Source organism: Shewanella sp. 8A (assembly GCF_023475945.1).
Taxonomy (GTDB): domain Bacteria; phylum Pseudomonadota; class Gammaproteobacteria; order Enterobacterales; family Shewanellaceae; genus Shewanella; species Shewanella xiamenensis.
On sequence record NZ_JAMDJP010000003.1, the window covers coordinates 173,015 to 230,685 of the forward strand.

The following is a 57,671-nucleotide window of genomic DNA, read 5'->3' on the forward strand; positions in this document are numbered from 1 at the left end:
CCGCCTATCAACCCGGCCCTAAGGCGCCGCACCGTATGCGCCATGAGGCGTTGCTCGGTGCCAGCATTGCCACGCTCTCTTTCTTAGTGTTTCAGATTTTCGATCTGCGTGATTCGATGTCGGCGCAGGCAACCACCTTGCTACTTTTATTTCCCATGCATTGGAACGGGGCGTTGGATTATGCCCGTAAACGTGCCATTGGCACCTTGCTTGGGGTGTCTTTTGGGGTGATGGTGCAACTCTTTCTCTACGATTGGTCAGGATTGTTGATCCTGATTGTACCGCTGCTGTGGCTTGGCTTAATGTTGTTTGCGCAGGCCCATGTGAAGGAGGCGAGCGGATCGGGTGTCGGTTTTGGCGCCATGACGACGTTAGGGATTTTGTTTGGCCAATATTTAACTCCAGGTAACGACTTAATTTTTAGTGCCCTGTATAGGGTGAGCAGCATTTTTGTGGCGATAGTGGCGACGTTATTCCTCTGTTATCTGCTGCATAAGTTATTGAATAGCTTTGAAGCGACCCGATTTGGTTACTAAAAGGTTAATATTAGATTTTTTTAATGCTTGTTCCGCTTCCGTGCAAGGAGTATGGTGTTTTGATGCGTTTAGTGTGGGCTAAACGTAGAACGCACCACTCAATTATCTCTTTTTTAGCGACCTTGGTTTAGCCGTTAACGCGGTTTTTCAAGCGTTTTCGTGTGATTCAAGGTTTGTTCAAGGATAGAAAATGAATAATAAAATTAAAACATTAGCCAAAGGCATCGCGCTCATTAGCGGCTGTGCCTTGACCTCTGTCGCCATCGCTAACACGGCAACTATCCCGCCAGCGGGACAAATCTGCGTGACTTGCCACGGCGTCGAAGGTGAGGGCATTGAGCCACTTGGCCCTCGCTTGGCCGGACTCTCAAAAGAATATATCACCACCCAATTACAACATTTTCAGGCGGGTGTACGCCAAAACGCGACCATGATGCCGATGGCGATGACACTGCAAGGTGATGGTATTGAGCAAGTGGCGAGTTATTTCTCCGCCAAATCTCCTAAGACTGAGATTAAGCCTGTGCTTAGGGGCGAACAAATCACCTTTAGCGATGATACCGCGCGCTTAGCCTATCAAGGTGATTGGTCTCGCGGCTTACCAGCCTGTGTCACATGCCATGGCCCCTCTGGATTAGGTGGCGGTTTGTTCCCGCGTTTAGCGGGTCAGCAGGCCAGCTATATCAAGACGCAACTGTTGGCGTGGCAAGCTGGCACACGTAAGGGAGATGTGGACGGCATGATGGCCAATGTGGCTAACAAGCTGACCGCCGCCGAGGTGGATGCCTTAGCGAACTACTTTGCGAATTTGAAATAAGGAGCCGACCATGAAATCTTCTGCCATCTTACTATTGGTCGCAATGGGCGTGCTGACAACTCAAGTGCAAGCGGCGCAAGAATTACCTGATAAACAGGCGCCATTGCCCTCAGTCCCTAAAAACCCAGATCAAACCTATCTTACGCCTAGACCCTTAAGCGCGATTCCCGAAGGTGCCTTCGGCGATAAAGTACGCTTGGGTTATCAGTTATTTGTGAATACCCAGCAGTTAAGAGATAAGTATGTGGGTAACGAGCTTAACTGTGCCAACTGCCATATGGATGCGGGTCGTAAGGCGAATGCGTCACCGGTGTGGGGCGCCTATTTTGCCTATCCCGCGTATCGTAAAAAAGACGATAAAGTAAATACCTTTCAAGAGCGGATACAAGGCTGCTTTAACTATTCGATGAATGGTAAAGCCCCCGCTGCGGGCAGCCCCGAACTGGTTGCGCTATCGGCCTATGCCTACTGGTTAGGGATGAGTGGTTTAATGGATGCGGCGAACCTCGATGGTCCAGTGCCAGAACTTAGCGATGCCGAATTGGTTAAAGGCGCCAAACGTGAGGATTTCCCACTGCCAGACGCCCTAGCCAAAGCCATGACAGTGGAGCAACGCGCAAATCTGCCGGGCCGTGGTTATCCTGAGATCCCAAAACCTGAACTTGCGTTCTCACCCGAGCGTGGCAAAGCCGTGTATACCGCCCACTGCCAAGCGTGCCATGGCGCCGATGGTCAAGGCCAAGCGATTGCCGGAGTTTACTCTCTGCCACCATTATGGGGCCCAATGAGTTACAACTGGGGCGCGGGGATGCACAGGGTCAATACAGCCGCATTCTTCATTTATGAAAACATGCCTTTCGGTAAGAGCATGCAGTTGACTAACCAACAAGCTTGGGACGTTGCCGCTTACATCAACTCCCATGAACGGCCACAGGACCCCCGCAATAAGGGCGATGTGAAACAAGCGCAGGAAAAATACCATAACGACAACGACTATTACGGTGTTGACGTCGATGGCAAAGTGCTTGGCACCGCCTCTTATCCGGTGTTTCCGAAAAAGTCGTAGTTGAGTCGCTCTCATTCAGTGCTCGTGTAATGAAATAAAGCGAGTCACTGGATGGGAGGTTTATAAAATCGCCTTTTGGTGTTCAGTGAATATGTGAGTCATAGCGGCCTAACGGCCGAGGTGAATCAAAGTCGTGGGTCTTCAACCCACACCCGACCAAGAGGGGATCAACAGCAATTCCCTCTTGCCTCTTTGTTAATAAGAGTCCTCGCCGAACAACGTCCATGTCTAACTGCCAGTTCGCCATCCGTGGCTCTCGTTCGTAACGCTGCTATGCAGCACTCACCCTAGCGAAGTTACATGCATTGGTTACTAGCCTTGGTCTTATGGATAAATTGCTATCGCTTCCGAAGGCACCGTCCCTGTACCTACGAAAGCTAGCCGGACATCCATGTCCGGACTCACGCAATTTATTCCAACGCCCCGCGGCAACTTCGCAGGGGATGGTGAACTTCTGTTGCCTTAGTGCTAGCTGTTAGTCCTAAAGATTTGTGCCTGTCCCATCTTTCTTAACGCTGAACTTGTAGCGAATAAAGACCTGTTGAAGCGTAGAAACGCAGAGCTAGGTAAGTCAGCCGTCACACTTAAGAAAGGTGTCGATAACGCTCTTAAACCGCTATGGGCTATTGGTCGCGAGTCACTGATGGAAGCAGGAACAATGATGGTTACCACTTGTGGGGCCATTAGTGAGCAAGCTGTTTGGTGGCGTCATGACTCTGGCTTCCAACTGCTATGCGTTCTTGACTCAGCCGCTGATGAAATCCGTATTGCCGACCCTGCTTTCGAGACTGGCGTTATTCCTTTGCCGTCCGACTTAGCAGTCCAAAACATGAAAACCATTCTGTACGACCGACTAAACAAACAAGCAGCCTAAAAACTGTTTCTCCGATGCGCTCCTTGTGAGCGCATTTTTTTTATCGAAATTGTCAAATTTAATATGACATGAGCTTATACACTTGTGGCACAAAAGTGTTGTTTGGCTTAGTTTTTGTAACTAAACTAACCTCAATTGATAGGTAATAATTCGGCATGATATGGAAAATTATTCTGGTAAAAAATATTCGTGTGAGTTCGTAATTAATGGATCTAAATTATTTGGTGAAATATCCTTTGATGGAATTAACACAAGAGCGCAGATATGGTCTAGTGAACGAATTGAAATTGATTGCGTGAGCAATAATATATACGGTCTAATATATGATGAAATGAAGTATATAACACTTATTGATTCTATATTTTTATCCGAAAATAGCATATCTACTGCTAGGAAGGGAGATAAATATGTTAGAAGATATAACTGTACCATACACCCAAGATTTATTGCTATAGGTGCTAGTTGGCTTGAAAATACAAAGAATGTAGATAAAGTATGGTTTTCTACTGATAAACTTAATAAGATATTTTATGACCATAATGCGTGTATAAATGTCATTCACGTTGATGAGGGTTTGGTGAATGATTTAATTAAACGTGACCTAGATATTTCTCACGCTAAATACGGATTTAATTATAATATTGACGAACATTCTGTTAGTGAATATCACGAAATAGGAACTCCCCCTTCTATTTATGTATATGCAGGAAGCAGAGAAATCCTATCATTTAAAAATAGCTTTGGTGAATTTTCTTTATATCATATTGAAGATCAAAGGTCATATGGCGCAAATGGAATAACAACTAATGTATCAACGCAGTTTTGTATATCTTTATATGAGACTTATAGTGTTGATAAAATTGTTAGAGAATGTTGGAGTGTGAAAAACTTTTTTAAGATTCTCAGCGGTCAAGATGACTGTATATCAAAATTGTTAATTAAAAAAGAGGGCGATGTAGAAGCCGGATATTTCGAAATATATTTATCCACAGATACTGTTGAACATTCAGATTTGTATTTTGACTCATTACTCAATGCTAAAATGGAAAAGAGCGTTTTAAATAATATCTTCCAGAATTGGTTTGATAAGCATGATGAGTGGAAAGATGCAAGAAATCAATTATGCCATACTTACTCTTCCAATAATTATGATGTAGATAGAGTGGTAAGGTGCGCTAATATTTTTGATTTGATTCCAGACAAGGCAATGATTGAGTTGTCTGAGGATCTTATAGAGGCGAAGAATAAAGCTAAAAAAATTTTTAGGGAGTTACCTGATAGTTTAGAAAAAACCTCTTTGCTGCAAGCTCTTGGTCGACTGGGTATAAAAACACTCAAGCACAAAATTAATGATCGAATCGAAATCATTTTGTCAAACTGCAAAATTAAATTTGATGGGTTGCAATTTGTAGCGCATCAGGCGGTTGATTGTAGAAATTATTTTGTTCATGGTGGTAATAAGAAATTTGATTATGAATCAAATTTAAATATGGTCAATTTCTTAACTGATACTTTAGAGTTTATTTTTGTAGTTTCAGATTTGATCGAGTGTGGTTGGGACATTGACGATTGGCTTAAATCATTTGCTCTATCTCATAAAGTAGGTCAATACTGTATTGCTTATCCTCATTACCTCACTGAGTTAAACTCTATAATATCTAATTCATCAAGTTAGTGGGCAATAAAAGTTGGGACAGGCACAGATTTTTGGGGATTAATAGTTCGTACAGTAGCTACAGAAGTTCACCTTTCCCTGCGAAGTTGCTGAAGGGTGTTGAAGGAAATCGCGTGAGCGAGGCATGGATGCCGAGTTAGCTTTCGGGGTACAGGATGTACCATCGGAAGCGTTAGCGATTTTCGAATAAGCACGAAGCCACTAACTAATGCATGTAACTTCGCTAGGGCGTCTTGGAGCATCCAAGGAGGATAGGACGAGCAGTCCTCCTTGGTCGGGTGTGGGGTGAAACCCCACGAGTTTGATTCACCTCGGCCGTAAGGCCGCAATCAATATTGCATTGTGCTAAACAGAGCCAATATGGAAGCCCCACGACTTGTAAACTAAAGCATTCAAACGTAGTTTGGAAAGCTATAAAGTCTAACTTTGGTGTAAATCAACTCAGCCTGAGTTGCAAAAAACCATTATTATTTCTGCGTTATCACTCCGATACCATAAGGATTACCGTGCCTAAGCACTTACCAAAATCTCAGCTCGATACCGCGCAGCTGTGCCCTTTATGCCAAGGGGCGAATCAGTGTGCAATGACTCTTGGCGTCGAGATCAGTGACTGTTGGTGTGCTAAGCAGAGGTTTCCTTATCTGACTCAATTGCTATCTGGCGATTTGGCGGCAGGCTTATCAACAGACGCTACAGTAGGGCTGAGTGCTGATAAGTTAGCGCAACTATTATCGCAGCCTGCAACGGCTTGTATTTGTGAGACTTGTTTAAGCCGAATAAAGCGAGAGCTAGCTGTTTCAGTTACTTCAGAAAATAAAAACAGCCCATCGGGATTAGACGATGGGCTGGGATATGAGGTGAAGTAACCGATTAAGACTTATCGGTGAAATAGTCTATACGCACAGTCGTTTGTGCTGGCACGGGCTTGCCATGTTCAAACTTAGGCGCATAGCGCCATTCTTCGATCATTTTCAGTGTGGATTTTTCAAATAGTACACCGCCTTTGGATTCGAGCACTTCAGGATTTTTCACAAATCCCATCTCATCAACTGTGAAGTTAAGGGTCACATAGCCACTTTTACGTTGCATGAGGTAGGACTTAGGGTATTTGGGCACCGTGCGAAACAGCGGTTGTTGTTCCTGTGCGTCGGCCCAAGGGCGCATTTTACCGATAGCGATACAGTGGGCGGTGGACTCGTCACGCTTTCCTTGGCGCTCATACAGTTCGACTAAATAAGCGTGGGCGCTTAAGGCATAGGGATGGCTAAAGTTAAGGGCGTCAAACTGCTTAACCACTTCTAAAAGCAACGGAATCGCCTTGTCATCATGCTTTTCGGCATATTCAACAGCACCGACGACATAGGTGGCTTTGACTCTGTCGAGGGCATTTTCGGGCAGGATTTCTTTGTAAATATCATATGCGTCAAAGGCATAGCTTCTTATGCTTCTTGTATATAGCTCAGTATTGGATAAGCGGTTAAAAGCGGCCATTTTTACATCGGCGATCAGTTTCTTTTTATCGGATTTTTCAGCAATTGTGATTGCATCAAGCAAATCATTTTTTGCATCTTTGGCTTCGACAGCAGTTTCTGCTGCGCCGAGTAGCGGGTTGATAAGCTCAGCTGCATGCTCGCCGTAATGTTTTTTATAATTGCTTAATGCGAGTAGATATAACTCATTCGCCTTAGCTGTTTGTGGCAAATTCTTTTCTTCAAATGGGTAAGGGGCGACTTGCTTCTCTATCGCTCCTGCCCAGTTCATGGCGAGGTTAGCTAAGTCGACACTGTCCTTGGCATATTGAGCTTCGCCCAATTCGAAGGCCTTTTTGGCACTGGCTTCTATTTGGTCGTTATCACCTTGTTTGAGTGCGGCTTGGTAGTCACTGTAGGCTTGGGGAAAGCTGTTTTCCGAGGCGGTTAAAGGTAACGAAGTACTTAAGGCTAAAGCAAATAGACTGACTAAGGGTAATATTTTTCCGTCTAACATCTTGTATATCCTTATGTTTAGTTTCTTCGGATAGTACAAATGTTTCACTCTTGATACAAGTTTGTTTTCGGCAGTTGGTCGCTAGGGGAACGCTAAGAAGGTAAGCCTTTGCCTACCTTCTTACTTTGCCTATGGGTTTGGCACCCTTTAGGCAGTGACTTATTTAGTCACAAACTGCAAATCAAATTGGCCTAGCTCGCCGTAGTGGAATTGGCAGGTTTGATTGAGTGGCAAATCTAATACCCCCGCATAGGAGCCAGTAATCACATATTGTCCTCGGGTTAAGCCAATCCCTTGGGCGGATAAAAAGTTAACTAACCAATAAAGCCCAGCCTTAGGGAAACCATTTGGATGAACAGCGGCTTTTTGCAGTGTTTCAGTCTGTTGCTGCTCGTTATGAGCAATTTCAACACTCAGGGCGAAATGGCCTGTTTCTATCTTGGCTGGTGCAAGTAGTTCTGGCCCTAACCATAGACCTTGATTGACTAAGCCATCGGCGAGGGCGTCGAAGTGATTGGCTTCGCTTGGGTTTTGGTAGCGACTTTTGATAAGTTCTAAGGCGAGGCGGGTTTTACCTAGGGCGGCGTCGATTTCTGCCTCAGAATAGGGCGTGGCACGTGGCGGTAAATCGCTGCCGATTTCAAAGGCGAGCTCAGGCTCGACACGGGCTAGCCCTTTGCTTGAAGGATAAAGCGGGCACTCGGCGGTTTCGATATACACATCATGTTGATAGATGGGCGCCACTACGGTTTTTTCTGCCGTTGGGAGTAGACACTTCCAACCCGCAATCGGGTTGCCTTGGGCGCTAAATTGCTGGGCAATCGCTTGTTGGATGGCAAAGGCGTGGGGGAAATCCTTGGGTCTTAACGCTTCTTGCAACAGGTCGCCCGCTTCACCTTTAGCGCGGCGCTGCGCGAGTTCTTGTGCTGCTGCGTTAATGGACTCAAGCTGTGCTTTCGTGTCTATTGGTGACATTTTTTATCCTAACTGACTTATTTTTAAAGACTTATATAGAGTGGCTTATGCCGCAATAAATGTGCACATAAGGTATCAATTGACTCTATAAATCCAATCTGGGCCAAAAGAGAAATTGCGCTCAATATACCTTTTTGTGTCGGTAAAGGCTTGATAAAACTTATCTTCAAATGCTGAGTATTTATCGCCGAGCAAGATTGATTGAGTGTCAGCTTAACTATCCAAACAGGCGGATAAGTTAATCGTTGCTTACGCTAGACCTTAGCGCGGTGCGGTGCCAGAATGGCTCTCCTTTCTGCTGTACTACTGGGACTTTTCCGTGAATCAAAGCCACTCTGGATCCTTGGCAAATAACCATGCTCAATTGGGCTTATTGTTTATTTCTGTTGCCGTGCTGTTTTGGGGGATTTTACCTATAGCACTTAAGCTATCGGGGAGTTTTATCGACCCGGTGACCTTGACTTGGTTTCGGTTTTTGGTGGCGCTCTTGGTCAGTATTTTGGTGCAGTGGAGTGCCGGGAGTTTGAAACAGTTTGCGGCGCTAGATGCCAAGGTTTGGCTCAGGCTTATCCTCGCCGGACTGTTTTTAATGCTTAACTATGTGTCATTCGTCTATTCCCTCGACTATTTAGCCCCGGGCGCGGCGCAACTTAATTTTCAAACCTCGCCATTTTTCCTCGCCTTTGGCGGTGTGTTATTTTTTAAAGAGCGCCTCAATGCGGTGCAACTCAGTTGTTTTGCCGCTTTAGCCTTAGGGATGTTAATGTTTTTCCATCCCTTTTTAGATTTTTCCGCGACCGATAACCATGAGATTTGGCTTGGGGTGATGATAATACAGTTTTCTGCATTGTCATGGACCACCTACGCACTGCTGCAAAAGTCACTTTTGAACCGTTTGTCCCCCGCCAACGTACTCTTGGTTATCTATGCCTTAGGTATTTTTGCGATGGCGCCCTTTAGCGACTTTAGCCAATTTGCACAAATGGATAGCTTTGACTGGCAAGTGGCGCTGTTTTGCGCCGCCAATACCTTGATTGCCTACGGTTGTTTTGGACAATCGATGAAGTATTGGCCGACGGCACAGGTGAGCGCCATGTTGGCGTTAACGCCAGTATTTAGCTTTAGTGCCACGGCGTTAGTGGTGAGTATCGGTTGGTGGCCTGATGTATTTAAGGCCGATAAATTAGACGCGCTATCGCTCTTTGGCATAGGTGTGATTATTGTGTCAGTGATGGTGGTGCAGTTGCTGCCCCTGTATCGCCAGCGCCGCGCGAGACGTTTACAACCCATTTAACTGGCAGCTGAATAGGTATCCTAGTGATCACACGCCTGACCGATATTGAATTAGAACAGATCCGCGGGGTTATCTTCGATCTCGACGGTACGCTTGCCCATTCAAACCCTGACTTTAAAGGCTTAAGAGCGGCATTAGGTATTGGATCGGGTACCGATATTCTCGAGCATATACATAGTCTTGAGACCGCAATGGCCAAGATGCAGGCGCTGGAAATTGTCCATGACTACGAGCTTGCCAGCTCGCGCCAAGCGAGCTGGATTGAAGGCGCGCAGGCGTTGATTACGTTTTTAAAGGCAAGACAACTGCCGCTGGCGATTTTGACCCGCAATATGCCCGAGGCGGCCAAAATCACCATTGAAAAACTCGGTATTGATATCCCCTTAGTGCTGACCCGTTACGATGCCGAGCCAAAGCCTCACCCGCAGGGGATCCACTTGATTTGCGAGCAATGGCAGTTGAGTCCGGCGGATATCTTGTATGTGGGGGATTATCTATTCGATCTGCAAACCGCGCAAAACGCCGGTAGTCGCTGCGCCCTCTACTGCCCTGAAGATGTGCCCGACTATGCACTCGCGGCGGATTTACTCATTGGCAATTATCAGAGTTTTATTGAAGCTTGGGCAGTGGCAATCCCAAAAGACTAAGTGCACACGATGCCAGATTGATAAGGTTTTATATCACTTTATGTCAATTCTCACTCGATGTGTTTGCGGTTAGGGAATCTTGCTTATCTTGTTTAAGCCCAAGCCGAATACTGTCGAGTAATGCCACTAACCAGCAGAGTAAAAAGCCATAGAGCAGTTCATTGGCATTGGCAATTGTGGTCTGGGTTTGTTGGGTGATTTCGGCAGAAATCACCCCGATATCAAGCGGTAAGGTGCCGTTTTGAATATCTAAGGCGATGATTTGTGCCACTTGATAGATTTGCATGAGTAGCAGCACAAGGCTCACGACCGCTAAGCTAAAAAACACCAGTGCAGTGCGTTTATGTTTTAGGTAAAAATGGCCGCTGCCGGGGGCGACAAAGGCGGATAAAAGACCTGCGCTAAGAGCTTTTTTCATCGAAATACACTAATTGCATTGCTAAAGACTACGCCGACACTAATAGACATGCTGGCTTAAGTGCAAGTTAATTTGCCATGGCGACTAACAATCCAATAAACCCCGCAAACAGGGTACAACCGACGAGCACCATGATTAATAAAGTCTTATCTTCGCGGCATGACTTAGCGAGCTCGGGCAGTGCCGAGATAAATGGGTAAGTTATCAGTGCTAAAAAATCCATTTTTGTCCTTAAGTTAGGCATCCACGTATTGACTATAGCTGCTCGATATATCAACTGGCCAGTGAAGTTTGAGCAGAAGCGATTTTTAGATAACAAAAAAGGAGCCGAGGCTCCTTTTTTATGCGCTTGACCTAAGGGTTTAGGTTTGCGGATTACTCTTCGCGTGGTTTACGTGGTCTACGTTCGCCTGCTGGCTTGTCTGAACGTGGTTTGCGGTCTGCAAACGGCTTGTCACCCGACGCTGCACGTGGCTTACGATCACCGGCTGGGCGGTCGCTACGTGGACGACGGTCACTACGGGCACCACGGCCAGAGTCAACAAAGACTTGGTCGCCAGCTTCACGGATATTCAATGGCTTACCACACACGCGCACTTTCTTCAGGTGTTGTAGTACATCTTTTGGCATGCCGTCTGGCAGGTCAACAGTTGTCACTGAATCATAAAGTTGGATTGCACCGATATAACGGCTGTCGATATTGGCTTCGTTTGCGATAGCACCAACGATATTGCCTACACCTACGCCATTTTCACGACCTACGTCGATCACATAACGGCACATTTTCAGGTCTGGATTGTCTTTTAACGCTTCAGCGCTGCCTAAGCTTGCTGGCATTGGACGAGATTCTCGACTACGACGTTCGCCACGGTCAGCACCACGGTCTGAACTACGTTCGCTACGCTCACTGCGTTCATCACGAACACGTTCTTGAATCGCAGGTAATTGCAGTGGACGTTCCTGCTGAACTTGGTGCAGTAGGGCCGCTGCGAGCAGATCGGTATCTACTTCAAGTTGCTGGCATAACTGAGCAACAGCTTCACGCATAAATTCGAGATCGTTGTTCATGGTTTGAGCGAGCTGCTCACCCAAGCGTGACAGGCGACGTTCTGCAACGGTTTCTGGGCTTGGTACTTTCATTGGCGAAATACGGCTGTTAGTCGCACGCTCGATAGTGCGCAACATACGCATTTCACGGCTGGTAACGAACAGAATTGCCATACCATTACGACCAGCGCGGCCAGTACGACCGATACGGTGAACGTAAGCTTCTGTATCGTATGGAATATCGTAGTTTACTACGTGGCCAATACGCTCAACGTCTAGACCACGGGCCGCAACGTCAGTCGCGATCAGAATGTCTAGCTTGCCGTTTTTGAGTTGTTCAACTGCACGCTCACGGGCTTGTTGGTTCATATCACCATGTAAAGGTGATGAGGCATAGCCACGGGCTTCAAGTTTTTCAGCTAATTCAACACATGAGTTACGAGTACGAACGAAGATGATGATACCTTCAGTATTTTCAACTTCTAATACGCGTACTAATGCTTCTAATTTATTGTGTTGTGATACCTGTACGAAGCGTTGCTCGATTGACTCAACTGTCGTTTGGCTAGACTCGATACGCACATGCACAGGGCTACGTAAATGCTGGTTAGCAACACGTTTAATTTGCTCTGGCATTGTGGCCGAGAATAGTGCTAATTGGCGCTCGCTTGGCGTATGCTCAAGGATCCATTCGATATCATCGATGAAGCCCATTTTTAGCATTTCGTCGGCTTCATCGAGCACGAGTGCTTTTAATGAATCGAGTTTTAACGTGCCACGACGCATATGGTCCATTACACGACCAGGCGTACCCACGATAACTTGTGGACCACGTTTGAGGGCATTCAACTGTTGTTGCATGCTTTGACCACCGTAGATCGGCAGTACATGGAAATTCTTAATAAATTTGGCATAGCTACTGAACGCTTCAGCAACTTGAACTGCAAGTTCACGCGTCGGTGCTAATACTAAAATTTGTGGTGTGGTTTGGCTGGTGACTTTATTCAGCAGCGGCAGCGCGAAGGCGCCAGTTTTACCTGTACCAGTTTGCGCTTGACCTAAAATATCTTTGCCAGCCATAAGTGGATCAATACTGGCTGATTGGATTGGCGTTGGTTTTTCATAACCTAGCTCGTCAAGAGCACGCAACAAATTCTCGGATAGGCCGAGTTCACGGAAAGTTCTTTCATCGGATGACATTGAGTTGTAGCCTTGTGGATGCGCGCGGATTGGCGCTTAAGTTTCACAGACAGAAAATCAACCCCGTGTCGATTTCCCGCGAACGACGGATTATAGCAGCATATAAGCCGCTTTACCAATCCGGATAAGGATAAATCCACCGTTTGGGAAGGTTTTTTCGCAAAAACTGAGCAAGAAACGCGCCACTTCGGCTAATTTTTCAAAATGTTGCCATCGAGTTTAATTAATTCAAAAGCCGATTCCGCTACCGCGGCGAGAAAAACATAGTCCAAGGTCTCGTAGGTATCCTCCGGCGTATGATATTGCGGATGGGTGGGCACACCAAAATATAGCCAAGGGATTTTAGCCTGATGAAAGGGATAATGATCCGATGCTCTTAGCCAATTAGTGCTCTGGATACTTCTCCCCACAGGCTTAGGGTGACTGAGTTTGATGCACAGGCCGTTAGATTGATTCAACATTGGCCTAAATTGAGGAAATTGATAAAAGTTGCGGCTGCCCTCAAGGTAAATCGCGTAAGGGCGACTTGGGTGGCCAATCATATCCAGATTGAGCATCAGTTCAAATTGCGCTTCAGGCATTCGCTGCTTGAGTTGCTCCACTAAGGCAGTGCTGCCAAACAGTCCAGGTTCTTCGGCATCGGTCGCGACAAGCATTAAGTTAATGTTGGGGAGTGAGTCGGGTGCAGCGCGTTGCCAGTGGTTGGCGATGGCGAGTAATGCGGCAACGCCGGAGGCATTGTCATCGGCACCGTGGTAAACCTTGCCGCCTTTTATGCCGAGATGATCATAGTGAGCGACTACAATACGCCATTTATCCGTAGGTTGTCGCGCTGGCGCTAAGGCGACCAGATTGCTTCCCACCTCTTGGCTAAATAGGGTGGAATATTCGAAGGGAACCTCGAAGGTTGTTCCCCAAGGTTTAAGGCCTAGTTGTTGAAACTGGCGGTTTAAATAGTCGCGCGCCTTGGCTGCGCCTTCTGTTTGGGTTTTACGCCCCATTAATTCTGCTGAGCTGAGTGTTGCTACTGTTTGCTTAAGATCTGCGGGGGCAGCCCAATTCAATCGAATCGCCTCTGGCGAGCAAGTATATTCGGCAGGTTGGCTAGTGCAGCCCATGAGTCCCATACATAGGCTAAGGGTAAAAAAGCGCAATAAGCCCATGCATGGAGACCATGAGCGGATGATTGCAGTGAGTGCGTGTGCCAAATTGCCCATGATTATCCTTAAGGTTGGCAATAGGAACGATCAATCCTAAGCCTAACAGGGATTTAGCTAGAGTGCATGGGCCCTAATGTGGATTTAATCTAATACCTGGATCTCGGGGGAGAGCGCCGCCTCTTGGTGCGGGCTTAAATTAAAGTGCTCTAAGCCAGAGACCAAATGTGTGCGCGAGCACAGGGTGACCTGAGTATTTTTGGTGAGTCCACCTTGGGCAAGCGTGGTGACTCGGCCATCGGGTAATGCCAGCAGGCTATTTTCTGCGGTGCTATCTAAGACAGTAACTTGTAAACGAGTGGGTTGACCGATAATCGGATCGATAGCCGCGATAGCAAGTGCGAATAGCATTAGTCCTAAACAGGTAATGAGCATGACATTAACGCGACTTAAGCTGGTTAAGTTGGGGCGATGTTCTAACAAAATATCCTCCTCGATGGAGTGCGCCTTGGGAGTGTTCTCCCAAGGCGTCGTTGAGGTTGAAGCCTTACCTGATTATGACTGCGTTGCTAGTTGTGCATCCCGCTCCAGCAGCGGCTTTAAGAAGCGTGCCGTGTGTGAGATAGGATGCAAGGCTACTTCTTCTGGTGTGCCTGTGGCGAGGATTGTACCGCCGCCACCGCCGCCTTCAGGGCCTAAGTCGATAATCCAGTCTGCGGTTTTAATCACATCCAGATTATGCTCAATCACCACAATCGTGTTGCCGTGGGATTTGAGTCGATGCAGTACATCTAGCAGCAATTGGATATCGGCAAAGTGCAGGCCTGTGGTTGGTTCATCCAATATATACAAGGTCTTACCGGTATCGCGTTTGGAGAGTTCCTTGGCCAGTTTTACCCTTTGGGCCTCACCGCCAGATAGCGTCGTCGCGCTTTGACCTAACCGCACGTAGGACAAACCCACATCCATTAGGGTTTGCAGTTTGCGGGCAATAGCAGGCACGGCATCGAAAAATTCGCGGGCATCTTCCACCGTCATTTGCAGCACTTCGTGGATATTCTTGCCCTTGTAGCGCACTTCTAAGGTTTCGCGGTTATAACGTTTGCCCTTACAGGCATCGCAGGGCACATACACATCGGGCAGGAAGTGCATTTCGACTTTAATTAAGCCATCGCCTTGGCAGGCCTCACAGCGACCACCTTTGACGTTAAAGGAGAAGCGCCCGACCTGATAACCACGGGTACGGGATTCCTGCGTTCCGGCAAAAATCTCCCGAATTGGGGTAAAAATGCCAGTATAAGTGGCGGGGTTTGATCGCGGAGTGCGGCCAATCGGGCTTTGGTCGATATCGACCACTTTATCGCATTGCTCCATGCCGACAATCCGATCGTAAGGCGCGGGCTCATCGACGGTGGCGCCGTTGAGTTGTTTGTGGGCAATTCTAAAGAAGGTATCGTTAATCAGCGTCGATTTACCTGAGCCCGATACTCCAGTCACACAGGTGAATAATCCCACAGGGATGGTTAAATCTACATTACGCAGGTTATTGCCGCGGGCGCCGTAGAGCTCAATCACTTGTTTCGGGTCGAACGGCGTACGTGGGGTACTGATATGAATATTGCGTTTACCCGAAATGTACTGCCCAGTGACGGACTCGTCGCAGGCGATAATTTTCTCAATCGGACCGTCGCAAATCACTTCACCACCATGGACGCCAGCGCCTGGGCCGATATCGATAATATGATCCGCCATGCGAATAGCATCTTCATCGTGCTCTACCACAATCACTGTGTTGCCTAAATCCCGCAGGTGGATCAGGGTTTGCAGTAGACGCTCGTTATCCCGCTGGTGCAAGCCGATAGAAGGCTCATCGAGCACATACATTACGCCGACAAGCCCTGCACCGATTTGACTGGCTAAGCGAATACGCTGCGCTTCACCGCCCGAGAGGGTCTCGGCCGAGCGTGATAGGCTTAAATAGTTAAGGCCGACATTGACGAGGAAACCTAAACGGTCGCGCACTTCCTTGAGGATTTTTTCAGCAATTTGTGCTTTTTGGCCGTTGAACTCGAGTTTGTCAAAATAATCTAGGGCTTCACCAATTGACCAAACGGTCAGTTTCGGCAAGTTAAGATCGCCAATAAACACGTGACGGGCTTCTTCACGCAAACGCGAACCGCCACAGCTTTGACAAGCTTGGGTGTTGATAAACTTGGCCAACTCATCGCGCACCGCGTTACTTTCGGTCTCACGGTAACGCCGGTCCATATTATTTAAGATGCCTTCGAAGGGATGATTGCGCACCACCACATCACCACGGTCGTTGATGTATTTGAAGGCGATGCTGTCTTTACCTGAACCGTAGAGAACGATTTTTCTCACCTTATCCGACAACTGTTCGAAGGGAACTTCGACATCGAACTTATAGTGGTCGGCCAGCGAACTTAGCATCTGGAAGTAATAGAAGTTACGTCTATCCCAGCCGCGAATTGCGCCGCCAGCCAGGGATAACTCAGGGTTGGTGATCACTCTGTCAGGATCGAAAAACTGTTGTACCCCTAAACCATCGCAGGTTGGGCAAGCACCGGCTGGGTTGTTAAAGGAGAAAATCCGTGGCTCAAGCTCGGCCATCGAGTAACCACAGTGCGGGCAAGCAAAGTTGGCCGAGAAGATTAATTCTTCAGTGGCGCCTTCATCCATGCTGGCGACCACGGCAATCCCACCCGAGAGTTCGAGCGCGGTTTCAAAGGATTCGGCGAGGCGCTGCTGGATATCGCTGCGGACTTTAAAACGATCGACCACCACTTCGATGGTGTGCTTAACGTGTAAGTCGAGGGTTGGCGGATCGGTTAAATCGCAGACTTCACCGTCGATACGGGCGCGGATATAACCTTGAGCGGATAAACCCTCGAGTAATTTAACGTGCTCACCCTTACGGCCGTTGACCACGGGCGCCAGCAGCATTAAGCGGCTATCCTCGGGCATTTCGAGCACTTTATCCACCATCTGGCTCACGGTTTGCGCGGCAAGCGGTTGGCCATGAGTCGGGCAGCGCGGTTCGCCCACGCGGGCAAACAGCAGACGTAGATAGTCGTAAATTTCGGTGATTGTACCCACAGTCGAACGTGGGTTATGGGAGGTTGATTTTTGTTCGATGGAAATCGCCGGGCTTAAGCCTTCGATATGGTCGACATCGGGCTTTTCCATCAAGCTTAAGAATTGGCGGGCATAGGCAGAAAGAGACTCAACGTAACGTCGTTGGCCTTCGGCATATAAGGTATCAAATGCTAAGGAAGATTTGCCTGATCCCGATAACCCTGTGATAACGATTAACTTATCCCTTGGGATAGTCAGGTTGATATTTTTGAGATTGTGGGTCCGTGCGCCGCGTATTTCAATCTTATCCATCTATCGCTCAAGTCTTATGCTTAAAAAAATGAGCCTAAGTATCGCACAGTTCGGCGGCTGAGTTTAGTCGATTCTGTGATCTCTATTCTGGGTTGGCGGTAAGCCAATGCTTGGCCGTGGGCGATATAATCGTGATGAACCTAGCGAATTAACTAAGATTAATCCAAGTATGAGGGCAAGCCTAAGCTTATCTCTGTAAGTATCAAGTTAACTATTTGTAGCGAATCGACTTTTAGATAAGCCTTTAAAATAAAGACCTAAGGCCGTAACCGTGCCTTTTAAACGGCGTTGCCATGGGGCTGGACAACCCGTTAACTACGAGTGCTTAGGACGGTTTTTCCTTTTGAGCAAATGCTTTGTGGTGTGCTAACATGCGCCCCCTAAAAGACTTCAATCCAAGGCAAAATCATGGGTAACAACGGACTTTCAGGAACCGAGACAAGAGTCGCGTTTTCTTTAGCCAGTGTATTTGGTTTACGCATGATGGGCTTGTTTATGATCATGCCCGTCTTTGCACTTTATGGTCGGCATTTAGAAGGTTTTTCACCCCTTTGGGTGGGCATTGCCATCGGTGCTTATGGCTTAACTCAGGCCATTTTACAGATCCCTATGGGGATTTTATCAGACAAATATGGCCGTAAACCTGTCATTCTTGCAGGCTTAGTGGTGTTTGCCATCGGCAGTTTAATTGCCGCCAATGCTGAGACTATCTATGGCGTGGTGTTTGGCCGTGCTGTACAAGGAATGGGCGCGATTGCGGCCGCTGTGCTGGCGCTTGCGGCTGACTTAACACGGGATGAGCAACGTACCAAGGTCATGGCGATTATTGGTATGTGTATCGGTGGCTCGTTTGCACTGTCGTTACTGGTTGGCCCAATTGTGGCGCAGCATTTAGGCTTATCAGGGTTATTCTTTTTAACTGCTGGGCTTGCGGTGTTAGGCATGTTGATTGTGCAGTTATTGGTGCCCAATCCCATTTCCCACGCACCTAAGGGCGATACCTTAGCGGCGCCCGCGAAGCTTAAGCGCATGTTGACCGATCCGCAGCTGTTTAGGCTCGATGCGGGGATCTTTATTCTGCACTTAGTGTTAACCGCCGTGTTTGTCGCCTTGCCACTCGACTTAGTCGATGCGGGTCTGGTGAAAGAAAAACATTGGATGCTGTATTTCCCTGCGTTTGTGGGCGCATTCTTCTTGATGGTGCCGTTAATCATCATCGGGGTGAAGCGCAAGAATACTAAGGCGATGTTCCAAATTGCTTTAGTGATCATGATGTTTGCCCTTGCGGCCATGGCGATTTTTGCCAGCAACCTCTGGGTATTGAGCGTGGCCGTGCTGCTGTTTTTTACTGGCTTTAACTACCTTGAGGCGTCGCTGCCGAGTTTGATTGCGAAATTCTGCCCAGTGGGTGAAAAAGGCTCGGCGATGGGTGTTTATTCGACCAGCCAATTCTTCGGGGCCTTTTGTGGCGGTATGCTCGGTGGCGGTGCGTACCAATTAGTCGGTGCCGTGGGCGTGTTTATTGTCGCGTTGGTGTTAATGGGCATTTGGTTATTGCTCACCTTAGGGATGGAAAATCCTGTACTGCTTAAGAGTTACACCTTAGAGGCTGCCGTTAAAGACAAAACCCAAGCCCGTGATATGGCGGCGCAACTGTCACAATTGATGGGTGTGGTTGAAGCGATTGTGGTGCTAGACGAGAAAGTCGCTTATCTCAAAGTTGACGAGCATTTCGATTTAAGAGAAGCCCGAGCTGTGTTAGGCTCTGCTCAATAATATGTGTTATTGCCGCGAATACTTAGGGATGCGGATTTTCCCTTGCGGCAACAATTATAAACAACATACTGAATTAACAGATTATTTAAAGAATCGCAGGAGATTTCAATGGCCAGTCGTGGTGTTAACAAGGTAATTTTGGTTGGCAATTTGGGACAAGATCCAGAAGTGCGTTATATGCCAAACGGTAACGCAGTCGCAAACATCACCGTTGCGACCAGCGAATCGTGGAAAGACCAACAAGGTCAACAGCAAGAACGTACTGAATGGCACCGTGTGGTTCTGTTTGGCAAGTTGGCTGAAATTACGGGTGAGTACCTGCGTAAAGGTTCACAGGTTTACCTCGAAGGTAAATTGCAAACGCGTAAGTGGAAAGACCAAAGCGGTCAAGATCGTTACAGCACTGAAGTGGTTATCGACCAAAGCGGTAGCATGCAAATGTTAGGCGGCCGTAACCAAGGTCAAGGCCAAGGTGCCCCAATGGGCGGTATGCCACAAAACGGCGGTTACCAATCAGCCTCACAACAAGCAGCTCCTGCGCAAAATCAATACGCGCCAGCACCGCAAGCGGCTCCGGCTTACCAAGCACCAGCGCCACAACCTCAATCTGGCTACAATCAGCAGCCAGCTCAGCAAAGCTATGGTCAGCAACAGGCGCAGCCCCATGTTCAGCCTCACGCTCAGCCACAGCAGGGCGGTTATGCGCCTAAGCCTGCAGCTCCTGCGTATCAAGCGCCAGCGGCTCCTGCACAGCGCCCTGCACCACAGCCACAGCAAAACTTTACTCCAGATTTGGATGACGGTTGGGACGACGATATCCCGTTTTAGGTTACGCATAAAATAAAAGTGTAAATTTAAATCTTAAATCCACACTTAAAATAACTGAACCCAGTATTTTTACTGGGTTTTTTGTTTTTAACACTTTAAAAAGTCGAAATCTCATTCTATACTAGGTTTAACGTATAACTAAAGTGTTAAAATAAAGGTCGTATAGATGATCGCCTATAGTGTGGAGACGTTGGTTTTTGATAATGGTGAACGTTACCCCATCCTAATGGGTGAAGACGATATGCCACATTTTCATATAACGCTTTGGGTAACAAATAAGTTAAGGTCAGGCGGAAAAGCGGAATCAACTATCTCTAACAAATTGGAACATGTGAAATGGTTTTTGGGTTGGCAAAATCAAGAGCAGCGAGACTTGTACCGTGAATTCCAACAAGGAAAGTTTCTTGATGAAGATGACATTGAAAATATCAAATCTTACCTAGCATTAGATATTCAGCAGTTGAAAGGAAAGGCTACCAAAAAGAGTAAGGGACGAAATAAAGTTGTAAGCTTAATGGATTCGCCAAAGCTGATTGATGTCGCTCCATCGGTTGGCCGCAGTCATCACTATAATCGTATGACATCTGTTATAGAGTATCTAACTTTCCTTGCAAAATTAGCAGTTAAGCAATCCCCCTCGCCTCAAATTAATCAAAAAATTGAAAAGATGGAAAAGGCATTCAAAGCTGCTCGCCCTAAAGGAAAGGGGCATAATGTACTAGATGATAAAGACAGTAAAACTCTGCCAGATGGGTTAGTTAAAGAGTTTATTGAAATTGCACATTATGAACATTCTCTTAATCCATTTAAGAATGAAAGCATACGATTCCGCAATTATTTGATGTTCCTTTTGATTGAACGACATGGAATCCGAAGCGGCGAATTGCTTTCGCTCAAATTAACAGATATGACCTTGCACGGGGACAAAAAGTCATTTTGGGTTCGACGAACACATGATGATAGAAATGACCCACGTAAAAAGCAGCGAGTTGCTAAGACAAGAGAGCGGAAACTAAGGCTCTCTGATGAAACGGCAGAGTTACTTGATACTTATATCCAAAAATATCGTCGCCCCTTGCAAAATGCGAAAAAACACCCATACCTTTTTGTAACTCATCGCAAAGGGAATACGCAAGGGTTACCAATTTCAGGATCATCTTTTGACAATACTATCGTCCCTGCAATGAAAGGGGTTGATGAAAAATTTGCAGATATTCATCCTCACTATTTTAGGCACAATTGGAACGAGGTTTTTTCAGATAAAATTGATAAAAACAATGTGTTAGCTGAATCCGGCGTGGAGAGGTTCAAAAATATTGATAGCGGCACAGAAGCTAAAATGCGCATGCATCAAATGGGGCACTCAAGTGAAAAATCGGGGAACGTATATAACCAACGTCACGTTTCCAAAAAGGCTAATGAGGTGTCCTTAATGGAGCAAGAAGAACTCCAAAGGAAAGCTGCGGAAGTAAGGAAGGCAAACGTGGATAACGGAGGTGCCAATGAATAATGTCGTATTAAAAGAACGTGGTGGCCAAGGGCCATCTACTCTGAAATCCCCCTTTAAAACCTCACGGGATGGTTATAGCTTTGATATTAAAACTAATACATGGGCTCTAAATAAAGACACAACAATCAGTTTTCAAAAAGAAGTGTTGGAATTGGAAACGGTTACTCTTGATGGATTTAGAAATACATTAGCTCGCTATGCTGAAGAGTCCTCAGCTTGGCATACGGCGAATATGTATCATAATTTTCAGCGCATGGTGAGGGGTACTGGATGCAAAACAGTTGATGAGCATGTGGTTAGAAATTGGCGAGCTATGCTAGATGATGAGCATCAATGGTATTTAGGGGCACTGCGTGGCTTCTTAATCAGTTGGCATGACTACGGCTACAAAGGAGTTAGTAGTGAAGTCGTGAAAGTGCTTGAGAAGATGACACTATCAGGAAACCAGAAAGGAGTCGCGATTGCTAATCGTTGTCCATATACAGGTGCATTGACACAGAATGAGCAAATAGCAGTCGCAAATGAACTTATTCGCTTGTTTGCCGAGAACAAAATTACATTAGCATGTTATGGCTACCTATCTACTCTACAAGCGACAGCCAGAAGATCTGTACAAATACGGCAGTTAAAAGCAGAAGATCTGATAAAAGAAAAATGCGCTAAGAGCGGAGCTACTAACTTCTACCTCAATATCCCGCGAGCAAAGCAAAGAGGCGTCGGGTTTCGTGAGGTTTTTAAAAGACTGGCAATAACAGAAGAGCTTTATCTTACCCTCAAGAATTTAGTTGTTCAGGAGCAAAAGAGGTTAAGTGATATATGTGGATTTGAACTTAGCCAGAGACAGAAAGATTTAACTCCAATTTTTGTAGATTGGGCTAGTGTGTCTCAATTTATTGATAAACATTCTGATGACTTTCGCTCAGAGCAAATATTCAGCTCGGACATTCTACATTTATCGACAAATCAGTTTCGGGACGGCTTTATGAGGCAAGTGAACTTGCTAAACCAAGCCGTAAGCGAACGCACGGGTGACTTTATTCAAATATCTGCCAGACGTTTCAGGCGAACTCGGGGTACTAATCTCGGGCGTAGAGGAGTAAGTGCCTTTATCATCGCAGAGGCGTTAGATCAATCAGATACTCAAAATGTGATGGTCTACACAGAAAACACTGCTGATACAGTAACGTACATTGATAAGGCCATTGGTCAACAATTGGCTCCATTTGCGAAGGCTTTTAAAGGGGAAATAATTAAAAATCTTCAAGATGGCGAACGTGGCAATGATCTAACTGCTCGAATTCCAAACAAAGATAATGAGGTTGTTGGCGCATGCGGAACCAATAATTTCTGCGTGAAAGGTTATGAAGCCTGCTATCTATGCGAAAAATTCAGGCCTCTCTTAGATGCTCCGCACGAAAAATTCTTGGATAGTCTCTATCGAGAAAAAGATGCACGTCTTAAAGCAACAAAAAGTGAACAGTATGCTTCTACGAAAGACACGTTAATTTTGGCAGTTGAATGGGTAGTACAGGCTTGTGCTGACATGAAACAAGAGCAAGAGGCCTCTAGTAATGGCTAATAATGTAATTCGATTTAAAGCAAAAGCTGAGCTTGATGCTGCACAAAACCTAGCAAGGTTTATCGAAGATTGCCGCACTCATTTAACGGTTTTTGGTAACGACAAATGGCATGAGAATAAATGGGATACTATAAACGGAAACCGCAAAGTTGTTGTTCGCTTTTCTACCAATCTCAAGCCATCAAATTCATACAGTTATGAGCCGTTATCTGAACCATTTTTAGACTTTGCTAAGGCCTACATCAAGAATTCATACACGGATAGACCTGTAACCAATTTACAACGTCATATGGAAGCACTTCGCGTGCTAGAAGAAGCGATAATTGCAGCGACTGGAAAAGCTGACATTTTGATGCTGAATGGAACGGTACTAGAGCATCTTGATGAAGTATTTCATAGCCAGCTTTCAGATCCCGCAGCAAGAAATAAGGCGGGTTATCAAATGCAATTGATACTCGATTTTTGCCGTGAAAACTTTATTGCACCAAGCTTACCAGAATGGTCTAACCCATATGGGAAAGTTAAAGATCTGACAATTGCTCTTGATGAAAAGGGGCAAGAATACCGTTCTGAAAAATTGCCAACTACTGAGGAAATGATGCTGGTTGCTGAATTATTTAGCAAGGCTCCGCAACTAGGTATTGAAGCTGAATATTATACAGCAATATATGCCTTGCTGATGACAGCTCCTTCACGAGGCTCAGAGGAAACGGCATTGCCAGTAGATTGTCTCGTATGGGAAAAAGACAGGGCTGGTGATAATCAGCTTGGCATACGATGGGTGCCTGCTAAAAAAGGCAAAATAGGAATTAAATGGGTTCCAACGGTGATGCAAGATATAGTCGTAATGGCCGTTGAGCGCCTGAAACGTATAGGTGAATCCGCTCGTAAAGCTGCAAAGTTTGCAGAGGAAAACCCTGAGCGGTTCATGGTTCATGATGGTTGTATTACACCACCAAATTTCCCTGAAAATGCACCATTGTCGATAGAGCAGCTCAATGCCGCATTAGATTTAAACCTAAAAAGTTTCTCTCCAAAAAATACCAAATGGTTAAAGCAGCTGTTAGTTGAAAATGGTGGTGTTATTACATATCAAGCACTTGGAAAATTTGAGTACGAAAGATTCACAAAAAAATTTCCGAAATGGCCATATGTGGATAAAGGACAAAAAGTAAGGGTTTCAGAGGCCTTGTTGCTACATCGAGATAAAGAGTTTCATGCTGATTTCAATCCAAGAGGTTTTTCTTTTAGCATTCCAACAGTGAATTACATTAATGATCGTTTTGCTGAATCAGAGGCTAAAGGTGAACGCACGCTGTGGGCAAAGCATAGTTTTAGTTTAAAAAGTGGTGAACCCATTGAATTGACCACACATCGTGCTCGTCACTGGCTCAGTAACATGGCCGAAAAAGGAGGAATGGATGAGCTTACATTGGCACACTGGGCTGGTCGTGCAAAAGTAGGTGACAACAGGAAGTATGATCACCGTACAGAGGACGAAAAATCCGAGCAAGTTGCAGATTTAATGATCCCAAAAAACGCTGGTATTCTTGATAAAATTAAGCACAGGATACCGGTGACGTTTAAGGAAATTGGTAAAGATTTGGATGGTGCTGCAATAGTAACTGAGTTAGGGATTTGCGAGCATGACTATGCAATGACCCCCTGCCAGCGCAATGGTGACTGCGAAACTTGCAAGGAACTAGTTTGCATCAAAGGGTTCAGTGACTCTTTAGATTTACTCAAAAAGCGAGAACAAGAGGTTCAGTCTCAATTAAACAAAGCATTAATTGATCATGATATGGGAGCTTTTGGGGCAGATCGATGGGTAACGAACCACGGATGGCGGTTGTCTCATATCCGCACAAAAATTCGTATTCTCGAAGATGAAAATACCCCAGATGGAGCAGTTGTTAGAATTCCTGAGGAATATGATCCGTCACCCGTTAAAGAAATGCTCAGAGAAAAGGGATTGGATACCGAAGTTACATCACCAGAAAAACTTCAATTTGAAGATGAATTGTTCGAGCTAATGGAGCTGTAATCATGCCTAAAATTGTAGTTACCAATGAAAATATCTCTGACATTTTGCATTTGATTGATACATGGAAAGGTAAATTAACTTGGCCGTTGCTATGCAATGAGGTCAAAGCAATGCTTGGGCTTGAAGATGTTACCCGCCAGGCTTTATCTGGATATAAAGAGATTCAGGAAGCGTACACCGCTCGCAAGCAGTCTTTACGGGAGACTCCCATTGAAAAAAAACGCAGCGAAGATAGTAACGTTGAGTATTGGAAAAATCAGGTAGAAGGCTTGGAAGCTGAACTGGTACGGGCAAATAATACAATTGCCAAATACAAACAACGCTTTGTTTTATGGCAGCACAATGCATATAAGCATGGTATACGTATTGACTCATTAGATGACGCAATTGAGATGCTGGAGCAGCCTATGACTGCGATTAAGCGCAGAACAGGAGGCGCATAATGGCTACTGAGAAAGGTGTTAATGGCACTGAGAAAGCTCTGCAAAACCTCAGTGCATTTCAAACTTGGGTAGCAACTCAATCGGATGAGGATTTTACGCAGATTACCTTTAGGGGGCAGCTCAATCGAGGTGAAGTAGCCAAAGCGATTGGCTGTGGTAAATCAGCATTAACGCAAAACCCTGCGCTTAAAGACGCCTTAAAGTTACTGGAAGACAATCTGCGGGGAAAAGGGATTCTGCCGCCCGAAGCCGAAACGGTCAAAGGTCTCAATGATAAACCTAAGCTATATGACAATACTGCTAATCGCAGAGCTATGGATTCAAATCGTCTTTCCGTGTTAGAAGCGGAAAATATTGAGCTGAAAGCCAAGGTTAAAGAACTAGAAGGGAAACTTGAGCGCTTTGGCGAGCTGTCTGAAACACTTTCTGAAATGGGGTTCATGCCACGATGAAAATTGCTTTGCATGAAGATCAAATTCGGATTACCAGTATCCCATTTTCTTCGGCCAACTTGGTTATATTCAGCGGCGTACCACTTAACCGAAACTCCTATAAAACTAATAGTGGTAAATACTACGTCACCATCAAAGTGCATCCTGATTCTATCCCTGTTCAACCCGCAATAGGTCAGCATTGGTCAGTAAAAGGTGCTCGCTTAATTACAGAAGCAGAAATAGGTGATTATGTGATGCAGCAGCATACCTATGAGTTACCTGAGCACATCGTGTGTAGTTTGCCTGAAACAGGTGAACAACTCATTCAATTTATCGCAAAAGAAAGTGACTTCAAAGGTATTGGAGAAAGCAAAGCCAGAGCTCTCTGGGCGAAGCTGGGTAAGGATTTTCACTCAATTGCTAGAAAAGATACACCTGAATCAAGAAAGCAGCTTAGAAGCGTTCTGAGCGAAGATTCTATCAGTGCCCTGTTTGAGGGTTACGCAAAATATAAGAATCTCGCCTACTGTAACTGGATGACGGAACGTAAAATTCCTGCCAGCGTCCAGCAACGCTTGTTAAAACATCATGGTGAAGGCGCTATTGATGCCATAAAGCAGGACCCGTACCTTCTGATTGGCTTTGGGATGTTGTTTGCGGATGTGGATAAATTAGCACTAGTTAACCCTTTTAATTGCAAAGATGACGATAATCGTCGGCTGAGTGCAGCACTAGAAGCTGCCATCCGAAAAGAAATCAACAAGGGCCATACTTACACCACGCAAGCAGCGTTAAAGCCATATATGGTTTCGCTTCTCAAAGATAAAACTCTAGTGACACAAGCATTTATTGCAGGACATCACAAAGCGCAGTACCTGCTAAACCCAGAGAAGGGAACTTATCACCCTACAGCCCAATTGTTGATGGAGAATGTCGTTGCTAAACGACTCAAAGCTCTTGCCTGCCAAAATAACCTGTACGATGAAATGGCCAATGAGGCATTCCATACTGCATTTGCTGCTCTCCCATACGCCCTCACACAGAAGCAAAGCGACGCAGTTGTTACCTGCCTAGATAATGCTGTCAGCTGTATTACTGGTGGTGCGGGTACAGGTAAAACTACGGTGCTTAGAACAGCACTTCGAGCCTACCATCAGATGGGGTTTGAAATACACGCGGTGGCCCTTAGTGGAAGAGCGGCCATGCGTTTACATGAGTCGATTGGTTTTATCACATCAACCATTGCCAAACTGCTGCGTAAAGACCCCATAGAGCCGACAGATGAGAAGCAAAAACACCTTCTGGTGATTGATGAAGCAAGCATGATTGACCTACCCACGATGTACCGTTTGGTGAATCATATCCACCCCTCAGTACGTATTATTTTTACTGGTGATCCAGACCAGCTTCCGCCTATTGGCTGTGGGAAAGTGCTAGCGGATATCGTGTTGTCAAACGCTATAGCTAACACCAGACTTGATATTGTTAAACGCCAAGAGGGTTCAACAGGTATCCCTGAATACTCCAAACTCATCAATCAGGGCATTTTACCAGCACAGTTAAGCACTGGAAAAATCACCTTCCATGAAACCGCAAAAGGCGATATACCTCAAGTGTGCTGTGCGTTGTTTAAGCAATCACCTGAAAACAGTCGTGTAATGGCACCGACTAAAGCACTTGTTGCTGACATCAATAAACTGATCCAGGCGCAGGTTAACGTAGATGGTCAACTGCTTGAGTTTGAAATGCACGGAGAGCGATATTTCCAAAATCTGAAACTGAATGATGTTATTTTATTCACGCAAAACCATTACGACAAAGGCATTCAAAACGGTTCCCTTGGCACGCTAACTAGTGTTGAATCATCAGGTGAAAGCTACGGTGAAGTCACACTTGATACCGGTGACAAGATTGAGATAACGCAAGCGGTGCTCGATTGTATGGAGTTGGGTTATGCGATAACCCTTCACAAAGCTCAGGGCTCGCAATTCCCTAGAATTATTATTGCATTACAGAACGGTAAAATCGTTGATAGAGCGTGGCTATATACTGCAATAACACGAGCTGAGCATGAGATCCATATTGTCGGTAGTTTTCAGGATATGAGGCTCATTACTGAAACCATCAGTAATTCACACAAAAGAAATAGCTATTTGGCTGATTTGTTGGCCAATTAATGGTTATATCAGCAACGAGCGAAAAGCAGAAATTTCTCTCCGCATCATAGTACTCATGCGAAAGTATGCTTTGCTTGATAGAGCGGACATTAACGCCTGAAGTTGGACGGACTTTTAACCGCAAAATGGCATGTGTCTCAACCACAGTGTCCAGCATCCATTCGTCGAGTTGATTGTCACTCGGATCGTGCTTCTCAGTAAGGCAAGCTAACTTTTTACTACAACAATCATCTTCAAAGCGATCTGCTTCTATTGATTTCCGTAGATCACGCAATTAAGTTGGATTGACAATGTTAGGGGGCGCTAATTTGTCCTTGCTCTGTAGATTAAATATGACTATTCATATCGACATAAGCTCAATGCAACTTGAAAGTTTTGCTTTTTGAGCTTAGATTGATATTTTTAATAAGTTTCTAATTTACTGGTTGGCTCAACTTGTTTTAAAAACACGGCGCGCTGGTGCGACTGTTTCATAATGAGCGAGTCCTACAGGCAAATCAGTTGCTGGATTGTTTCTGAATTTGATTTTGGTTTTCCATCTAAATTATCGGCCCTACCCTTTTTATATCAATCGGAGCCTCCTGAGCATTAAATGAAGTCACTTATCTCTGTTCCCAAATTTTCATTACGCAGTTGGTTAATGTCATTATGGCTACCGTTAGGGTTATTAGTTATTGGCTACTTTGTGGCAACATCCATGGTAGATCAGCAACAACAAACCCAAGCAAAGCGAATTAGTGATGCGGTTACTGTCAGGTTAAATCTAATTGCAGAAGGGGTTCAGGAAAAGGTCACGCTGTATCAATATGGTTTGCGCGGCACCCGTGGTGCAGTAATGTCGCTATCCCCTGAGCATTTTGATTACAACGATATGCAGGTCTATACGCAAGTGCGAGACTATAAAAGGGAGTTTCCAGGGGCTCATGGTTTTGGTTTAATCATCAAAGTTGAACCAAACCAAACTGCGGCATTTCTAGACCGGATGGCTGCCGAGCGACCAAGCTACAACTTCCAAATCAGGCAGCTTACGCCACACCAAGATAGCCTTTTTGTGATCACCTATATTGAACCTGAGCAAAACAACCGAGAGGCCGTGGGGGTTGATATTGGTTCCGAAGCAATGCGCCGCAAGGCAGCATTAGATGCGGCGTTCAATAACGATGTGAGGTTAACAGCGCCCATTACCTTAGTACAAGCAAATGAGCGAGCTCAACAGGGTTTTTTAATGTTAATGCCGGTATATAAAACAACAACCGTGCCACAAGATAGTCGGCAACGGCTTGAACATTTATTTGGCTGGAGTTACGCCCCAATCCTGATTAACGACGTCCTTAATTCAGTTGCTGGTCTGGAAAACGATGTCTTTCTGCAAATCAGTGACATTACCGAACAAACGCCAATCGAGTTCTTCAGCCAAGAAGTGAAAGACACTTACGACGCTGCTCTACAACATAAATTAAATCTCTCTGTATTTGGCCGCCAATGGCAGCTGTCGCTTACGCCAACCAATCGCTTTATTAATGAACTGCAACTGCGCTCTGGCACCAGCTTATTTTTTGAAGTAATGGCAGTCAGTACCATCCTGGCCTTTGGCGTGTATCTACTGCAACTTATGTTAATGCGCAGAAGTCAGTTAATCCGTCATAAGCAGGAGCTGGCAAGTATTGCAGAGCAAACTTTACTAAAAGCGAATGCTGAGCTTGAACAGCAGGTCGCACTGCGAACGGCGGAGATTTCACGTGTTAATATCTTGCAGCGCAGTATTCTTAGCAGCGCGGGCTACGCCATTATCGCTACCGATGAAGAAGGCATTATTACGGCCTTTAATCCAGCAGCAGAAAAACTCTTAGGCTATCGCGCAGAGGAGGTCCTTTTCCAACAAACCCCGTCTATTTTTCATCTGCCCGCAGAAGTGGAGCACCATGCCGCTAAGCTGACCACTGAGCTCGGTAGCAACATCGCGGTCGGTTTTGAAACCCTTGTAGCGAAAGCGCGTCTGGGGCAAACGGATAATGTGCGCTGGACCTACCTGACAAAAACCGGTGAACAGGTGCAAGTAAAACTAAATCTCAGTGCACTAAAAGATGAGCAAGGTCAGCTAGCAGGCTTTCTTGGTATCGCGTTTGATTTAACTAAACAACTTAAATACGAAGCGGAACTGGCACAAGCAAAAGAACAAGCTGAGTCTGCTAATAAAGCAAAATCTGAGTTTTTGGCAAATATGAGCCACGAGATCCGCACGCCGATGAATGGAGTTCTGGGATTATTACAATTGGTAGCCAACAGCACGCTGGATCAACGCCAGGCCGACTATATAGAAAAAGCCTATAGTGCAGCTAAGTCTTTGCTTACCTTGTTAAATGATATTCTGGATTTCTCAAAAATTGAAGCCGGTAAGTTGGAGCTAGACCCGCATCCATTTAGTTTGACGGATTTGCTGCAGGATATCGGCCTTGTTTTTTCATCTAGTGCAGAGCAAAAAGGATTGGAAGTGCTATACGATGTCACAGCGGATGTGCCTGAGCATTTGTTAGGTGATAGTTTCCGTATTAAACAAGTCCTGATAAATCTGGTCGGCAATGCCATAAAATTTACTGATAAGGGTGAAATACTCATCTCAATTAGGTCTCAATCACTGCCAGAGGGCGAGATTAACTTGTCTTTCAGTATTAAAGATACTGGGATCGGTATCACGCTGGAGCAACAGAACGCTCTTTTTTCCGGTTTTCAACAAGCAGATTCTTCAATAAGTCGTCGCTATGGCGGGACAGGTTTAGGTTTAGCCATCAGTAAGCGCTTGGTGAATTTGATGGGTGGTGAAATCGGCGTAGAGAGTGAATTTGGTTGTGGAAGTACCTTTAGCTTTAACGTCGTCGTACGCAATGCGGAGAAGAGGGCGATCCAAAACTCTCAAACGTTTACTCGTAGTAATGAAAAGTTGAGCGTGTTGATTGTCGATGACAACGACAGTGCGCGAATAATTTTACAAGGTATTGCGGTCTCGTTGGGATGGCAGGCAAAGATTGCGTCCGATGCGCAAGAGGCGTCACTATTAGTCAAGCAAGCCCACCGCGATAGTACTCGCTATGATGTCGTTTTCGTAGACTGGCGTATGCCGGGTAAAGATGGCCTAACCTTCGCTCGCGAGCTACGGGAATTGCATAGTAGCGTGGTTTCACTGATTGTAATGATTACCGCTCATGGAAAAGAACTGCTCGATGAGCAAAATAACGATTATGAGCGCTATCTGGATGGATTTTTAATTAAACCTGTTACAAAAAATATGATGTTACAGGCAGTAAAGAGTGTTGTTTTTGGCGATCTCGACCTGTCGCTCCCGACCTCCCCCCTCCCGCACGAGCTGCCATTGCAGGGAATATCCTTACTGCTGGTAGAAGATAATTTGACGAACCAGCTGGTTGCCAGTGAGTTACTGCAGCAACTAGGGGCGACCATCAAAATTGCTAGCAGCGGTGAGGAAGCGTTAGAGATGCTGGAAAGTACGGCAGAGCACTTTGATATGGTACTGATGGACATACAAATGCCGGGAATGGATGGCTATCAAACCACTCGTGAGATTAGAAAGCTACCTAGACATCAGTTGCTGCCGATTATTGCTATTACAGCGCACGCCATGTCTGATGATATAGCCGCTTGCCTGGCAGCAGGTATGCAAGACCACATCGCAAAACCTTTTGATCTTAACGAGTTGACGACCAAAATTCTCAGCCATCATAAAGCAGAAAAAGCACCTCACGTCAAACAAGTTAATAAATCAAACCTGAATTTTGATCAGGCAGCGTTAGCGTTCTGCCAGCAGCATCATATTGAACTCGAAGCTGCTGTTCAGCGCCTTGGTTATTCCCTGACGATTTATGTCAATGTATTAAAGCAATTTGAGCAGGACCTTAGGCAAGCATTACAACAACTAGAGGATAAAACACTTACCCGTCGTAATGCACGATTGTTGTTTCATAGTTTAAAAGGTGCTGCAGGCACACTTGGCTTTAGCAATCTGGCAAAGCTTACTGCCCGCTTGGAAGATGAGCTGCGTGAGCACAGTGATGACGGTTATCAGGTAGATAACAACGTTCTGGATATACTGAAGTTAACTCTTAACACCGCTACAGACTTGGTGAAATTATTACAAGTGGAACAGCAAATAGCTACCGCACAAGCCCCTGTTAGCCGGACGGAACAGGCAGCTCAGTTAATGACGCTAAAGCAACATCTCAATCTTGCCAACATGGCAGCGTTGCCACTTTATCAGCAATTGGCACCGTCACTGCAGGCTCAAACACCTGAACTAAATAAAGAGCTTGAAGAGGCTCTAGTCAACTTGACTTTTGAGCAAGCAGTCGTGATAGTTGATAAAATGTTAAGTCAATTCAAAGAGTAGTTTATATGTCAGCTGACACTATACCAAATGTAGCTATCAGCCAATTCCCTGCAACCATTTTAGTTGTCGATGATCAACCTATTAATATTCAGATTGTCTTTCAGGTTTTAGGCAACGAGTACAATATTCTGATGGCCACAAGCGGCAAACAGGCAATAAAAGTTTGCCACGACAGTCGGCCTGATCTCATTTTGTTAGATGTAGTAATGCCTGAGCAGGATGGATTAGAAACATGCAGGCAATTAAAAGCCGATAAACAACTGGCAGATATCCCGGTCATATTCGTCACAGGCTTGCAGCATGAAACGGATGAAGATGCCTGCTGGGATGCAGGTGGCGTCGATTTTATTCAAAAGCCATTTAATACAAATACATTACGTAACCGGGTAAAGGCTCACTTAGCCCTGAAAAGACAAGCTGACTTACTGCGTTCTCTCGCTTATCTGGATGGGTTAACCGGTATTTATAACCGCCGCTATTTTGATAACGTTTTATCAATCCAACTTGCCCAACATAGACGTAAACTGAGTCCTCTTGCAGTATTGATGATTGATATCGACTACTTTAAGAAATATAACGATACGTTTGGCCACTTAGCAGGAGATGATGCTTTACGTAAAGTGGCCAGTGCCCTAAAGCATAACGGGCGACAGGCTGACACGGTCGCCCGCTATGGAGGTGAAGAATTTGTAGTGTTGCTAGCCGATACCGATATAAATGGCGCAGTAACCGTGGCAAAAAAGATGCTGCATCATGTATTGGAATTAGATATCGCACACCCCCAAACTCCCGCCACCAAACTGAGCATCAGTGTTGGCATTGCCGTCGCCGATGAAGCGAAAGGCTACGATAGTAATATTATAGAACTGGCAGACCAGCAGCTGTATTTAAGTAAACAACGTGGTCGTAATACCTATTCGGTTGTACTAGCGTGAGGTCTGGCAAACCTATTACCAAAAAATTACTATCTATGAGTGATTAATTTTAAACTCTGTTGTTACCATGATTTTTACAGCATAATATTGAAACCGGCCAAGATAATTTACACAGAATACTGGGACCATAACCCGCTGCGCTGCTCATCGCCCTTACACTAACGTTCTGCTAACGACTAATAGCGGACTTTAATACCTGCACATTGTAATATCCGCTTCTGGCACAAAGCAGTCTTGGGCGTTATAGGTGCCATGCAAAATGTGTTAAAATAAAGCGATTAAAAGACCTTTGTTTGCTTATTTATGTTTTTATATTGACATAGTTTGGTAAAGTGTAAAAATAAATGAGGATGAGATTTTGTGTAAGTTAATTGTTTTTAATTGATTTTTTGCGTTTCACTCACTCACTCGTGAATGTGGTTGCTGCTTTTTTACGTATACTTCCCTTTTAATTTTCCAACTTTTACAGTGGAAACATAGTTTTTAAAAGCCCTGCAATATTTTGCAGGGCTTTTTGTTTATATGTGGCTTATCTTTCCTTTGAATAATTTTATTTGCTTAATTGTTAACAGTTGTTGCGGTTTAGGGTAGATTTTTTGAGTCCGCTAAAGGGCTTGAACTTTTGAAAATAAATTAACGTTATGACGACTACTAAAAGAAAGGAATTCTTCCATGGAAGATGTAATAAGTCAGGAAAATAATCCATTAAAGAGCGATGAAAAACAAATAACAGTAGATAGCAATATTCATAGAGTACCACTGTTTCATGTTTCACTTGCTAAATTTGTTATTATGTTTTTTGCTACCTTTGGTCTATATCAAATATACTGGTTTTATAAGCAATGGCAGGCATTAAAAGAGTATTATGATTTAGATGCATGGCCAATTGCTCGATGCATTTTTACGGTATTTTTTACACACTCTTTGTTTGTTTATGTTAATGAATATATTAAAGAAGATAATAGAAGTTATCGTTGGAATCATTCTGCTTTGGCGACAGTTTACGTTTTACTTGTCGTAGTCTCTAGTGTTCTCAATCAAATTGAGACTTTACCGACATCTTTGATTTTAATTTCTATTGTTATACCTTTAGCCGTTTTGTATCCATTGTATGAAGCTCAAAAAGCAATTAACTTTGCGCTTGAACCTTTAGACTACGAGGATAATTCAAGTTTAACTTGGTTGAATTGGGTTTGGATTGTTCTTTTTGGTTTTTATTGGGCTATGGTTATCTATGCATTAACTGTGTTAATCAGACTAGCTTAATTTAGAATAGAACAGGCTTTAATTAAGCCTGTTCTGAATTAACAATATGCGATAGAGGAATATCTTTTTATAAAGTTAACAACGAGTTTTCCCTCATATACTTTCAATTTCTAATGTCGTTTTATCTATTAATGCATGTTTTTTGATATTTTAAGTACGCTGTAAGGTATTGATTTTGTGACTTAAAGCGTTTTTGTGGTTATAGTGAAAAGTCAATTTATCAGTATTGAGGTAAGCATTTTCTCCGGTTAATGAATCGAATGTTGGAGAGAAAGTGAATTTTTATGAGCAATTTCAAGAAAATCCAGTTTAAACGTCTATGGCTATGGCTGTTCCTTATCAGCATGGCTTTACCATTAAGTGCGGTTGAAGCGCCTCTATGGCCTGAGTCGGCCAACCTGCCTTTAAGCGAACGAGTGCACAGTGGCACGCTTGCTAATGGGATGCACTACCTGTTAGTGAACAACAAAACCCCTGAGCAAGCCGTGATTGTCCGTATGCGGGTAGATGTAGGCTCGGTGATGGAAACAGATGCCGAGCAGGGTCTGGTGCATTTTTTAGAGCATATGGCGTTTAATGGATCTACGGGACTCCAGGCGGGGGAGATGATCCCTACCTTACAACGCTTAGGCTTAAGTTTTGGGGCTGATACCAATGCGGTGACTGAATTTCAGCAAACGGTTTATCAGTTTAATTTACCGAGCAATAGCCAAGATAAAGTCGATACCGCCTTGTTTTTAATGCGCGAAATCGCCAGTAATCTGTTGCTTGACCCCGCGCTAATCGAGCGCGAAAAAGCGGTGGTCTTGTCTGAACTGCGTGAACGCAGTAGTGCCGATTTAGAAAACTATCGTCACCAGTTAGCCTTTTTAATGCCGCAAACCTTGCTGTCGCAGCGCTTTCCTGTGGGAGAGGCGACTAGCATTCAAAATGCAAATCGTGAAACGTTATTGTCCCTTTATCAGCGTTTTTATACGCCATCGCGTACCACCTTAATCGTGGTGGGTGATATCGATGTCGGTCGTATCGAGCAAAAGATCAAGCAGCAATTTACCGACTGGAAAGCCGCGCCGCAGGCTGCTGGGGTGAAGGCACAATCCATCGGTGTGGTGCAGGCTAAAACCGCTGTTGAGGCGGCGGCATTTTTTGATCCAAGCCTGCAAACCTCGGTTTCGTTAGGCATGTTAACACCTCAAACACCGCTACCAGATACGCCAGCACTGCGTGAGCAGGAGATGTTATTAGATATTGCCCACGGTATTTTGTATCGTCGTTTAGAGTCACAGTTGCTCCATAGCCAAGGTTTGTATGGCGTGAGCTTACAAATCGGCCCGCAATACAATATTGCCTACGGCACGCAAATGACGCTGGGCACGCAGGAAAACAACTGGCAGCAAGGGCTTGCGTTGTTGGAACAAACACTACGTCAGGCGCTGGAATTTGGCTTTAGCCAACAAGAAATCGATCAGCAACTTAAACGAATTCACAAGGGCTATCAGCTCAGTGCCGCAGGCAGTAACACTATCCACAGTGTGAACATTGCCGACAGCTTAGTGAGTGCGGTAGCGAGCAGGCGCGTGCCTGTGGAGCCAGAGTGGCAATTGGCTCTGTTTGAAAAGTTGATGCCGAGTATCACGCCGCAAAAACTGCATCAGTTGTTTAAACAGACTTGGGAAGGGACGCCTTATCTGTATCTAACCAATAACAAACCCATTGAAAATATTGAAAAGCAACTCTTAGCCGCCTACAACGTGAGCCAAAAGCAAGCCGTAAAAGCGCCCGAAACCAAAGCCATTGCCGAGTTTGGCTATAGTCAATTTGGTGAGGCTGGACAGATTGTTGCCGAGCAGCGCGATGCCACAACTGGCATACGAAAGCTAGAGTTTGCTAACGGTGTGCGTCTCAATTTAAAACCTACATCTTTTAATCAGGGGCTGACGTTGGTGAGTCTCAATATTGGCTTTGGTGAGGTGCCATTCCCCGAGCTAGATGGTTTGTCTTACCTGTTTAATAGCGCCTTTGTGCAGGGCGGTTTGGGACTTCACGATTTAGACAGCTTGCAGGAGATTTTTGCAGGCCAAGATATCTCGGTCAGTTTGAGTTTACGTGAGCAGAGTTTTGGTGGCGAGATCAGCACCAATGCTGCCGAGCTTCGCACCCAATTAGGTGTACTAACGGCTTATCTAGTCGACCCGGGGATGGATAAGCAAGCCGAGCAGTTATTCCGTGAGCAAGTGATTGCCGAGCAGCAGAGCATTCATAGCAATCCACAACTGGAGTTTTCGAATCAATTTGCGCGAATTGCCCATAATGGCGACAAACGTTATGGCTATGGCAACCCTGATGAAATCCTCAAGCGTCAGTTTGCTGAACTCGCGCCCAGCTTCCATTCTGCGGTGCAACAAGGGGCGATTGAGCTGGCCATCGTGGGTGATTTTGATGAAAACCAAGCCATTGCTGAGGTTGCACAAACCTTAGGAGCGATTTCCCGTCAGCCGATCCCTAAGGGGCAGACTATCGTGCCTGTGTTTCCCAACGTGCCAGCACAAATGAGCCTGACGCATTATGGTCAAGTCGATATGGCAGCGCTCGCGCAGGTGTGGCCGACAGCGGATATGAGCAATCCCCGTGAGCTGGTGGGTTTAGGTTTGCTCGAGCAGGTACTAAGCATCTTACTTACCGAGAATGTGCGTGAGAAAGCGGGGGCAAGTTATTCGCCTTCTGCATTCTCATATAATGATTTAAATCCAACGGGATATGGTTATCTCGGCCTATTTAGTGTGACCACCACTACCATGTTGCCTGAGGTGGCTAAGCATTACGCCGCCGCAGTTAAGCAGGTTAAAACGCCTTCGGGGATCAGTGAGGATTTGCTCAATCGCGCCCGTCAGCCGGTACTGGAGTGGATGCAGATGGCGCCGCAAAGTAATAACTTCTGGTTAGATTTGGCCTCAACCGCCCAAAGCCAGCCGGAGCGTTTTGCGAGCTTTAACCAACGCTTGGCGTTGGTACAGCAGATCACGCCCGCCGAGTTAAGCCAATTGGCGCAGAAATACCTCAAGGATGATAGGCGTTTAACTATCGAAACCTTACCTGCACCCGTCACGGCTCCGTGAGCCATTAAACCGCAATTTATCTGAAGACCTACCTCCTGTGATACTCGTGTCACAAGAGGTTTGGTTTTTATTGGTGATTGAAATATTTGTCGGTCGTAATTGGAAATAACCGTTGTCGAAAATGCCACTCACGCTTAAGCGAAACCCGCATTAGGCTAAGCGCCATATTCTTGTAGAGTGGTGATGTGATGTTTCGATATCTGTTATGTAGTTTTGGCTTAGTCCTAATGTATCCGACGGGGATCGATATGTACTTAGTCGGGTTGCCGCAAATTGCGAGTCAACTTGGGGCGAGTGAGGCGCAGCTGCACATTGCTTTTTCTGTGTATCTGGCTGGCATGGCGACGACTATGCTGTTTGCAGGCAGTTTAGCCGATAGGATTGGGCGTAAACCCATTACACTTTTTGGCGCCTTACTGTTCGCGCTAGCCTCCTACTTTGCGGCGGGTTCGCAAACCAGTGATTTGTTTTTAATCGCGCGCTTTGCGCAAGGCATTGGTGCGGGTTGTTGTTATGTTGTCGCGTTCGCGATTTTACGTGATGTCTTAGACGATAAACGCCGAGCCAAAGTGCTCTCAATGGTGAATGGCGTGACCTGTATTATCCCTGTGATCGCGCCTGTGATTGGCCACTTAATCATGCTTAAGTTTCCATGGCCTAGCTTGTTTTACACTATGGCGGCGATGGGATTACTGGTATTCGCTCTTTGTCTATTGGTATTGCGTGAAACCCATTCTAAAGCAGCATTTCACACGCAAGCTTTGCCAAGTGCGCAAAGGGAATCCTTTAAACAAGGCTTTTTTATCAGTCGCCTGGTCATAACAACCTTAGGTGTGACCACGATTTTAAGCTATGTGAATGTGTCTCCCATGCTGATTATGGGGCAGATGGGGTTTGACCGTGGCCAATATTCCAATACCATGGCAATGATGGCATTGGTGAGTATGTTAGCCTCATTTTCGACGCCCTTTTTGCTTAACCAGTTTAAAGAAAAATCATTAATTTTGTTCTCCCAAGGGTTATTCTTTGCGGCCGCCTTAGTGTTTATCTTGACTCAATTGGGCGGGGTTAGTCATTCATTTAACCTCTTAGGGTTTGCTTTTGTTTGTTCTGGTTTTTCAATTGGATTTGGGGTGACCATGAGTCAGGCGCTTAGCCCATTTGTGGCTCGGGCAGGAGTGGCCAGCTCATTACTGGGGATTGCCCAAGTGTGTACTTCTGCGTTGTATATTTGGGTGATGGGTCTGCTCGAAGTGAGCGCGATTAATATATTATTAGCTATCCTCAGCGTTGGTGCGCTGGTAAGCATCACGCTAATGTTAGCGGTGCCTAAAATGTCGGAAATGGTAGCGAATGAGCAAATCCCTGAGTCGGCTTGACCTCAATCTGTTGTTTACTTTTCAGCTGCTATCGCAGGAGCGGAGCGTGTCTAAGGCCGCTAAAAAGCTCAATGTGACGCCATCGACCGTGAGTAAATCCTTGGCGAAATTGCGCGATTGGTTTGACGACCCACTATTCATTAAAACGCCCCAGGGATTGCAGCTTACGCCATTAGCCCAAAGCATGGAGCATGACTTAGCCGATTGGTTACAAATGGGCAAACAGCTTATGGGCAAGCGCGGGAACGATATGGCAAAAGGGCTCAGTTTTGAGCTAATGCTTGAGTCACCTTTATCGCTCATTATGCTTAATCAATTAACGCAGGCGATTTACCAACACTACCCTGATGCAAAAGTGAAGGTGCGCAATTGGGATTATGATTCACTAGAGGCCATTATTCGCGGTGAGGCAGACATAGGTTTTACTGGCCGAGAAAGTCATCCTCGCTCCAAGGAGTCCCTTGATTTATTGCCTTATTTTATCGATTTTGAGGTTTTATTTACCGATCTTCCCCAGGTGTATTTGCATCGAGATCATCCGGCCTTACAGGAAGAGTGGAATATAGACACTTTCTTAAAATACCCGCATATCAATATCTTGTGGGAAAAGAGCGAAACCTGGGCCTTAGATGATGTGCTTATTGAGCTTGGGTTAAGTCGTAATACTGTGCTGACCTTGGCCAGTTTTGAGCAGTCGCTGTTTGTCGCTGCAGAGCCTCACCACAGTATGATGGCAATAGCACCGCAATATTGTGAGCAATATGCCCGCCAATTACACCCTGACTTAGTCACTCGCCCGATCCCGATAAGTGGCGAATATCTTAATAAACTCGCCATTCCTTTTACCTTGATTTGGCATAAGAGAAACAGCTACAACCCCAAAATCACTTGGCTGCGAAGCAAGATAAAAGCCATTTATCAGCCGCGAGGGTGTGATTAAGGCTGTTAACCATCATAGCCCTACAAATACTCTGCTTTTAGTTACTCATAACGACTGGCTAGAACCAGATCGTTATCCCCTCGTATCCAATATTGCACGGTTTTTCGCATGGCGCATGTGATCAAAAGCTGGTAAGTTCCTTTTATTACAAGTAATTAACTATACGCGCTTTTGCTGTTCAAATAAGGTAATGGCACAGCATACTAATAAAAGGCTAAGTGCCCTGTGAGTTGGGAGTAATTTTTCAAATGAGCATTCAGTTAATGCTGATTAAGCTTCGAAAGAAAATTAGAGCAAATAAGATAAAAGTGATTGATGCAATCATTGCTGATCACTCAGCAGAAATATGCATAATTTGTGGCTCTCAAGAGCAGTTGACTAGGGAGCACGTGATTCCTCAATGGATCTATAATCGTTGTACTAAACGAACTTTTGAAACAACAACTAACGGTATTTCTCAAACGTACAATAAAACCACACTACCAGCATGCAAAGATTGCAATTCTAATTTACTTGGTTACTTAGAGAGGCATTTGAAGCATGAATTTCAGAGAGTCGATGTCAGTCACCAACAATTCTCCCAAGATACCTTAGAGTTAATTATCTTATGGTTAGAGACATTAGAGTATAAATTTCAAGTGCTTGACCTGAGAAGAAACTTAAATAGGGTAAAAGGGGCTGAATACATTCCTTTCATTGGCAAAATGCCGATAGCAATGTTTCAAGGTCCTATGGACACTAGTCCTGCAAAGGTATTTTCAAATATTCGTTCGGCATTGCAAGTATTGAGTGTGAAATCCAAGGTAGATAGGCTTAATTCCCTTTGTGTTATCCATACAACAAACAAAGACTTTCATTTTTTCCATTCTACGAATAACTTTATATTCATTGAGTTAGCTGAGTTCGGAGTCGCATTTTTCTACTTTTATAAACAAAAGTTTGAGGACTACAGCGTTGCCGTTCAGTCAGCCATGGGAATCGTTCAAGAAAACTATGCGGGGACAGGCGCATAAGGTATGAAGAGGGGCAATCCCATTTAACCGCAGCGATTAAGGCTGTTGTGATTGAGTTTAGTTGTTGCATTGCTCACATCTTACTGCGGCGTTTTACCCAATTGCTGGCAAATATATTGGATGCACAATTCTTGCTGTTGGCACCATAGCCCGTAGCTGACGGGGATAAGTTTAATCCCTGCGCGCTGTAACAGCTTATACAGTTCAATATCGAAAAAGTCCGCCCAAGGCCCTGGGTAACCGATTAAATCTATTGCTAAATATTGGTTACCATAGCGGCACAGAATATCCAGTTCTAGCCCCGCCATATGATAGGCGCGCCAGACTGTTATGCCTTTTTCTTCTATCGCGAGTGCCACTGACTGACCGAAGCTATCGAGGGAATCGACATAATTGTGTGCCGCTTGAAATTGGCCCGCCGATGCTAAGTAAGTTGCCAGTAAATTATTGTTGGGAAGCTCATGCGCTTGTACCGACAAAAATAGCCACTGCATTTGTTTAGCGCGGGTGATGGCGACATTGAACATATCGGCGCGATTTAAATACACGGCGGCGCGGCTGTCGTTGGCCGAAATGCTAAACGACAGCAGCATAATATCGCGCTCTTCCCCTTGAAAACCAAAGGGTGTGGCAATCCGTAATTGGTGACGCTCTAGTTGTTGTGCGCTAAAGCGCGCGAGGATTTGCTGGGATAAATACTCTGCCTGATTGCGAAAGCAGGAGAGTACACCAATGCTGGCGGGCACTAATACATTTTCTTGTTCATCAATCAGTTGAGCTAACTTTTCAATTAATGCCTCCGCTTCTATGGCGTTAATTCCTTTACTATCACGGCTGCCAGTCACCTGGACTCGGTGTAAGTGCCCTGAACTTGTGCAGGGTCTGTGCTGCATAATCTTCAGCATACCTTGATAAAACTGCTGATTACTAAATTGGATCAGCTCAGGTTTACTCCGAAAATGCTCATTTAAAAATACCACTTGGGATTGGCTCGCAAGGGATTGTGATACTAAGTCGAGCATACTGGCATCACGGTAGCTCATTAGGCCGCGGCAATCCGCAGCAAGTCCAAGTTGGGTCTGGATTTGGGTTTGTTTTGCACGGGATAAAAACGAGAAATGGCGCAGCTGTTTACTGTCGCCTACCACCAGTGCTGCTTTTGCCCGCTGCAAGGCCGGTAAACAGGCGGCAATATTGGCTTGGGTGGCTTCATCAATAATCACTAGATCAAACATTTGCTGCTCCATGGGCAGCACTTTATGTAAGCTGGCAAGGCTCGATAACCAAATGGGAAAGGTTTGCTTTAAGGCATCAAAATCCGTCTTGTAGAAGCCGTCGAGTTGCTTAGCGGACTGGCGAGCGCGAAGTGCACTGGCAAAACTCACCAGCGTACTGCGCTTATGTTTGAGCAATTGGTTTAATCGATAGTGAGTGGCCAATTGTAAGTATTTGAGGCTTAAGTCTTCTTTTTGGGCGATAAGGGCGGTTAATTTATCGAGCACATCCCATTGCTGGGCAAACTGTTTGATCCCCGCACGGTAAGCCCAGTTGTAAAATCCTAAGCGCCAGCGTGATTGTCCTTGTTGTAAGGTCGCCAGTTTTTGGCCGCGACGTATGGCGTGGCGGCAATGGTGTATAAAACCGGCTTCCATTTTAGTTTGCTCGCGAGTCACAGTATTAAGTTGCTGTTTTGCATTGAGTAGTCGGATATCTGAGATGGTTTCATCAGTCGCTGGATGCTGGCCATGGAGCATTTCATCTATCTGGTTTTTAAGGACTTTAATAAACTGCGGCGAGCCAGCTCGAATAAGACTGCTCCCAAGCTGGAATTGCTGCTGCAACTTGTCGGCAATCACATCAACGGCAACGTCGGTGTGGGCGACGATAAGTACCGATTTACCCCTTAATACCTGCTCCGCCGCCACGGTGGCGATGGTGTAACTTTTACCCGTTCCCGGTGGGCCCGATATCTGCCCCAAAGTATGGTTGGCCGCCACCTTTAAGGCTTGAATTTGCGCGCGGCTTAATAGCCCTGGAAGATAAGCTTCTTGGGTGTCGACATTGTGACTAACTGAATCTCGAGTTGGCGCTTGCCCAAACAGCGCTTGAAGCGGCGCAGAGTGTGAGGGCGCTGTGATGAGATTGTCGAGTTCGTGCAATATGCCGCGACTGGCCTGCGAACGCTCTGCAAGAATAATTTGGCTGCGACTAACCATAAATTGCCCACGTTTACGGCTAAGCTGAGTGAATTCAGCCTCATCGATCAGCTTGGGAAAATGCAATAAATGACTGGTATCAACATCGGCTTGGCCTGCCCGCAGCCAAGCTATCCAGCCACTGACATCCGTTGGATTATCGCGTAGCTCTTGACTTAAGCCGTGTCCCTCAACGACTAATTTTTCTAACAGGGCTTCGTTGATGGTGAATAGCCCGCCGCCAGAGAAGCTGTTATTAGATTCGAGGTAAATGTTATCGCCATCGGCCTGTAACTGACATTCACGGTACAGCAGTGGCGTGACGACTTTACGTTTTTCGCCATTAAGCTCGACAGTGCCACAGAAAAACAGACAACAGTGCAATAATACTTTTTCACGTAGATACAAGGCACTACGCGCCATTAATGCCGAGGCGGGAGTAAATGGCACCGGCAAGCGAGGCAGAAAGCCACTGCTTAACTCGTCTGCTCCTTGGAGCAATAGCTTTTCTTGCTCAGCAAGTTTGTGGCTAGACCACAGGTTAATTTCAGCACTATCGTGTTGAAAACACTGTTTGTAGTAGTTAAGAATCCCTTGCAAACCCTATCCATCCCTAAGGCTTAATTGGCGATGCGAGAGTAACCCAATCGTATAAGACGAACAAGGTTGTCGCGTATCTTGGGATGGAGCCAAAGCAGGTTAAAGTCCGAACGCCTGTGCTTAAAGCCAAATAATTTTTAGCGTAAAAGAAGTTATTTGAGTTGTAAGTAAACGTATCGCAAAAGGTATTTGTATCAATTCAGCGCCCGAAAAATGTGATTTGTATCAATATTAGCTTGGTTGCTGAAATGTTTGTTAAGTGTTTGAGTTTGTAAAATATTTGTTTTTGTTTTGAGTGGAAATTGCCATTGTTGTCATTGTATAACTGCGTAGACTGAACTGAAATTTTGTCTGCAAATGAGGGATACAATGCTTAACAATAAACTCAAAGGATTCGCAGTAATGACCTTCGCCTGTTTAGGGGTTACTGCTTGCGGTGGCTCCGATAATAACAAGGATGAGGATACCTCCAAAACCGATACCTATGTGCAATTTTACAACGCGACAGTTGGCAGCACTGATACCGCGCTGAAGATTGGCGATAAAACCTATGAAAGTGTGAGTTACGCCGATGCGATGCCACGCTTTACATCAACTCCCGGCGTGAGTGCTGTCGAGGTGATGGGTAAGGATGCGGCAAATAAAGATATTTCGCTCTATAAAGAGAATATCGATTTAAAAACGGCAACGGATCATTTCTTTGTTTTGCATGGGGATTTTGCCTCGCCAGCCCTTTTGAATATCAATTACTCGCGCACCGAGCTTGATAAACAAAATGCCGAGGCAGACAAGAGCAAAATGCAGTTGTTGATTGCCCATACCGCAACCAATGCACCAGCGTACGATGCGTATATTGCCAAGGCGGATAAAGGCTTTGCCGATGCGGTGATGCTTGGCAGCGTCTCCTATGGTGAGGTTTCAACGCCACAAATTTTGGATACGGGCGACTACAAAATTTATCTGACTGCCGCAGGGACGACCAATATCAGCTACACCACGGCGAGCATTAGCTTTAAAACCAAGGTGCCCTATAAGTTGATTTTAAGGGAAAGCTTTGGCGCATCAGCCGCTAAAATCAGTTTAGACAGCGTCGACTCTACCACCAATGTGCGTAACCATGTCGCCCTCGAAAGCAGTGTTGATTTTAGAGTGTTTAATGGCTTGGCCACACATAATGTTGATGTGAAAGTGGTGAGTAGTAAACAAGAAGCGCTATTTAGCAATGTGGCCCCCTTTGGCGTAACAGCCTATAAAGGTGCCGAGTTTAATGACTTTGGCGTGAGCGTATTTGACCATACTAGCCAAGCGAAATTACTCGACAATGTGCTAATCACCCTTAATCAAGATGATATTAAAACCATCTTTATTTACGAGCAGGGCAGCCAAGTGAAGGCGATGGAGATGAAACAAACTCAAACGCCAAGTCCCTACAGCTTCAAGTTCGATATCGTGAGTTTTGCCGATAAGAGTAACCTTACGTTGTACTTCTTAAAGGCGAACGACACTATTGATACGGCAACCTATAAGATCAGTGCGGTTAATCCGACAGCACCGCAATCATTAGTGGTGCCTAAAGGTGAGTATTCGATTAAGGTCATCTCGGTAGAAAATGGCTCAAAAACGGTGGTTTACGCCTCTGATATGATCGATTTTAATAATCAAGACAACATCACTATGGTGCTGAATAAGGATGCCTCAACTAGCTTTGGCTATAACCTAGTTAAGCTTTAATCGCAGCGGTTGAGCTGTAAATAAATTGGGCAATAAAAAAGCACTACCTAGGTAGTGCTTTTTCGTTTTAGCAGTCTCTATTCTGACAGTTTTAGCTCTTGGCCGGGTTTAATAATGCTCTTGGCATTGAGCTGATTCCACTTCATTAAATCGGCGAGTTTCACCTTGTTTTTACGCGCGATTTTATCCAGTGAATCCCCTGATTTTACTTTGTAGGTTTTGGCTTTAGCCACTGGTTTATCGGTCGATTTTGAGGTGGCGGCTTTAGTGCTACTCGCATTCGCTTTGGTCGATGATTTGTCTGTTTTAGCCTTAGCTTTTGCGGGCTCTGGCTCATTATCATTGGCCGCCATTGGCGTTAATAGCGTGAGCTCTTGGCCGACTTTTAGGCGATCAGAGGTCAGATTATTTGCCTGTTTTAACTCTTTGACTGATAAATCAAATCTAGCCGCAATCGAACCTAAGCTATCACCGGATTTCACGATATAGGTTTGGCTGTCGTAACGTTTTTGAGCATAGAGCTTGTGCTGATTTTCTTGATAGTGGCCAATGTTTTCAATCGGCAGGGCAATTTGGTATTTGCCTTTACTGGGGATCACGTTTTGACGGTATCCTGGGTTATAGGTTTTGAACTCCGCTTTAGTGAGTCCCGCAGCATTGGCGATTTGGCTTATTTCAACGCCATTGGGAGCGGGTAAGCGTTCCAAAAATGGGCGGTTTGCAATTGGCATTACTTTGAGATTGTAATGGCTTGGGGCGCGGATAATTTGGATAAATGCCAGCCACTTAGGCACGGTTTGTACTTGGCGAGCAGGAATATTCAGCGACCAGAAATCCGTAGGTTTGCCTTTAGCTTTGTTTCTATCGATAGCGGCTTTAATCACTAATTCGCCACTGTTGTAGCCCGCAACGGCGTTAATCCAGTCGTTACCTAAGGTGTCGTGTAAATGCTGTAAATAGTCGAGTACGGCATCGGTCGAGGCCAATGCATCTTTGCGACCATCGTAGGCTGAGTTGATCGTTAGGCCAAAGTTTCGGCCCGTAGCGGGGATCATTTGCCAAAGTCCGGCGGGGCCATTTGCTTGCGCCAGCGGGTTATAACCACTTTCGACAATTGGTAATAGTGCCAGTTCTAGTGGCATATTGCGGGCTTCGAGTTGACTCACAATATAGTATAAAAATGGCTCGGCACGCTGGGTCACCTGAGTCATAAACTTTTGCTTATCATCGAAAAAGTTACGCTGTTTGCGTACTTCTGCATCGTCATGCACATCAATAGTACGGGCGTGTTGAATTTTCTCCCATACATCGGCATAGCGCTCGTCGACAACCTCTTTTTTATCATGATGAGATTGTGTGGTATCTCCGCTATCACCTTCAGCTTCTGGAGCTGTGGTGGCAAATTCCATGGGCGAGGTTTGCGCCGATGTTGTCGCACAGCCACTGAGTTGGGCTGTCAACATGGCGATCATTAGCACTGCTAATGCACTCGGTTGGCGAAAGGTTTTCCGCATGATTATCCTGTCATTTTTGCTAACTTGGCGTTATACCCAAACAGCCTAACTCGATGCAGGCTTCTGTGTTTAAGACTGCCGAAACGGAGTGTTTGTGTACGCCATTTCTGTATTGCAGCAATTCAAAATGTGGTCGACATTTGTCCTTGATGCACCTTGAATGAGAGCACCCTAGGCGCTCTGAAACTGATATCTTTAGGTTGCTTGGGTATAGATAATGTTGCACATGCTAATCTGTTTTGCGGTTTCTGGATAGCTTTGCTGATAATTTGACCACCTAGGTCACATTTAGATTTACCACTAAATAAGCTAACATAGCAGCGATTTTTCATTGATGTGGGTTAGAGAGTGCAGACGTTAACGCAGTTAAAAGCAGGACAATTACAAGGGGTTACTCGATTACAGTTGGTTGAAAACCTCACTGAGTTTCCGCAGGAAATCTTTGATTTAGCCGATACGCTGGAGATCCTCGATTTATCCAATAACCAGTTAAGTTCACTGCCCGACGATTTACCTCGCTTAGCCCATTTGAAGATTTTGTTTGCTTCGAATAACCGCTTTGAAGTGCTGCCAGAGGTGTTAGGCCAGTGTCCGAAACTGGAGATGATAGGCTTTAAGGCGAATCAAATTCATTCGGTACCTGAGGCGTCATTGCCCTTGCACACTCGCTGGTTGATCTTAACGGATAACCAAATCACCGCCTTGCCGGAGTGTATGGGGCAGTTGCAGCGTTTGCAAAAATTAGCCTTAGCGGGCAATCGCTTAACCTCGCTGCCAGCATCCATGGCCCAATGCCATAACTTAGAGTTAGTGCGTTTATCGGCAAATGCCTTAGCCGCGCTGCCGAGTTGGTTGTTTAAGCTACCCAAACTTACTTGGCTGGCGTTTGCGGGCAATCCCTTTAGTCATACGCTGGTCGATCCCCATGCCGATGTGGCCAGTGTGCCCAATGTGACACTAGCGGACATCGAACTCGGAGACAAATTAGGTGAAGGTGCCTCCGGTATTATTTACCAAGGGCGTTGGTTAAATTCCGCAATGGTGGCTGCCACGGGGAGCGAACATATTGCAGTGAAGCTATTTAAAGGGGAGGTGACCAGTGACGGTTACCCTGCCGATGAATTGGATTGTTGTTTAACCACGGGCGAGCATCCCAATCTTATCAAGGTATTAGCGCATATCAGCCAACAGGATCAGCTAGGGCTAGTGATGTCGCTAATTCCCCAAGGATTTTATAACTTAGGTTTACCGCCTTCCCTTGAAACCTGTACCCGCGACACCTTTAAGGCGGGGACCAAGTTCAGCCTGAAAGATATTACTAAAATAGCTTTGCAATTGGCTGACACCCTAGCGCATATGCACGCCCAACATATCAGTCATGGGGATGTTTATGCGCACAATATGATGATTAATCAGCAAATGTCACTATTATTCGGTGACTTTGGCGCCGCCTCAAACTTAGCAAAATTATCTACATCGGAGCGTAATGCCATGCAGGCCATAGAGGTGCGGGCCCTAGGCTGTTTGATTGATGACTTATTGCCCTTTGCTGGTGCCAATGATGATGAAGCGCTGCGCGCTCAACTGCGACAGTTAAAAGCACTCTGCATGCAGCCGGAATTATCCTGCCGTCCACGGTTTAGTGATATCGCGAAAACATTAACTGCGCTGTGTTAAGTTAGCGCATATGGTATGAATAAACTCGAGGGGTGGTTCCATTGGTGAAAACCGATGTAGAGATATTTAATCAAGAGCGACTCAATCTCATCAGCAATGGAGAGCTGGCATTATGAGTTCGATTTCAAAACTGGTTTGGCTTAGCCTCTGCGTAAGCTCGTTTTTCTCTGCACCCGTTTGGGCTGGATTTTGGGATAACCTTTGGCAGCCTGAACAACCTGTTGACCAAACTACACCACCCAATAATGCACAGCGTTTTGAGTTTATGGGGAGTTTACCTGCTCATACCCAACTAGAACTTGTGGGTTATTACACTTCCTCTCTTTGTACCCGCAAAGAAATCCGTTTCCCGAATGGTGATATTGCCAATCCCTATCGCGCCACATTGAATAAAAGCTCGGTATTGCGTCAATCGCTTGAAAGTGGCGCTGTCGCTAAACCATTCACCCTTACGTTAGCCTTACAAGGGGGCGGAGATTGCGATTGGCAGTTGGAGGACTTAGTCCTTGACCTTAACTTGATGCCAAGTCATCCCATATGGCAAAGGGTTAAGTCATTAAAAGACAACTATTTACATACGTCACCATTATTAACATCGAGCGAGCCACCGGCCAAAGCCTCGCCCCATGATGGATTTTATTTAAGCCAAGAGCTAACTATCGAACCCATACTTGCTGGCAGTGAAGAAGATACTAATTTGGTTGCCGCGTTACCGCTTACCCTTAATCCTGTGTATTACCCAGTGGTTATCTATAGCCCCAAAACAGATAGCCCCTTTGAGGTAAAGCTTAAGAGTAATTTGCAGTCGACCAGCAGTTTATGGTCGAGCAGTGCAACGCAAATGGTGCGTTTCGATAAAGAGGCTGTGCTGCGGGTGCAGTTTAATCCAGAGGTTTTGCCTGATTATCAAGTGAATGTGTGGCGCCAAGCTGACGATATTTCGGTGCATTACCCCGATGGTACCGAATATCGTTATCCGCGTGGAGATGTGCATCTCTATGCCTATGGTAAGCCTGAATCTATGCTCAATACCTTAAGCGCAAGCACCAAGGCCGAAGATAAGCGATTGCTAGCGCACATCTATTGGGCAGGTCATGCACTGGCGCAGGATAAAGAAAAAGCGCGTAAATTCTATCGAGAGGCGGCCGAGGGTGATGACTTAATTGCTATTCAGTGGATGCAATCACAGGCCGCCTATGCGGGGGAGGTTGAGCAGAGCCAATATTGGTTACAACGTGCGGCTAGGCTTGGGGATATGGATGCCAAAATGGCACTTATTCGTAAGCCCTTTGAGACCATACTGCAAGGCAAGTCAAATACCGCCGAGGCAAAAAGCGCAGAAGTTAAGGCTTGGGAGCAGTTAAAACAGTTGGTTAGTCAAGGTGTGCCAGAGGCTATGAGTATGATGGCTCTCTACCAAGTATTGCCTTGGTCGCCCTACCATGATGCAGCGGCGGCATTAGCCAATTATCGCTTGAGTGTGCAGGCTGACCCCGCTTTGGCCCTTAGCGCTGCCAGTGATTACTATTATTGGCTAGAGGATTTTGAACAAAGCCAAGAGTTTTGGGAGATTGCCGCCGAGCGGGATTTGTATGCTGCCGCAGAATATGCCGATATCTTATTGAAACCAGCGCAGCGTAACCCACAAAGAGCTCGTTATTGGCTTGATAAGGTTGCCTCTCAAGGTGAAAAGCAAGGTATTCAACAAGATGTGCTTGGTAAGGCTTATTTTCAATTGGCCAGTTTACTCGATGCTGGAGAGGGCGGCGATGCCGATCCCAAGCGTGCACAAATCCTGTACCAGCAAAGTCTCGTATTGGCTGAGCGTTTTTCAAATGATTATGCCGCTCAAGCGAAAGAAAGACTCAAATCCCTTGAAGAGCGCCTGTAGCTAAGTTAACAGGGATAACTCGATAACAGGCTTATTCAAGCCATAGGCAAGACAGGGAGATTAAGCTATGGCTTTTCAATTTGATACCTATCGTTTTAATACCGAAGATGCGATTCAAGTGTGTGTAGGTGCCTTTGCGCTCGCGGTGCCCATCGGTTTTTCTGAAGAGGCATGGCAACTCGGAGAAACCTTACCACTACTGAATTTGCTGATGTTATTTGGTTTGTCGTTGCTGTTTCTCGGAGCGTTTACTTACCAGAGTGTGTTCCAGCAGAATATTCGTCACCGCCTGCCGGTATTTATTTTCCGGATTATTATTGCCTATTTGATAAGTGCTTGTGTCGTCAGTTTAGTGCTCTTGTGTCTCGATAAGTTGCCCTTAATTGACGACACCATGACTTCCTTTAAACGGATTATCGTGATTAGCATGCCCGCTTCTATGGGAGCGATTGTGGTGGATAGCTTCGATAAGGAATAAGTGTGGGCTGATGTCATGACTTTTGTCACTGGTGCATTTAGGTTATGTTGCTCATACTGGAACCCAATAGATCGATTGTAAAAGGACGCATTATGAACCCAGCAACCCTTGCATTACTTATCCCGATTTTTGCCATTGTGGGAGGATATGCGGTCGCGATTATGAAAATCCGCGAGCGCGGTAGTTCTGCCAATAATAAGCTTCAGGCAGATAACCAGTTGTTACATATTGAACTTGATAAACTTCGCGAACGGGTTGAAGTATTAGAGCAGCTAGTGACCGATGAGAGTTTTCAATTAAAGCGAGAATTTAAGCGAGTCTAGTCCTAACAAATATGGTCATGGTGCAGCCGAGTGCCATGACTCTAGCTTGTATCTGGTTGCTCAAGTCATCGGGTGAGTGAAATGCCAAAACTGAGGTAGACTCGTGACCATTATGTTGTTAGCCCAATGTTGAGCCATTAAAGAACGAGTGAATATGTTTCTATCGCCTTATTTTTCAAAGCAAAATCAATCAATTTCTGTTTCTGCACAACAAGCCAGTGACTTCGCTAAAAAAATCGCTCAAGACTTTAACCCTATCCACGATGTGGGCGCAAAACGTTTTTGTGTGCCTGGCGATTTGTTATTTGCCTTAGTCTTAACCCAATATGGGCTAAGCCAAAGCATGAAGTTTACCTTTGCTGGCATGGTCGGTGATGGGGTTGAGCTGCAATTTCCTGAACAAGTGAACGACAGCTTTTCGATTTGCGATAACCGCGATAAAACCTATTTACATGTCACTCGCCAAGGTGATGCTAGCCGTTGTGATGCACAAACCGAATCTTTTATTCGTAATTATGTGGCCTTCTCGGGACACAATTTTATCGACATTCTGATGCCCTTGATGAAACAACATCAAGTGATGATCAATCCTGAGCGTCCCTTAGTAATCTACGAAAGCATGTCATTCGACTTGACGACACTCGACTTTGTTGAAGTAAACCTATCGCTTGTAGAACAAGAGCTTAAGATTGATGGCAAGCGTGGCGATGTGACGCTGCACTTTGAACTGCACAGCGGCGATATCTTAGTCGGTACCGGAATTAAAACCTTAGTGATGAGTGGCCTTCGCCCCTACGAAGAGGCGCAAATGCAGCAGATGTGTGCCGCCTACGAAGGGCGAAAAACCGAGTTTTAATTTGATCTAAGGCCCGCTTTATCGGTCAGGTCTCTAGGGCGAGATAATTGGGGATAAACAGTGGTTTGGGATAATGATTGACTGTATCCCAAACCAAGGGGTTTTAATGCTAACGATGTTGCTCATCAATCGACAGTTGGGATACGGTATTGGCGACATTTTCCGCGCCAGTACGAATATGGCTCATCACAGTTGTCACTTCTACTAACTGCTGTTTACCTTGTTCAGCGATTCGCTCCACCTCGTTCATCATGCTGGTGGCACTGGCGGTTAGCTGGCTATTTTTCTCAACCACTGCGGCAATTTCATTGGTGGATTTACTGGTCCTTGCGGCAAGCTGACGTACCTCATCGGCCACCACAGCAAAGCCTCGTCCCTGTTCGCCAGCACGGGCCGCTTCTATTGCTGCATTAAGTGCCAGTAGGTTCGTCTGGTCAGCAATGGAGCTAATGGTAGCGACAATCGCTTGAATACTTTGGGATTGCTCATTGAGTTGGGTAATAGATTTAGTGGTTTTTACCGTTTGTTCCGCGATAGCATTTGAAGTATTAACTGTCGCATCCAGTAATTTAACACCTTCAATAGCTTGCTCTACTGTGAGTTGGGATGTCTCAAGTGCAATATCCGCCGCTTGTCGTACAGCATGACTTTGCTCAATTCTTTTAGTGATATCACTCGCAAATTTAATGACTTTAACCACTTTGCCATTTTCATCCACCACAGGGTTATACACGGCCTCTAGCCATACAGAATTCCCATAGGCATTTTTACGCTCGAAGAGTCCTTGTTGATATCTACCGTGTTTGAGTTCATCCCAAAAGCGCGGATTCTGTTGATAAAAGGCATCGAAACATAATATTCGATGGTGTTTTCCTACGATTTGCGCAGCTTGATAACCCATGGTTTTTAAGAATTTTTCATTAGCCTGCAAAATGGTGCCATCGGGTTTAAATTCAATAATGGCTTGGGCACGATTAAGCGCAGTAAAAATGGCCATTTGATCATCGAGTTTGTGTTTATCTTGGGTGATGTCAGAGGCAATTTTCATAATTTTGATGACTTTGCCGTCCATCTTGATCGGAAAATAAGTTGCCCTTAACCAGACCTCTTCGCCATCTTTACGGAACCGTTGAAAATTGCCTTCTTTAGGTTGGCCTGATTTTAGGCTTGTCCAAAACTGCTGGTAGCTAGGTGAATTCGCTAATTCTGAGGAGCAGAATAATCTATGGTGTTTGCCGACGATCTCATGCAGGCTATAACCTATTTCATTCAAAAATATATGGTTAGCATCAATAACAACGCCTTCTGGCGAGAATTCGATAGTGGCAATACAATCCTTTATTGAGTCAATAGTGGCTTCAGCTTCCTTGCGTTTAGTTTCACTGATTTCAAGGCTTTTACGTAATGAAGAATTAAACACTGAAGTACTCCTAATGAGTTTGGCAAACTCAAAAACGGCTATGCGACATAATGCCCAAAAATCTGAACCACATGGATAGTGTTAAATATAGCTAGGATTTTAGTCGTTGCTTGATTTCTGAGTCATTTATTAACAAGTAGAATACTCCCAAAGAGTTGGGTTAGATCATTTTTTATAAAAACGGGGCAGGATAAATGGATAGCCAAGGTAACCTCCTTGTTACCTTGGCTTAGGGGTTAAGCGATTTTTTCTATTTTGGCTGGGAGTCCTTGCCGCGCCGATGCGCCACTGGCCCAGTCCACCAGCGGATAGCGCCCATGGCGGCTTGGGTCGAACAGATTCAAGTCGTTCATATTGACCCCGACGCGGATCAGCGGATTGGCGGCAATCTTTTTATCATCGATGACTATGTCCCGCGCGCCTAACTCCTTATGGCCATAGCCGTGCTCGATGGCAATGCAGTCGGGATGCACGCCCGCCACACACTCCACCAAGGCCACCACACTGCCATTAGGCGTGCTGATCTTAACCGTGTCTCCGGTTTTAATGCCAAAACGGGTGGCGGTTTGCTCATTGATGCGCACCGGATTATTGGGGTGTACTTGGCGTAAACGGTCCGAACCTATACTCATCGAACTCATGGTGTGCGACTTATAACTGCTGATCAGCAGCGGCCACTGTGACTTATCGAATGCTTGCTCCAAGGGCGTGCCGTTGGCGAGCGCAGGGTGATAACGCCGTGGACAGCCGCTCATATATTCGCCGCTCAAGCTATTGCGCCGACTGCCGACCTCTGGGTTCCACAGCATTAAGGGTTTTGGCCACACCTTGCTGGGGTTGCCCGCCTCGTCGCGACCCGCGCTGATATTCTCAAAGCGGCCACCACGGGCAAATAAGTAACTGACTTTTTTGACCTCTTCGGGTTTTAGCCGGGCATTGAGTTCCGCTTGAATGCGCCCAACACCACTGAAGTACATATCCTCGGCAGTGATATCGGCAACGGGTTTACCCAGATAAGCCACGTTTGCTGCGCCGTAGAGCGAAAAGTCAGCCGCGCGGCTCAGGGGATGCAAACTGCCATCGGCGGCCTTGACTGCATTGGCACCAAAGCCGGGCAGATTGAGCTTTATCGCCACTTGGCTAAGGAAGGATTCCATACAAATCACATCACCGTCGGCAGTTTTGGCGACCCTCGGCTCGACAATCGGCCAGCGGCCGGTGGCTTCTTTGGTGAGCGTGCCATGCCACGCAGCGCTCCAGCCCCAAGATTCATAGGTTAAGGTGTCGGGCACTATGTAGTCCGACAGCGCCGAGGTCTCATTGATAAAGCTGTCGATGCTGATAAATAGCGGTAATACTTTGGGATCTTTTAATTGTGCACCAATGGCTTCGCCGAGTCCCGCCTGACCATAAATCGGATTACCCATATGGTTGATCCACGCCTTGAGTCGATAGGGATAACCGTGCACAGCCGCAGTTAAATGCTCACCGAGTAGGGGCGATGAGATAGGGAACCAAGGCTCCTTCGACGGATAGGGCGACTCTCCCGCTTCGACTTTACGGCGATATTCAGAGGTTTTCTCGTAGGGGAACTTAGAGCGGGAAAGGAATACGCCCTTAGGTTCGACCATGCCGTCAAAGTCCTGCAAATTGTACCTTGGACCAGCACCAAAGGCGGGGAAGGTGCCACCCTTAGCTATCGCACCGCCCTTAAGATTTAGGTTACCAATCATGGCGTTAAGCATCATGATCGCCCATGCGCTGTAAAAACCGTTTGCACTCATAGTGCCGCCGTGGGAGATCACCGCCGCCTTAGTGCCATGGCTAGTAAACTTGTGGGCGAGTGCGGCAATTTGCGTCTCGCTGATATCGCACTCCTTGGCGTAGTCGGCCATCTCGACACTGCGCGCGGCTTCACTGAGCAGCTTAAAACTGGATTTCACGCTCAGCTCGCCCTTTGGCGTATTCACGCTTTGCTCCACCTCAAGTTGCGCCTTGGCGCATTGTCTGGCTGGTAGGATCTGCCCAGTAGCGGCATCGACAACCAGTGGAGAGTCCTGCTCGCCATAGGCTTTGCCTTCGAAGGGCAAGCCGAGATCGCTGGCATACAAATATTGGCCGTATCTGGGGTGATTTGGCGTGCTGATGATTAAGAAGCTGGCATTACTGAAGCCTCGGTAGCCTGCTGCTTTCGCCGCCTCGGCATTGGGCGCGGTTAAAAACGCACTGGCGTAGCGCTGGTTATCGATAATCCAGCGCAGCATGCCCATGGCGAGGGCTGAGTCGGTCGCGGGGCGGATCGGCAGCCAAGTATTGTTACCTGCGCAGGGTTGGTTCGAGGTGTTGGGCAGCATGGGCGATACCACCACATAACTAAATTCCCGCCCATCGACCCGAGCGTTGGCCAACTGCCGTGCTTGGCGTTTAAAAGGGTTGCCCGACTGCTGCGGTGAAGTACCGATAAACAGCAAAAACTCACTATTGTCCCAGTCGGGCTTAAGGTGGGCGTATTTCTTTAAATCGTCGAGCAGGGCACCCGCACCTGCGCGATAGGTAAAGCCGCAATAGGCGCCGTGGTTGGCAAAATTTCGCGTGCCGAAGCTATTGAAGGTAAAGCGTTTAATGATCACATCTCGGCCTTCATCCGAGGCATTCGATACCAATAGCTGGTTAGCTTTGGGGCCGTATTCAGGATTATTGGTATCGAGTGGCGTGCTGATATCGCGAATCGCTCTTAAGCCCTCCACATGCCCCTCACCAAATAAGTCACCGCCATCGACAACCTCAGTCAGCAGTTGCTCGAAACTGATGCTTTGCCATTGCCCACTGCCGCGCGGCCCTACTCGTTTAAGGCATTGGGTGACACGGTAGGGGCTATCTAATTGTTCTAACATGGCATTGCCACGGGCGCAGGCGGTGGAACGCCCTTGTAAGCCTTGCTCTTGATAGGCGCTTAAGCCGACTAAGGCGGTTTTGATCGGGGTATCGAAGTCGATATGTTCCCGCGCCGAGAGCGGATGATAGGGATTGCCGCTGATGCGGAGAATTTTATCTGTCTTATTATCAATACGGGCGCGCACGCCACACTTGGTCCAGCAACCGAGACACATGGTATTGGCGATGCGTTGTTCATCGTTGCCAATCAGCTGGCCTGAGGTTAGATCTACTTTATATTCAGGGGCTAGCGAATTGCCATGGATGGGATCTTGGGTGGTTTTCCCCGAACTGCCATGCACGACCCCTTTGCCCATTTGCGCTAAGGTATGGCTGTAACCTGCGGCAAATAACCCCACGCCACCCGTCACAGCTGCGCCTTTGATAAAACGACGTTTACTCTTATCCATTACGGACTCCTTAATGCGGTAACTTCTCTTAATATGAACGGTGCTGTGGCTCACAAGGCCTGATGGGCTGAGCGAGGTTGATAGCGAATAAATTCAGACACTAACACCATCAATGCGATCCAGAGACCAAAGGTGCCCGCAATACCTAATAGCCCCTCTGGCCCCCAAGGCAGTTGATAGAAATAAGTGCCCGCGCCGTATTTTGGGTCGGTTTGCGCTTGGATAAGTACAATCCAGCGAAATCCCCATGCCAGATGCACCGCCGTTAAACTCACGACTAACATCAATACCGAGGGGAGGCGGCGTACTGCCAATACCAATGCCAGCAAAGCGAGGGTAACCAATACCCAGATAGCGGCGAGTTGCCAGCTTGGGCTGGTGTCTAATAACAGCGCCGCTTCGTGCGCCGAGCCTTTATCGAATAAGGCCCAGCCGATAAGACACAGGGCGAAGAGGCCAAAGCTTGCCCTAACCCATTGCAACAACCTGTCTTGGGTGCTGGCTTGATAACCGTGCAAAACACGATTGAGCAGGGCGAGAGTACCGCAGGCGGCGAGTAGGGCACTGGTCGCCATCAATGGCGGCAACCAATAGGTATGCCAGAGCGGCCGTGCTTTGATCGCCATGGTTTCCATTCCGGTATAAAGCGCAATACTGCAGGCGCTTAGGCTAGCAATCAGTGCGATTGGCTTGATCCATTTAT

General features: G+C 46.0%; 42 protein-coding genes (2 of these 42 running past the window's edge). 29 read left to right on the forward strand and 13 right to left on the reverse strand.

Annotation, left to right across the window (positions count from 1 at the left end; all coding sequences use genetic code 11):
- The 6 genes from M0413_RS03540 to M0413_RS03565 all read left to right on the forward strand — a co-directional run.
- A protein-coding gene (locus M0413_RS03540) for a DUF2955 domain-containing protein (RefSeq protein WP_055647064.1) crosses the window boundary here: on the forward strand, positions 1–536 show its 3' portion. 493 nt of this gene lie to the left of the window's left edge; the window shows 536 of its 1,029 coding nt (coding positions 494–1,029); its start codon lies beyond the left edge, outside the window; the stop codon is at positions 534–536.
- Between the two features lie 190 nt (positions 537–726).
- Positions 727–1,353, forward strand: a complete 627-nt coding sequence (locus M0413_RS03545) for a c-type cytochrome (protein WP_037422540.1) — start codon at positions 727–729, stop codon at positions 1,351–1,353.
- Positions 1,354–1,363: 10 nt separating this feature from the next.
- Positions 1,364–2,419, forward strand: coding sequence for a c-type cytochrome (locus M0413_RS03550; protein WP_249553198.1), 1,056 nt, complete (start codon positions 1,364–1,366; stop codon positions 2,417–2,419).
- A gap of 541 nt (positions 2,420–2,960) precedes the next feature.
- Positions 2,961–3,293, forward strand: coding sequence for a hypothetical protein (locus tag M0413_RS03555; protein WP_172587530.1), 333 nt, complete (start codon positions 2,961–2,963; stop codon positions 3,291–3,293).
- Between the two features lie 160 nt (positions 3,294–3,453).
- The gene (locus tag M0413_RS03560) at positions 3,454–4,968 is read left to right on the forward strand and encodes a HEPN domain-containing protein (protein ID WP_249553199.1); all 1,515 of its coding nucleotides are present in this window, start codon (positions 3,454–3,456) and stop codon (positions 4,966–4,968) included.
- Positions 4,969–5,474: 506 nt separating this feature from the next.
- Positions 5,475–5,834: a cysteine-rich CWC family protein gene (locus M0413_RS03565; RefSeq protein ID WP_249553200.1), complete on the forward strand. Its 360-nt coding sequence runs from the start codon at positions 5,475–5,477 to the stop codon at positions 5,832–5,834.
- 4 nt (positions 5,835–5,838) lie between these two features.
- Here M0413_RS03565 and M0413_RS03570 read toward each other — a convergent pair whose 3' ends face one another.
- Positions 5,839–6,954: an energy transducer TonB gene (locus M0413_RS03570; RefSeq protein ID WP_249553201.1), complete on the reverse strand. Its 1,116-nt coding sequence runs from the start codon at positions 6,952–6,954 to the stop codon at positions 5,839–5,841.
- A 159-nt stretch (positions 6,955–7,113) separates the two neighbouring features.
- Positions 7,114–7,929, reverse strand: coding sequence for a hydratase (locus M0413_RS03575; RefSeq protein ID WP_249553202.1), 816 nt, complete (start codon positions 7,927–7,929; stop codon positions 7,114–7,116).
- A 319-nt stretch (positions 7,930–8,248) separates the two neighbouring features.
- Between M0413_RS03575 and M0413_RS03580 the strand changes: the two genes are divergently transcribed.
- Both M0413_RS03580 and M0413_RS03585 read left to right on the forward strand, forming a co-directional pair.
- Positions 8,249–9,223, forward strand: a complete 975-nt coding sequence (locus tag M0413_RS03580; RefSeq protein ID WP_249553226.1) for a DMT family transporter — start codon at positions 8,249–8,251, stop codon at positions 9,221–9,223.
- 23 nt (positions 9,224–9,246) lie between these two features.
- Positions 9,247–9,870, forward strand: a complete 624-nt coding sequence (locus M0413_RS03585) for an HAD family hydrolase (protein WP_249553203.1) — start codon at positions 9,247–9,249, stop codon at positions 9,868–9,870.
- 43 nt (positions 9,871–9,913) lie between these two features.
- Here M0413_RS03585 and M0413_RS03590 read toward each other — a convergent pair whose 3' ends face one another.
- From M0413_RS03590 to uvrA, 6 genes are all read right to left on the reverse strand, one after another.
- Positions 9,914–10,288 (reverse strand): hypothetical protein, encoded by a 375-nt coding sequence (locus M0413_RS03590; protein ID WP_037422564.1) that lies wholly within the window; start codon positions 10,286–10,288, stop codon positions 9,914–9,916.
- Positions 10,289–10,355: 67 nt separating this feature from the next.
- Positions 10,356–10,511 carry a hypothetical protein gene (locus M0413_RS03595; RefSeq protein ID WP_156143179.1) on the reverse strand — a complete coding sequence of 52 codons (156 nt, stop codon included), beginning with the start codon at positions 10,509–10,511 and terminating at the stop codon, positions 10,356–10,358.
- Between the two features lie 152 nt (positions 10,512–10,663).
- Positions 10,664–12,535 (reverse strand): DEAD/DEAH box helicase, encoded by a 1,872-nt coding sequence (locus tag M0413_RS03600; RefSeq protein WP_037422567.1) that lies wholly within the window; start codon positions 12,533–12,535, stop codon positions 10,664–10,666.
- Positions 12,536–12,726: 191 nt separating this feature from the next.
- Positions 12,727–13,752, reverse strand: coding sequence for a M28 family peptidase (locus tag M0413_RS03605; RefSeq protein ID WP_249553204.1), 1,026 nt, complete (start codon positions 13,750–13,752; stop codon positions 12,727–12,729).
- Positions 13,753–13,836: 84 nt separating this feature from the next.
- Positions 13,837–14,175, reverse strand: coding sequence for a hypothetical protein (locus M0413_RS03610; protein WP_224021592.1), 339 nt, complete (start codon positions 14,173–14,175; stop codon positions 13,837–13,839).
- 72 nt (positions 14,176–14,247) lie between these two features.
- Positions 14,248–17,100, reverse strand: coding sequence for an excinuclease ABC subunit UvrA (uvrA, locus tag M0413_RS03615; protein WP_037422576.1), 2,853 nt, complete (start codon positions 17,098–17,100; stop codon positions 14,248–14,250).
- Positions 17,101–17,508: 408 nt separating this feature from the next.
- Here uvrA and M0413_RS03620 point away from each other — a divergent pair, with 408 nt between their 5' ends.
- The 15 genes from M0413_RS03620 (at position 17,509) to M0413_RS03690 (ending at position 40,939) form a co-directional block, all read left to right on the forward strand.
- A complete protein-coding gene (locus tag M0413_RS03620; protein WP_037431506.1) occupies positions 17,509–18,876 on the forward strand; it encodes an MFS transporter in 1,368 nt (455 codons plus the stop codon).
- Between the two features lie 108 nt (positions 18,877–18,984).
- Positions 18,985–19,704, forward strand: a complete 720-nt coding sequence (gene ssb, locus M0413_RS03625; RefSeq protein WP_069454239.1) for a single-stranded DNA-binding protein — start codon at positions 18,985–18,987, stop codon at positions 19,702–19,704.
- Between the two features lie 166 nt (positions 19,705–19,870).
- A complete protein-coding gene (locus M0413_RS03630) occupies positions 19,871–21,214 on the forward strand; it encodes a site-specific integrase (protein WP_069454240.1) in 1,344 nt (447 codons plus the stop codon).
- On the forward strand, positions 21,207–22,793 hold the full coding sequence (locus M0413_RS03635) for a site-specific integrase (RefSeq protein WP_170919400.1): 1,587 nt from the start codon (positions 21,207–21,209) through the stop codon (positions 22,791–22,793). Before M0413_RS03630 ends, M0413_RS03635 begins: the two co-directional genes overlap by 8 nt.
- Positions 22,786–24,837, forward strand: coding sequence for an integrase (locus M0413_RS03640; RefSeq protein ID WP_099457436.1), 2,052 nt, complete (start codon positions 22,786–22,788; stop codon positions 24,835–24,837). Before M0413_RS03635 ends, M0413_RS03640 begins: the two co-directional genes overlap by 8 nt.
- 2 nt (positions 24,838–24,839) lie before the next feature.
- A complete protein-coding gene (locus tag M0413_RS03645) occupies positions 24,840–25,280 on the forward strand; it encodes a hypothetical protein (protein WP_069454242.1) in 441 nt (146 codons plus the stop codon).
- Entirely contained in the window at positions 25,280–25,732 is a 453-nt protein-coding gene (locus M0413_RS03650) for a VPA1267 family protein (RefSeq protein ID WP_069454243.1), read from the forward strand. Before M0413_RS03645 ends, M0413_RS03650 begins: the two co-directional genes overlap by 1 nt.
- Entirely contained in the window at positions 25,729–27,891 is a 2,163-nt protein-coding gene (locus M0413_RS03655) for an AAA family ATPase (RefSeq protein WP_069454244.1), read from the forward strand. Before M0413_RS03650 ends, M0413_RS03655 begins: the two co-directional genes overlap by 4 nt.
- Positions 27,892–28,483: 592 nt before the next feature.
- Positions 28,484–32,290 (forward strand): CHASE domain-containing protein, encoded by a 3,807-nt coding sequence (locus M0413_RS03660; RefSeq protein WP_218678306.1) that lies wholly within the window; start codon positions 28,484–28,486, stop codon positions 32,288–32,290.
- 5 nt (positions 32,291–32,295) lie between these two features.
- Positions 32,296–33,225 (forward strand): diguanylate cyclase, encoded by a 930-nt coding sequence (locus tag M0413_RS03665; protein ID WP_218678307.1) that lies wholly within the window; start codon positions 32,296–32,298, stop codon positions 33,223–33,225.
- A gap of 672 nt (positions 33,226–33,897) precedes the next feature.
- Complete coding sequence (locus M0413_RS03670) at positions 33,898–34,491, forward strand: hypothetical protein (protein WP_047536355.1); 594 nt, start codon at positions 33,898–33,900, stop codon at positions 34,489–34,491.
- 284 nt (positions 34,492–34,775) lie between these two features.
- Entirely contained in the window at positions 34,776–37,607 is a 2,832-nt protein-coding gene (locus M0413_RS03675; protein ID WP_249553206.1) for a M16 family metallopeptidase, read from the forward strand.
- A gap of 188 nt (positions 37,608–37,795) precedes the next feature.
- Positions 37,796–38,986: an MFS transporter gene (locus tag M0413_RS03680; protein ID WP_069454248.1), complete on the forward strand. Its 1,191-nt coding sequence runs from the start codon at positions 37,796–37,798 to the stop codon at positions 38,984–38,986.
- On the forward strand, positions 38,961–39,926 hold the full coding sequence (gene yidZ, locus M0413_RS03685) for an HTH-type transcriptional regulator YidZ (RefSeq protein ID WP_069454249.1): 966 nt from the start codon (positions 38,961–38,963) through the stop codon (positions 39,924–39,926). Before M0413_RS03680 ends, yidZ begins: the two co-directional genes overlap by 26 nt.
- A 248-nt stretch (positions 39,927–40,174) precedes the next feature.
- Positions 40,175–40,939, forward strand: a complete 765-nt coding sequence (locus M0413_RS03690) for a hypothetical protein (RefSeq protein WP_069454250.1) — start codon at positions 40,175–40,177, stop codon at positions 40,937–40,939.
- Positions 40,940–41,019: 80 nt separating this feature from the next.
- Here the strand turns inward: M0413_RS03690 and M0413_RS03695 are convergent, their stop codons facing one another.
- Positions 41,020–43,734: a DEAD/DEAH box helicase gene (locus tag M0413_RS03695; protein ID WP_069454251.1), complete on the reverse strand. Its 2,715-nt coding sequence runs from the start codon at positions 43,732–43,734 to the stop codon at positions 41,020–41,022.
- Between the two features lie 369 nt (positions 43,735–44,103).
- On the opposite strand from M0413_RS03695, the gene M0413_RS03700 reads away from it, so the two are divergent.
- Positions 44,104–45,465: a DUF4397 domain-containing protein gene (locus M0413_RS03700; RefSeq protein ID WP_069454252.1), complete on the forward strand. Its 1,362-nt coding sequence runs from the start codon at positions 44,104–44,106 to the stop codon at positions 45,463–45,465.
- 77 nt (positions 45,466–45,542) lie between these two features.
- Here the strand turns inward: M0413_RS03700 and M0413_RS03705 are convergent, their stop codons facing one another.
- Positions 45,543–46,979, reverse strand: a complete 1,437-nt coding sequence (locus M0413_RS03705; protein ID WP_069454253.1) for a LysM peptidoglycan-binding domain-containing protein — start codon at positions 46,977–46,979, stop codon at positions 45,543–45,545.
- A gap of 348 nt (positions 46,980–47,327) precedes the next feature.
- On the opposite strand from M0413_RS03705, the gene M0413_RS03710 reads away from it, so the two are divergent.
- The 5 genes from M0413_RS03710 to M0413_RS03730 all read left to right on the forward strand — a co-directional run bounded on the left by M0413_RS03710 (position 47,328) and on the right by M0413_RS03730 (position 52,204).
- Positions 47,328–48,656 (forward strand): leucine-rich repeat-containing protein kinase family protein, encoded by a 1,329-nt coding sequence (locus tag M0413_RS03710; RefSeq protein ID WP_069454254.1) that lies wholly within the window; start codon positions 47,328–47,330, stop codon positions 48,654–48,656.
- Positions 48,657–48,768: 112 nt separating this feature from the next.
- Complete coding sequence (locus M0413_RS03715) at positions 48,769–50,547, forward strand: tetratricopeptide repeat protein (protein WP_069454255.1); 1,779 nt, start codon at positions 48,769–48,771, stop codon at positions 50,545–50,547.
- A 67-nt stretch (positions 50,548–50,614) separates the two neighbouring features.
- On the forward strand, positions 50,615–51,025 hold the full coding sequence (locus M0413_RS03720) for a DUF2391 family protein (RefSeq protein WP_037431171.1): 411 nt from the start codon (positions 50,615–50,617) through the stop codon (positions 51,023–51,025).
- 92 nt (positions 51,026–51,117) lie between these two features.
- Positions 51,118–51,348: a hypothetical protein gene (locus tag M0413_RS03725; RefSeq protein WP_037421910.1), complete on the forward strand. Its 231-nt coding sequence runs from the start codon at positions 51,118–51,120 to the stop codon at positions 51,346–51,348.
- 154 nt (positions 51,349–51,502) lie between these two features.
- Positions 51,503–52,204: a DUF3581 domain-containing protein gene (locus M0413_RS03730; RefSeq protein WP_037421914.1), complete on the forward strand. Its 702-nt coding sequence runs from the start codon at positions 51,503–51,505 to the stop codon at positions 52,202–52,204.
- A gap of 109 nt (positions 52,205–52,313) precedes the next feature.
- Here M0413_RS03730 and M0413_RS22920 read toward each other — a convergent pair whose 3' ends face one another.
- From M0413_RS22920 to nrfD, 3 genes are all read right to left on the reverse strand, one after another.
- Entirely contained in the window at positions 52,314–53,624 is a 1,311-nt protein-coding gene (locus M0413_RS22920; RefSeq protein WP_037421917.1) for a methyl-accepting chemotaxis protein, read from the reverse strand.
- Positions 53,625–53,860: 236 nt separating this feature from the next.
- Positions 53,861–56,968: a tetrathionate reductase subunit A gene (locus tag M0413_RS03745; protein WP_069454257.1), complete on the reverse strand. Its 3,108-nt coding sequence runs from the start codon at positions 56,966–56,968 to the stop codon at positions 53,861–53,863.
- A 50-nt stretch (positions 56,969–57,018) separates the two neighbouring features.
- Positions 57,019–57,671 carry the 3' portion of an NrfD/PsrC family molybdoenzyme membrane anchor subunit gene (gene nrfD / locus M0413_RS03750; protein WP_055647848.1) on the reverse strand. It continues 442 nt past the right edge of the window, so 653 of the gene's 1,095 nt are visible here — the last part of the coding sequence; the start codon falls outside the window, past its right edge — the gene reads right to left on this strand; it ends in the stop codon at positions 57,019–57,021.

Bases quoted from the DNA above. Each gene is read 5' to 3' on its own strand.
- M0413_RS03545 (WP_037422540.1), top strand. From the start codon at position 727: ATGAATAATAAAATTAAAACATTAGCCAAAGGCATCGCGCTCATTAGC.
- M0413_RS03550 (WP_249553198.1), top strand. From the start codon at position 1,364: ATGAAATCTTCTGCCATCTTACTATTGGTCGCAATGGGCGTGCTGACA.
- M0413_RS03560 (WP_249553199.1), top strand. From the start codon at position 3,454: ATGGAAAATTATTCTGGTAAAAAATATTCGTGTGAGTTCGTAATTAAT.
- M0413_RS03570 (WP_249553201.1), bottom strand. From the start codon at position 6,954: ATGTTAGACGGAAAAATATTACCCTTAGTCAGTCTATTTGCTTTAGCC.
- M0413_RS03575 (WP_249553202.1), bottom strand. From the start codon at position 7,929: ATGTCACCAATAGACACGAAAGCACAGCTTGAGTCCATTAACGCAGCA.
- M0413_RS03590 (WP_037422564.1), bottom strand. From the start codon at position 10,288: ATGAAAAAAGCTCTTAGCGCAGGTCTTTTATCCGCCTTTGTCGCCCCC.
- M0413_RS03595 (WP_156143179.1), bottom strand. From the start codon at position 10,511: ATGGATTTTTTAGCACTGATAACTTACCCATTTATCTCGGCACTGCCC.
- M0413_RS03600 (WP_037422567.1), bottom strand. From the start codon at position 12,535: ATGTCATCCGATGAAAGAACTTTCCGTGAACTCGGCCTATCCGAGAAT.
- M0413_RS03605 (WP_249553204.1), bottom strand. From the start codon at position 13,752: ATGGGCAATTTGGCACACGCACTCACTGCAATCATCCGCTCATGGTCT.
- uvrA (WP_037422576.1), bottom strand. From the start codon at position 17,100: ATGGATAAGATTGAAATACGCGGCGCACGGACCCACAATCTCAAAAAT.
- M0413_RS03620 (WP_037431506.1), top strand. From the start codon at position 17,509: ATGGGTAACAACGGACTTTCAGGAACCGAGACAAGAGTCGCGTTTTCT.
- ssb (WP_069454239.1), top strand. From the start codon at position 18,985: ATGGCCAGTCGTGGTGTTAACAAGGTAATTTTGGTTGGCAATTTGGGA.
- M0413_RS03630 (WP_069454240.1), top strand. From the start codon at position 19,871: ATGATCGCCTATAGTGTGGAGACGTTGGTTTTTGATAATGGTGAACGT.
- M0413_RS03635 (WP_170919400.1), top strand. From the start codon at position 21,207: ATGAATAATGTCGTATTAAAAGAACGTGGTGGCCAAGGGCCATCTACT.
- M0413_RS03640 (WP_099457436.1), top strand. From the start codon at position 22,786: ATGGCTAATAATGTAATTCGATTTAAAGCAAAAGCTGAGCTTGATGCT.
- M0413_RS03645 (WP_069454242.1), top strand. From the start codon at position 24,840: ATGCCTAAAATTGTAGTTACCAATGAAAATATCTCTGACATTTTGCAT.
- M0413_RS03650 (WP_069454243.1), top strand. From the start codon at position 25,280: ATGGCTACTGAGAAAGGTGTTAATGGCACTGAGAAAGCTCTGCAAAAC.
- M0413_RS03655 (WP_069454244.1), top strand. From the start codon at position 25,729: ATGAAAATTGCTTTGCATGAAGATCAAATTCGGATTACCAGTATCCCA.
- M0413_RS03660 (WP_218678306.1), top strand. From the start codon at position 28,484: ATGAAGTCACTTATCTCTGTTCCCAAATTTTCATTACGCAGTTGGTTA.
- M0413_RS03665 (WP_218678307.1), top strand. From the start codon at position 32,296: ATGTCAGCTGACACTATACCAAATGTAGCTATCAGCCAATTCCCTGCA.
- M0413_RS03670 (WP_047536355.1), top strand. From the start codon at position 33,898: ATGGAAGATGTAATAAGTCAGGAAAATAATCCATTAAAGAGCGATGAA.
- M0413_RS03675 (WP_249553206.1), top strand. From the start codon at position 34,776: ATGAGCAATTTCAAGAAAATCCAGTTTAAACGTCTATGGCTATGGCTG.
- M0413_RS03680 (WP_069454248.1), top strand. From the start codon at position 37,796: ATGTTTCGATATCTGTTATGTAGTTTTGGCTTAGTCCTAATGTATCCG.
- yidZ (WP_069454249.1), top strand. From the start codon at position 38,961: ATGAGCAAATCCCTGAGTCGGCTTGACCTCAATCTGTTGTTTACTTTT.
- M0413_RS03690 (WP_069454250.1), top strand. From the start codon at position 40,175: ATGAGCATTCAGTTAATGCTGATTAAGCTTCGAAAGAAAATTAGAGCA.
- M0413_RS03700 (WP_069454252.1), top strand. From the start codon at position 44,104: ATGCTTAACAATAAACTCAAAGGATTCGCAGTAATGACCTTCGCCTGT.
- M0413_RS03705 (WP_069454253.1), bottom strand. From the start codon at position 46,979: ATGCGGAAAACCTTTCGCCAACCGAGTGCATTAGCAGTGCTAATGATC.
- M0413_RS03715 (WP_069454255.1), top strand. From the start codon at position 48,769: ATGAGTTCGATTTCAAAACTGGTTTGGCTTAGCCTCTGCGTAAGCTCG.
- M0413_RS03720 (WP_037431171.1), top strand. From the start codon at position 50,615: ATGGCTTTTCAATTTGATACCTATCGTTTTAATACCGAAGATGCGATT.
- M0413_RS03725 (WP_037421910.1), top strand. From the start codon at position 51,118: ATGAACCCAGCAACCCTTGCATTACTTATCCCGATTTTTGCCATTGTG.
- M0413_RS03730 (WP_037421914.1), top strand. From the start codon at position 51,503: ATGTTTCTATCGCCTTATTTTTCAAAGCAAAATCAATCAATTTCTGTT.
- M0413_RS03745 (WP_069454257.1), bottom strand. From the start codon at position 56,968: ATGGATAAGAGTAAACGTCGTTTTATCAAAGGCGCAGCTGTGACGGGT.